Annotated in this window: 42 protein-coding genes (1 of these 42 running past the window's edge); 12 read left to right on the top strand and 30 right to left on the bottom strand. The window is 74.4% G+C overall.

Annotated features, from left to right (window positions below; all coding sequences use genetic code 11):
* Window positions 1-1,121, bottom strand: partial view of a phosphoglycerate dehydrogenase gene (serA, locus tag G1H19_RS17260; RefSeq protein WP_235928336.1) — the 5' portion only. The gene continues 481 nt to the left of window position 1, outside the view; 1,121 of the gene's 1,602 nt are visible here — the first part of the coding sequence; its start codon is at window positions 1,119-1,121; its stop codon lies off the left edge, out of view.
* 186 nt (window positions 1,122-1,307) lie between these two features.
* On the opposite strand from serA, the gene G1H19_RS17255 reads away from it, so the two are divergent.
* Window positions 1,308-2,276 carry an energy-coupling factor transporter transmembrane component T family protein gene (locus G1H19_RS17255; RefSeq protein WP_152728250.1) on the top strand — a complete coding sequence of 323 codons (969 nt, stop codon included), beginning with the start codon at window positions 1,308-1,310 and terminating at the stop codon, window positions 2,274-2,276.
* 103 nt (window positions 2,277-2,379) lie between these two features.
* A complete protein-coding gene (locus G1H19_RS22700) occupies window positions 2,380-3,036 on the top strand; it encodes a hypothetical protein (protein WP_193616488.1) in 657 nt (218 codons plus the stop codon).
* 139 nt (window positions 3,037-3,175) lie between these two features.
* Here G1H19_RS22700 and ilvC read toward each other — a convergent pair whose 3' ends face one another.
* The 6 genes from ilvC to ilvD all read right to left on the bottom strand — a co-directional run bounded on the left by ilvC (window position 3,176) and on the right by ilvD (window position 14,491).
* Entirely contained in the window at window positions 3,176-4,204 is a 1,029-nt protein-coding gene (gene ilvC, locus G1H19_RS17245) for a ketol-acid reductoisomerase (protein WP_152728252.1), read from the bottom strand.
* 121 nt (window positions 4,205-4,325) lie between these two features.
* On the bottom strand, window positions 4,326-4,853 hold the full coding sequence (gene ilvN / locus G1H19_RS17240) for an acetolactate synthase small subunit (RefSeq protein ID WP_152728254.1): 528 nt from the start codon (window positions 4,851-4,853) through the stop codon (window positions 4,326-4,328).
* A gap of 86 nt (window positions 4,854-4,939) precedes the next feature.
* Complete coding sequence (locus G1H19_RS17235) at window positions 4,940-6,877, bottom strand: acetolactate synthase large subunit (RefSeq protein WP_152728256.1); 1,938 nt, start codon at window positions 6,875-6,877, stop codon at window positions 4,940-4,942.
* A gap of 239 nt (window positions 6,878-7,116) precedes the next feature.
* The gene (locus G1H19_RS24695; RefSeq protein ID WP_152728258.1) at window positions 7,117-9,870 is read right to left on the bottom strand and encodes a putative bifunctional diguanylate cyclase/phosphodiesterase; all 2,754 of its coding nucleotides are present in this window, start codon (window positions 9,868-9,870) and stop codon (window positions 7,117-7,119) included.
* Complete coding sequence (locus G1H19_RS24690; protein WP_162393500.1) at window positions 9,867-12,647, bottom strand: GGDEF domain-containing phosphodiesterase; 2,781 nt, start codon at window positions 12,645-12,647, stop codon at window positions 9,867-9,869. Before G1H19_RS24690 ends, G1H19_RS24695 begins: the two co-directional genes overlap by 4 nt.
* A 134-nt stretch (window positions 12,648-12,781) precedes the next feature.
* On the bottom strand, window positions 12,782-14,491 hold the full coding sequence (gene ilvD / locus G1H19_RS17220) for a dihydroxy-acid dehydratase (protein ID WP_235928333.1): 1,710 nt from the start codon (window positions 14,489-14,491) through the stop codon (window positions 12,782-12,784).
* A 54-nt stretch (window positions 14,492-14,545) separates the two neighbouring features.
* Here ilvD and G1H19_RS17215 point away from each other — a divergent pair, with 54 nt between their 5' ends.
* Window positions 14,546-14,932, top strand: coding sequence for a PH domain-containing protein (locus G1H19_RS17215; protein ID WP_162393499.1), 387 nt, complete (start codon window positions 14,546-14,548; stop codon window positions 14,930-14,932).
* Window positions 14,933-14,951: 19 nt separating this feature from the next.
* On the opposite strand, the gene G1H19_RS24130 is transcribed toward G1H19_RS17215, so the two are convergent.
* From G1H19_RS24130 to G1H19_RS17195, 4 genes are all read right to left on the bottom strand, one after another.
* Window positions 14,952-15,749, bottom strand: coding sequence for an ABC transporter permease subunit (locus tag G1H19_RS24130; RefSeq protein ID WP_152728260.1), 798 nt, complete (start codon window positions 15,747-15,749; stop codon window positions 14,952-14,954).
* Entirely contained in the window at window positions 15,746-16,738 is a 993-nt protein-coding gene (locus tag G1H19_RS24685; protein ID WP_162393498.1) for an ABC transporter ATP-binding protein, read from the bottom strand. Before G1H19_RS24685 ends, G1H19_RS24130 begins: the two co-directional genes overlap by 4 nt.
* Window positions 16,735-16,893, bottom strand: coding sequence for a hypothetical protein (locus G1H19_RS17200; RefSeq protein WP_162393497.1), 159 nt, complete (start codon window positions 16,891-16,893; stop codon window positions 16,735-16,737). The genes G1H19_RS24685 and G1H19_RS17200 overlap by 4 nt, the downstream gene beginning before the upstream one ends.
* Before the next feature lie 175 nt (window positions 16,894-17,068).
* On the bottom strand, window positions 17,069-18,007 hold the full coding sequence (locus G1H19_RS17195) for a 2-hydroxyacid dehydrogenase (protein WP_162393496.1): 939 nt from the start codon (window positions 18,005-18,007) through the stop codon (window positions 17,069-17,071).
* A gap of 116 nt (window positions 18,008-18,123) precedes the next feature.
* On the opposite strand from G1H19_RS17195, the gene G1H19_RS17190 reads away from it, so the two are divergent.
* A complete protein-coding gene (locus tag G1H19_RS17190; protein WP_162393495.1) occupies window positions 18,124-19,293 on the top strand; it encodes a PQQ-dependent sugar dehydrogenase in 1,170 nt (389 codons plus the stop codon).
* Between the two features lie 13 nt (window positions 19,294-19,306).
* On the opposite strand, the gene gatB is transcribed toward G1H19_RS17190, so the two are convergent.
* Genes gatB through gatC form a run of 4 tightly spaced genes read right to left on the bottom strand, consistent with a single transcriptional unit; the run spans window position 19,307 to window position 22,870 of the window.
* Window positions 19,307-20,824 carry an Asp-tRNA(Asn)/Glu-tRNA(Gln) amidotransferase subunit GatB gene (gatB, locus tag G1H19_RS17185; RefSeq protein ID WP_162393494.1) on the bottom strand — a complete coding sequence of 506 codons (1,518 nt, stop codon included), beginning with the start codon at window positions 20,822-20,824 and terminating at the stop codon, window positions 19,307-19,309.
* A complete protein-coding gene (locus G1H19_RS17180) occupies window positions 20,821-21,015 on the bottom strand; it encodes a hypothetical protein (protein WP_162393493.1) in 195 nt (64 codons plus the stop codon). The genes gatB and G1H19_RS17180 overlap by 4 nt, the downstream gene beginning before the upstream one ends.
* Window positions 21,012-22,574: an Asp-tRNA(Asn)/Glu-tRNA(Gln) amidotransferase subunit GatA gene (gene gatA / locus G1H19_RS17175; RefSeq protein WP_162393492.1), complete on the bottom strand. Its 1,563-nt coding sequence runs from the start codon at window positions 22,572-22,574 to the stop codon at window positions 21,012-21,014. Before gatA ends, G1H19_RS17180 begins: the two co-directional genes overlap by 4 nt.
* Window positions 22,571-22,870, bottom strand: a complete 300-nt coding sequence (gatC, locus tag G1H19_RS17170) for an Asp-tRNA(Asn)/Glu-tRNA(Gln) amidotransferase subunit GatC (RefSeq protein WP_152728264.1) — start codon at window positions 22,868-22,870, stop codon at window positions 22,571-22,573. The genes gatA and gatC overlap by 4 nt, the downstream gene beginning before the upstream one ends.
* A 205-nt stretch (window positions 22,871-23,075) precedes the next feature.
* Between gatC and G1H19_RS17165 the strand changes: the two genes are divergently transcribed.
* Entirely contained in the window at window positions 23,076-23,741 is a 666-nt protein-coding gene (locus G1H19_RS17165; protein ID WP_162393491.1) for an ACT domain-containing protein, read from the top strand.
* Between the two features lie 42 nt (window positions 23,742-23,783).
* Here G1H19_RS17165 and ligA read toward each other — a convergent pair whose 3' ends face one another.
* Genes ligA through G1H19_RS17130 form a run of 7 tightly spaced genes read right to left on the bottom strand, consistent with a single transcriptional unit; the run spans window position 23,784 to window position 31,624 of the window.
* Window positions 23,784-26,072, bottom strand: a complete 2,289-nt coding sequence (gene ligA, locus G1H19_RS17160) for an NAD-dependent DNA ligase LigA (RefSeq protein WP_162393490.1) — start codon at window positions 26,070-26,072, stop codon at window positions 23,784-23,786.
* A gap of 43 nt (window positions 26,073-26,115) precedes the next feature.
* Complete coding sequence (locus G1H19_RS17155) at window positions 26,116-26,556, bottom strand: type II toxin-antitoxin system VapC family toxin (RefSeq protein WP_162393489.1); 441 nt, start codon at window positions 26,554-26,556, stop codon at window positions 26,116-26,118.
* Window positions 26,553-26,795, bottom strand: coding sequence for a type II toxin-antitoxin system VapB family antitoxin (locus tag G1H19_RS17150; protein WP_152728266.1), 243 nt, complete (start codon window positions 26,793-26,795; stop codon window positions 26,553-26,555). Before G1H19_RS17150 ends, G1H19_RS17155 begins: the two co-directional genes overlap by 4 nt.
* Window positions 26,796-26,834: 39 nt before the next feature.
* A complete protein-coding gene (locus G1H19_RS17145) occupies window positions 26,835-27,863 on the bottom strand; it encodes a methionine synthase (protein WP_162393487.1) in 1,029 nt (342 codons plus the stop codon).
* Between the two features lie 52 nt (window positions 27,864-27,915).
* Window positions 27,916-28,989, bottom strand: coding sequence for a tRNA 2-thiouridine(34) synthase MnmA (gene mnmA / locus G1H19_RS17140; RefSeq protein ID WP_202926011.1), 1,074 nt, complete (start codon window positions 28,987-28,989; stop codon window positions 27,916-27,918).
* Complete coding sequence (locus G1H19_RS17135) at window positions 28,986-30,188, bottom strand: cysteine desulfurase family protein (protein WP_152728268.1); 1,203 nt, start codon at window positions 30,186-30,188, stop codon at window positions 28,986-28,988. The genes mnmA and G1H19_RS17135 overlap by 4 nt, the downstream gene beginning before the upstream one ends.
* The gene (locus G1H19_RS17130; RefSeq protein ID WP_235928331.1) at window positions 30,185-31,624 is read right to left on the bottom strand and encodes an MFS transporter; all 1,440 of its coding nucleotides are present in this window, start codon (window positions 31,622-31,624) and stop codon (window positions 30,185-30,187) included. Before G1H19_RS17130 ends, G1H19_RS17135 begins: the two co-directional genes overlap by 4 nt.
* Before the next feature lie 174 nt (window positions 31,625-31,798).
* Here G1H19_RS17130 and G1H19_RS17125 point away from each other — a divergent pair, with 174 nt between their 5' ends.
* Complete coding sequence (locus G1H19_RS17125) at window positions 31,799-34,459, top strand: SMI1/KNR4 family protein (RefSeq protein WP_152728272.1); 2,661 nt, start codon at window positions 31,799-31,801, stop codon at window positions 34,457-34,459.
* Between the two features lie 144 nt (window positions 34,460-34,603).
* Here G1H19_RS17125 and G1H19_RS17120 read toward each other — a convergent pair whose 3' ends face one another.
* From G1H19_RS17120 to G1H19_RS17095, 6 genes are all read right to left on the bottom strand, one after another.
* The gene (locus tag G1H19_RS17120; RefSeq protein ID WP_152728274.1) at window positions 34,604-35,566 is read right to left on the bottom strand and encodes an electron transfer flavoprotein subunit alpha/FixB family protein; all 963 of its coding nucleotides are present in this window, start codon (window positions 35,564-35,566) and stop codon (window positions 34,604-34,606) included.
* 47 nt (window positions 35,567-35,613) lie between these two features.
* Window positions 35,614-36,393 carry an electron transfer flavoprotein subunit beta/FixA family protein gene (locus G1H19_RS17115; RefSeq protein WP_152728276.1) on the bottom strand — a complete coding sequence of 260 codons (780 nt, stop codon included), beginning with the start codon at window positions 36,391-36,393 and terminating at the stop codon, window positions 35,614-35,616.
* Window positions 36,394-36,515: 122 nt separating this feature from the next.
* Window positions 36,516-38,372 carry an outer membrane protein assembly factor BamB family protein gene (locus G1H19_RS17110; protein WP_152728278.1) on the bottom strand — a complete coding sequence of 619 codons (1,857 nt, stop codon included), beginning with the start codon at window positions 38,370-38,372 and terminating at the stop codon, window positions 36,516-36,518.
* 97 nt (window positions 38,373-38,469) lie between these two features.
* On the bottom strand, window positions 38,470-39,609 hold the full coding sequence (gene cds1, locus G1H19_RS17105) for an L-cysteine desulfhydrase Cds1 (protein WP_162393486.1): 1,140 nt from the start codon (window positions 39,607-39,609) through the stop codon (window positions 38,470-38,472).
* A 47-nt stretch (window positions 39,610-39,656) separates the two neighbouring features.
* Complete coding sequence (locus G1H19_RS17100) at window positions 39,657-40,442, bottom strand: enoyl-CoA hydratase/isomerase family protein (RefSeq protein ID WP_152728282.1); 786 nt, start codon at window positions 40,440-40,442, stop codon at window positions 39,657-39,659.
* A gap of 43 nt (window positions 40,443-40,485) precedes the next feature.
* Window positions 40,486-41,325: an ABC transporter ATP-binding protein gene (locus G1H19_RS17095; protein WP_202926010.1), complete on the bottom strand. Its 840-nt coding sequence runs from the start codon at window positions 41,323-41,325 to the stop codon at window positions 40,486-40,488.
* A 50-nt stretch (window positions 41,326-41,375) separates the two neighbouring features.
* Here G1H19_RS17095 and glgX point away from each other — a divergent pair, with 50 nt between their 5' ends.
* On the top strand, window positions 41,376-43,514 hold the full coding sequence (glgX, locus tag G1H19_RS17090) for a glycogen debranching protein GlgX (RefSeq protein ID WP_235928329.1): 2,139 nt from the start codon (window positions 41,376-41,378) through the stop codon (window positions 43,512-43,514).
* 191 nt (window positions 43,515-43,705) lie between these two features.
* Here glgX and G1H19_RS17085 read toward each other — a convergent pair whose 3' ends face one another.
* Both G1H19_RS17085 and glgP read right to left on the bottom strand, forming a co-directional pair.
* Window positions 43,706-44,710: an FHA domain-containing protein gene (locus G1H19_RS17085; RefSeq protein WP_152728288.1), complete on the bottom strand. Its 1,005-nt coding sequence runs from the start codon at window positions 44,708-44,710 to the stop codon at window positions 43,706-43,708.
* A gap of 232 nt (window positions 44,711-44,942) precedes the next feature.
* Entirely contained in the window at window positions 44,943-47,444 is a 2,502-nt protein-coding gene (gene glgP, locus G1H19_RS17080) for an alpha-glucan family phosphorylase (RefSeq protein ID WP_152728290.1), read from the bottom strand.
* 235 nt (window positions 47,445-47,679) lie between these two features.
* On the opposite strand from glgP, the gene G1H19_RS17075 reads away from it, so the two are divergent.
* The 5 genes from G1H19_RS17075 (at window position 47,680) to G1H19_RS17055 (ending at window position 57,458) form a co-directional block, all read left to right on the top strand.
* Entirely contained in the window at window positions 47,680-49,677 is a 1,998-nt protein-coding gene (locus G1H19_RS17075; protein ID WP_152728292.1) for an alpha-1,4-glucan--maltose-1-phosphate maltosyltransferase, read from the top strand.
* A gap of 92 nt (window positions 49,678-49,769) precedes the next feature.
* Window positions 49,770-51,611, top strand: coding sequence for a maltose alpha-D-glucosyltransferase (gene treS / locus G1H19_RS17070; protein WP_152728294.1), 1,842 nt, complete (start codon window positions 49,770-49,772; stop codon window positions 51,609-51,611).
* Complete coding sequence (locus G1H19_RS17065; protein WP_152728297.1) at window positions 51,608-52,972, top strand: maltokinase N-terminal cap-like domain-containing protein; 1,365 nt, start codon at window positions 51,608-51,610, stop codon at window positions 52,970-52,972. The genes treS and G1H19_RS17065 overlap by 4 nt, the downstream gene beginning before the upstream one ends.
* A gap of 79 nt (window positions 52,973-53,051) precedes the next feature.
* Window positions 53,052-55,874, top strand: a complete 2,823-nt coding sequence (gene glgB, locus G1H19_RS17060) for a 1,4-alpha-glucan branching protein GlgB (protein ID WP_152728299.1) — start codon at window positions 53,052-53,054, stop codon at window positions 55,872-55,874.
* Between the two features lie 159 nt (window positions 55,875-56,033).
* Window positions 56,034-57,458: a neutral zinc metallopeptidase gene (locus G1H19_RS17055; protein ID WP_152732171.1), complete on the top strand. Its 1,425-nt coding sequence runs from the start codon at window positions 56,034-56,036 to the stop codon at window positions 57,456-57,458.
* The last annotated feature ends 213 nt before the right edge of the window (window positions 57,459-57,671 follow it).

The raw sequence follows: 57,671 nt of genomic DNA, 5'->3' as shown, positions 1-57,671 counted from the left end.
CCCTTGAGCACGGCCAGCTGCACCACCGAGACGTCGAACTCGGCGAGCTTGCCGAGCACCTCCACCGCCAGCGACTGCGCCAGGCCACCGGCGACGGCGCTGAACACCCGGCCGAGCTTCTCCGCCAGCGGCAGGCCCGGGCGTACCTCCTGCGCCACCACCCCACCGGCCTGCACGTTGACGGCGTCCGGCACGAAGTCGCCCTGCAGCGCCAGGCGCACGCTGCGGGCCACCGCGGTGCCCGCCTTGTCCTGCGCCTCGGACGTCGAGGCGCCCAGGTGCGGGGTGACCACGGTGTTCGGCAGCCCGAACAGCGGGCTGTCGGTGCACGGCTCCGTGGCGTACACGTCGATGCCGGCGGCACCGACCTGACCCGACCGGAGCGCGTCGGCCAGCGCGGCCTCGTCCACCAGGCCGCCGCGGGCGGCGTTGACCAGGATGACCCCGCGCTTGGTGGTGGCCAGCTCGTCGGCCCCGATCAGGCCGAGGGTCTCCGGCGTCTTCGGCAGGTGGACGGTGATGAAGTCCGACTCGCGCAGCAGCTCGTCCAGCCCGACCATCCGCACGCCGAGCTGCTGGGCCCGCCCGGGCTGGATGTAGGGGTCGTAGGCGATCAGCGTGACGCCGAAGGCCGCCAGCCGCTGGGCGACCAGCACGCCGATCCGGCCGAGCCCGACGACGCCGACGGTCTTCTCGGTGACCTCGACGCCGGTGAACTGCGACCGCTTCCAGGTGCCCGCGCGCAGCGAGGCGTCCGCGGCCGGGATGCGGCGGGCCGCGGCGAGCAGCAGCGCCACGGCGTGCTCGGCGGCGCTGACGATGTTGGAGGTCGGCGCGTTGACCACCATGACACCCCGGGCGGTCGCCGCCGCGACGTCCACGTTGTCCAGCCCGATGCCCGCGCGCGCCACCACCTCGAGCAGCGGCGCAGCGGCCAGCGCCTCGGCGTCGATCGTCGTGGCGCTGCGGATCATCACCGCGTGCGCCTCGGCGAGCGCGGGCAGCAGCGCCGAGCGGTCGGCGCCGTCCACGTGGCGGACGTCGAAGCCGTCGCCGAGCACCTCCAGGGCGCTGGGGGCGAGCTCTTCGGCGATCAGGACGACGGGCGCAGGCGAGGTCACGACCGCACAGCCTAGGAGCGCGGGGTCCACCGGTCGGCGGCGGTCCGACACGCCGGGGCACCGCGGAGGACGACGTCCGGCGCGCGGGTCACCCCACCGGATGCCTTGTGCTTGCCGTGGACGGGCTGTGCCGGACATCCTGGCGGCACATGGTCGGCAGTCGCCGACTGCTGCGCGGAGGGGACCATGAGCAACCAGCAGGACGACGACCAGGCCCGCACGGACGGCGGGCGCGACGGGGGCGACCGCAGCTGGACGACCCCCTTCGACACGGGCACCCCGGGTGCGACCGGTGGGCAGGGCTCGGCGCCGTACGGGCAGCAGTACGGGCAGGGCAGCACTGCCTACGGGCAGTCGGGTGGGCAGGAGCCGGCCTACGGGCAGGGGCAGCCCGGCTACGGGACGCAGTACGGGCAGGCGGGCTACGGCCAGGCGCCGTACGAGCAGGGCGACCAGGCCCAGAGCAGCTACGGGCAGAGCAGCTACGGGCAGAGCAGCTACGGGCAGAGCGGCTACGGGCAGAGCGGCTACGGCCAGAACAGCTACGGCCAGTCCGATCACGGCCAGGTCGCCGGCTACGGCCAGGCCGGGTACGGGCGGGCCCCGGCCTACGGACAGGCCGGGTACGGGCAGGCGCCGGCCTACGGGCAGGCCGGCTACGGGCAGGCACCCTACGGCCAGTCCCCCTACGGCCCCCTGCCCGCCAAGCCGGCCGGGGTGGTGACCGCGGCGGTGTTCGGTTTCGTGTTCGGGGCCCTGGGCGTGCTGGTCACCGTCTTCTCGTTCATCGGCGCGGCCTTCATCGGCGGCGCGTCCGGGGAGTTCGACGACATCCCGGGGCTGAACGGCCTCACCGACGGCGTCACCGCCGTGCTGGTGTTGTTCGCCTTCATGGCGCTGGCCTGGACCGTGGTGATGATCTGGGGTTCGGTGCGGGCGCTGAACGGCCGCAGCCGCGTGCTGCTGCTCGTGGGCGGCTCGATCAGCATCGCCGCGACCGGCCTGGGCCTGCTCGGCAGCTTCGACGACCCCACCACCGGTGGCGTGCTGTTCAGCCTGCTCTTCTTCGCGATGGCCGTGGCCATCGTGGTGCTGCTGTGCCTCGGCAGCGCGGCGCGCTTCTACGCCGCCCACCGGGCGCACCGGGGGTCCTGACCGCTCCCCCTCACGCCCCGGGCAGCCGCCCGGGTCGCGCGCAGCGCCGCACCGTGTCACCGTGCACGACCGTCCCCCACCAGGCCCAGGAGGCTCATCTCCCATGTCCACCCCCACGTCCGGCGAGGACCCCTACTCCCAGCAGGGCGGAGGCCAGGGCCCGCAGCCGGGCTACGGGCAGCAGCCGCCCTACGGCCAGCAGCCTCCGGCCTACGGGCAGCAGCCCCCGCCCTACGGCCAGCAGGCCGGCGGGTACGGCCAGCAGCCCCCGCCGTACGGCCAGCAGGCCGGCGGGTACGGCCAGCAGCCGCCGCCCTACGGCCAGGCACCGCAGGGTCCGGGCGGTTACCCGAGCGCCCCGGCCGGCTACGGGGACGCCCCGACCGGCAAGCGGCCGGGTCAGGTGACCGCCGCGGGCGTCATCGGGATCGTGATCGGCACGATCAGCATGCTCAACCTGTTCGCGATCGGCTTCGCCTTCGACCTCAGCCCGCTCTACGGCATCCTGACGCTGCTCGGGCTGGTCGTCGGCGTGGCGATGCTGGTCGGCGGCATCCAGGTGATCCGCGGCCAGGCGCCGCAGCTGCTGCTCAACGCTGCGTACGGCGCGATCGCGGTCAACGTGCTGTCGATCATCGTGGTGCTCGTCGACGGCGGCGGTACCGCGTTCGGCGGGATCCTCGGCTTCGTGCTCCCGATCCTCATCGTGGTGTTCATCCGGCAGAACAGCGCCTGGTTCGCCGGCCGCGGCACCTCCTGACCCGCCCGCTCCGGGCGGCCACCCGGAGCACGACGACAGCAGCCCCACGCACCGTCCGGTGCGTGGGGCTGCTGTCGTCCGCGGGCCCCGTCCCGATCCTCGCTCCGGGCTGCGGGGAGCGAGGAGGACGGGGGTCCCGTCAGCTGCGGGTGGCGGTGCCGGTGTAGTCGTCGGTCGAGGACACCCAGCTCATCAGCCCGCGCAGCTGGCGGCCGGTCTCCTCGATGGGGTGCGCCTCGGCGGCGGCCCGCTTGGCCTTGAAGTCCGGTGCTCCGGCGTCCTGGTCGGCGATGAACCCGGCGGCCCAGGTGCCGTCCTGGATCGCGCCGAGGACCTCCTTCATCGTCTCCTTGACCCGCGCGTCGACGACCTTGGGGCCGGAGGTGTAGTCGCCGTACTCGGCGGTGTCCGACACCGACCAGCGCTGCTTGGCGATGCCGCCCTCGTACATCAGGTCGACGATCAGCTTGAGCTCGTGCAGGCACTCGAAGTAGGCGATCTCGGGCTGGTACCCGGCCTCGGTGAGGGTCTCGAAGCCCGCGGTCACCAGCGCCGACATGCCGCCGCAGAGCACGGCCTGCTCACCGAACAGGTCGGTCTCGGTCTCCTCGGTGAACGTGGTCCTGATGACGCCGGCCCGGGTGCCGCCGATGCCCTTGGCGTAGGAGAGCGCGAGCGCCTGGGCGGCACCGCTGGCGTCCTGCTCGACGGCGATCAGGCACGGCACGCCCTTGCCGTCGCTGAACTCGCGGCGCACGAGGTGGCCGGGGCCCTTGGGGGCGACCATGGCGACGTCGACGCCGGCCGGGGGCTTGATGTAGCCGAAGCGGATGTTGAAGCCGTGGCCGAAGAACAGCGCGTCGCCGTCCTGCAGGTTGGGCTCGACGGACTCGGCGTAGAGCGTGCGCTGCACGTGGTCCGGCGCCAGGATCATGATCAGGTCGGCCTCGGCCGCGGCCTCGCCGGGCGTGAGCACGCGCAGGCCCTCGGCCTCGGCCTTGGGGCGGCTCGTGCTGCCCTCGGGCAGGCCGACACGGACGTCGACCCCCGAGTCGCGCAGCGACAGCGCGTGCGCATGACCCTGGCTGCCGTAGCCCAGGACGGCGACGGTGCGCCCCTGGATGATCGAGAGGTCGGCGTCGTCGTCGTAGAAGATCTCGGCGGCCATGCGGTGGTGGGTCCCTTCGTCTGTGCTTTATCGCGATAAAGCGTGCGGTGAGGTGCTGGGTCGGCCTCGTCGGAGGGTCCCGCGGCGCACGGCGTGCGTCGTGGGGCGACGAGGTCCTTCGTCAGGCGGTGCGGTCGACGGGGCGCAAGGTACCGGCGCCGGACATCGACCGGGGACCCCGGCCCAGCGCGACGGTGCCGGACTGGGCCATCTCCTTGATCCCCAGCGGGGCGAGGACGGCGAGCAGGGCCTGGAGCTTCTCCGGCGTGCCGGTCGCCTCCAGGCTCACCGTGTCGGTGTTGACGTCGATGACGCGGGCGCGGAAGAGCTCGGCGGTCTGCAGCACCTGGGTGCGGTCGGCGAGCGGTGCGCGCACCTTGACCAGCAGCAGTTCGCGCTGGACGGCGGCACCTTCCTCGAGTTCCACGATCTTGATCACCTCGATCAGCTTGTTCAGCTGCTTGGTGATCTGCTCCAGCGGCGCGGACTCCGCGTCGACGACGATCGTCATCCGGGAGAGGTCGGGGTTCTCGGTGGGTCCGACGGCCAGCGACTCGATGTTGAACGCCCGCCGGCTGAACAGCGCCGACACCCGCGCCAACACCCCGGGGTTGTTCTCCACCAGCACGGACAGCGTGTGCCTGGTCATGAAGGGGTACCTCTTCGTCTGGGCGGTTCGGCCCCCTCTCAGGGGCCCGCCGCGTGCGGAGCGCGTGGTGGGGGGAGAGGGGGTCCTTACACCTGGTTCTCCCCGAAGACGGGTCGCACGTCGCGCGCGGCGAGGATGTCGTCGTTGCTGGAGCCGGCGGCCACCATCGGCCACACCTGGGCGTCGGCGCCGACGATGAAGTCGACCACCACCGGGCGGTCGTTGATCGCCATCGCCTTCTCGATCGTGGCGTCGACGTCCTCGCGGGTCTCGCAGCGCAGCCCCACGCAGCCCAGCGCCTCGGCCAGGGCGACGAAGTCCGGGATGCGCACCGAGCGCGGGGTGCCGGCGTCGGCCTTGCTGCCGTGGGTGCTCAGGTGCGTGTTGGAGTACCGGCCCTCGTAGAACAGGGTCTGCCACTGGCGGACCATGCCGAGGTTGCCGTTGTTGATCACGGCGACCTTGATCGGGATGCCCTCGATCGCGCAGGTGGCCAGCTCCTGGTTGGTCATCTGGAAGCAGCCGTCGCCGTCGATCGCCCACACCGTGGTATCGGGCAGGCCGTACTTGGCGCCCATGGCGGCGGGCACGGCGTACCCCATCGTGCCCAGGCCACCGCTGTTCAGCCAGGTGCCGGGCTTCTCATACTGCACGAACTGGGCGGCCCACATCTGGTGCTGGCCGACACCGGAGGCGTAGACGGCGTCCGGGCCGACGATCGCGCTGAGCCGCTCGATCACGTACTGCGGGGCCAGCGAGCCGTCCTCGGGCCAGTCGTAGCCGAGCGGGTAGGTCGCCTGCCAGCGGTGCAGCTGGGCCCACCAGGCGGACAGGTCCGCCACCGGGCCGGTGCCGCGCAGGGCCTGCAGGGCGGCGACCAGCTCGGTGATCGTCTCCTTGGCGTCCCCCACGATCGGGACGTCGGCGACGCGGTTCTTGCCGATCTCGGCCGGGTCGATGTCGGCGTGCACGACCTTGGCGTGCGGGGCGAACGAGTCGAGGTTGCCGGTCACCCGGTCGTCGAAGCGGGTGCCCAGCGCGATGAGCAGGTCGGCCTTCTGCAACGCCGTGACCGCGGTGACGTTGCCGTGCATGCCGGGCATGCCGATGTTCAGCGGGTGGCTGTCCGGGAAGACACCGCGGGCCATCAGCGTGGTCACCACCGGCGCGCCGGTCAGCTCGGCCAGCTCTGCCAGCACCTGGGACGCGCCGGCCTTGAGCACGCCGCCGCCGACGTAGAGCACCGGCTGGCGGGCGGCGGCGATCATCGCCGCGGCCTCGCGCACCTGCTTGCTGTGCGGGCGGGTGGTCGGCTTGTAGCCGGGCAGGTCCAGCCGCGGCGGCCAGGAGAAGTCGGTGGTGGCCTGGAGCACGTCCTTGGGGATGTCCACCAGGACCGGCCCGGGGCGCCCGGTGCTGGCCAGGTGGAAGGCCTCGGCGATCCGCTGCGGGATGTCGTCGGCGCAGGTGACCAGGAAGTTGTGCTTGGTGACCGGCATGGTGATGCCGCGGATGTCCGCCTCCTGGAAGGCGTCGGTGCCGATGGCGCCGCTGGGCACCTGGCCGGTGATGGCGACGATCGGGACGGAGTCCATGTGCGCGTCGGCCAGCGGGGTGACCAGGTTGGTCGCGCCGGGGCCGGAGGTGGCCATGCAGACGCCCACCTTGCCGGTGGCCTGCGCGTACCCGGTGGCCGCGTGGCCGCCGCCCTGCTCATGCCGGACCAGCACGTGCCGCACCGCGGAGTCGAACAGCGGGTCGTAGGCCGGCAGGATCGCCCCGCCGGGGATGCCGAAGACGACCTCGACGCCGACCGCCTCCAGCGAGCGCACCAGGCTCTGCGCGCCGGTGATGCCGGTGACCGGCTCGGCGGCCATCTCGCGGGGCGTGCGGGTGGTCGTCTCCACGCCGAGCGTGGCGACGGCCGCAGCAGCCGACGGCGCCTCGCGGACGTCACCGGCGACCGGGGCGGCGGCCTGGACGGCGGGGGTCGGGGCCGGGGTCACGGGCGTGGTGGTGCTCATCTGGATGAACTCCTGAGGCTGCAGGGCGGGCGTGCGGTGTGCGCCGGGTCTCGTGGCAACAAAAAACCCCTCGTGCCCGGGGCACGGAGGGGTCGGCGCGTCGGTCGTCGGACCGGCGCGCTAGTCGATGACTACGAGGGTGCGGGCGTGGAGCACATGCACACCATGCGCTCCCCCCGGCCCGGCGTCAACCGACTCGTCCCGCAGAGTGGGACGAGTGGTACCCGTACGTGGGACGGTCAGCCCGGTACGGGCAGCGCCCGGGAGGTCGTGACCGCACCGTCGACCGTCCTCACCGGCGCGCCGTCCAGCACCGCCGGGTCGAACCCGTCCAGCATCGCGGGCAGCTCGGCGGCCGGCACCGGGCGCCCGATCAGCCAGCCCTGGACGAACAGGCAGCCGATCGCCCGCAGTGCCGCCAGCTGGTCGGCGGTCTCCACCCCTCCCCCGACGACGTCGATGCCGAGCCGGCGGCCGATGTCCACCACGCCCTGGACGACGACGGCGCGGCGCGGGTCGGTGTCCACCCCGGCGGTGAAGGCGCGGTCCATCTTGATCACGTCCACCGGGGAGCCGGCGAGGTGCCCGAAGGAGGAGGACCCGCGACCGAAGTCGTCCAGCGAGATCACGCAGCCGGTGGCACGCAGCCGGGCCACCTCGGCCCGGGTCCGCTCGTTGTCGTCCAGCAGCATGGACTCGGTCAGCTCGACCATGAGCCGGCGGGCCGGCAGCGACGCGCGCTCCAGCGCGGCCTCCACGTCCTCGACCAGGCAGCCGGCCTGCAGGTGCCGCACGGAGATGTTCACGCCCAGCTGCAGGTCGCGGCCCTCGGCCAGCCACCCGGCCAGGTCCCGGGTCGCCTGCTCCAGCACCCAGCGCTGCAGGGGCACGATCATGCCGTCCTCCTCGGCCAGGCCGACGAACTCGTGCGGCAGCACGGCACCCAGCGTCGGGTGCTCCCAGCGGATCAGCGCCTCCACGCCCAGCACCGCGCGCTGCTCGATCCCGGCGACCGGCTGGTAGGCCAGCTGCAGCTCCCCGTGGGCCAGCGCCTCGGGCAGGTCACGGACCAGCCGGGTGCGCCGGCCGGTGGCGCTGTCCACGGTGTCGGCGTGCACCCGCACGCACGTCTTGCCCGCGGCCTTCGCCGCGCGCAGCGCGGAGTCCGCCTGCCGGACGGCGGTCGCGGCGTCCCGGTCGGCGCCCAGCGCGGCCACCCCACCGCTGCAGGAGACGGCGAACTGCAGCGGCCGGCCGTCGTCATCGGCGCCGTCCAGCCGGTAGCCGCCGTCCAGGGCGGCGACGACCCGCTCGCCGAGCGCGGTCGCCTCTGTGATCCCGGCGTGCACCAGGACGGCGAACTCGTCCCCACCGAGGCGGGCCACCAGGTCGCGGTCCCGCACGACGGCCCGCAGCCGGTCGGCCACCTCGACGAGCAGCCGGTCCCCGGCGTGGTGCCCGGCGACGTCGTTGACGGCCTTGAAGCCGTCCAGGTCCAGCAGCAGCACGCAGCCGGCCGAGCCCTCGGCGAGCCGGGCCCAGGAGGCGGTGAGCGCGGTCTCGAACCGGGGGCGGTTGGCCAGCCCGGTCAGGTGGTCGGTGTAGGCCAGCTGTTCCAGCCGGCGCTGGGTGCTGCGGCGTTCGGTGACGTCCCGCAGGGAGAGCACGGTGTCGCCGGCGTCGCCGTCCGCCGCCCCGCGCGGGCCGTCCGCGGCGGGCCCGGTGGGCCGCCCTGCCCAGGAGCCCTCGAGCTCGCGCCAGGCGCCCTGCCGGGTCCGGACCCGCAGGTGCACCGTGCCCCCCGGTCCGGGCGCGCCGCCGACCACCGGGCGCAGCGCCGGCCGGTCCTCGGCGTGCACGAGGTCGACCAGGGCGCGCCCGCACAGCTCCCGGGCCGACCAGCCGAGCTGCGTCGCGACGGCGCTGGACACCCAGCTCACCCGCCCGGTGGCGTCGAGCACCACGGTCATGTCCGAGGAGTGCTGCACCAGGCTGCGGAAGTGCGCCTCGGTGTGCACCAGCTGCCGGGCCAGGCGGTCGCCGTCGGCCGCCCGGAGCAGGCTGCGGACCAGCGTCACCACCAGCAGCAGCGCCGCGCCCGCGGCCGCAGCGGCGTCCACCGGGTACCCGGCGGCCGGGCCGGCGAGGACCGGGAGCACCAGCACCGCGCACGCGCCGTGGCCGAGCACGATCCCGGACGGCGGCAGCGTGGCCGGAGCCCCGCCGACCGGCCGCGGCGTGCCCTGCCGCGCGGCGCCGGGACGGTGGACGGCGGCGAGCAGCCCCGCGGCCAGCGCCCCCAGCCAGGCGAGCCCGGCCACCAGGTCCAGCCCGCTGTCGACCCCGCCCAGGGCGCCGCTGACGGCGACCACCGTCAGCGCGACGAGTGCGGTGAGCAGCCACCGGGCGCCCGCCCGGCTGCCCCGCGGCGTGGCGGTGAGCACGACCACGACGAGGGCCACCAGCACGGCACCGACCACGGGGTGCCCGATCTCCACCAGCACCCCGGTGGCGGCGCCGGCCGCGGGCACCGCGCCGGAGACCAACAGCTCGACCAGCACGCCGCCGGCCAGGGCGGCCGCCGCGGCGTCGAGCAGCACCCGTGAACCGATCCGTGGGCGCGGGGCGCGGCCCACCAGCCGACCACAGGCGACCAGCGCCAGCAGCAGGGCGAGCACCAGCGGCAGGTCGAGCCAGCCGGTCGACCCGTCGGGGACGCCGGCACCGAGCGCGGCGCTCACGCCCAGCCCGACACCCATCAGGGCGACGGCCAGGGCCGTGCCGGACCGGGCCGGGACGGCCCGCGACGACGGGGCACGCCGGGCGAGGGCCGCGGCCACCGCCCAGCAGGCGACGGCGAGCACGGCGGGGCCGGCGTCGGCCGTCCGCGCGGGTGCCGCGACCTGCAGCACGCACAGCAGGACCGCGGCGACGCCGAGCAGGCCCAGCACGCTGCGGAGCACGGCGGCCCGCTCGGTGGCGGGCCCGGTCACGACCGGCCGACCAGGCCCGGCCACAGCAGCCCGGCACGCTCCTCCACCAGCGCGTGCAGCGCCGACAGCGCCATCGGCCGGGCCAGCAGCCGGCCCTGGGCGGAGCCGCAGCCCAGCTGGCCGAGCACGGCGAGCTCGCTGGGGGACTCCACGCCCACCGCGACGACGTCGAAGCCCAGCGCCTGGGAGACCCGGATCGTCGACTCGCACAGCGCCCGGGTGGTCGCGTCGCGGTCGATGCGGGTGAGGAAGCTGCGGTCGATCTTGAGCAGGTCCAGGGGCAGCCGGGTGAGGTGGGACAGCCCCGAGGTGTGCGCGCCGAAGCCGTCCAGGCCGACCCGCACGCCCATCAGCCGCAGCGCGTCGAACTCGGTGCGCAACCGGTCGCCGTCGGCGGTGACCGCGGCCTCGGACACCTCGACGACGAGCCGCTCGGGCGCCAGCCCGCTGCGGGCCAGGGCGGCGGACACGTGACCGACCAGCATCCCGGTGGCCACGTGGCCGGCCGAGACGTCGACGCCCATCCGCAGCGGCCCGCCGACGTCCGGCAGGGAGGCCGCGGCGGTCGCGGCCTCGGCGAGCACCCAGCGCTCCAGGTCGGCCAGCACACCGGCACGCTCGGCGATCGGCAGGAACTCCTCCGGCGGGATCTCGCCCAGCAGCGGGTGCGTCCAGCGCACCAGCGCCTCGGCGCCGGTGATCCGGTGCTCGGCGACGGACACGATCGGCTGGTAGACCACGCCGAGCTCGCCCCGGGCCCGCGCGCCGACGAGGTCGCGCAGCAGCAGGTCCCGGCGGTCACGGGCAGCAAGCAGCGAGGCCGTGGCCTGCCGGACCACGCCGGGGCCCGCCTCGGCCGCCGCGGCCAGCGCCAGGTCGGCCAGCTGCACCAGCTCCTCGATGCCCTGCCCGGGGCGCAGGGCGGCCAGCCCGACGTCGCCGGCCAGGTCCAGCGGGCCGAGCGGAGTGCTGATCGGCTGGTCGACCACCGACAGGCAGCGGGCGGCCACCCGCTCGCCCTCGGCCGCGGTGCCGTGCGCCAGGACGGCGAACACCTGCTCGGAGAAGCGGGCGACGACGTCGTCGGTGCGCAGGACGCCGCGCAACCGGGCGCCGACCTCGGCGACCGCGACGTCGACGCCGGCGCGCCCCAGTGCGGTGCGGGCCTCGCCCAGCCCGACCAGCTCCAGCAGCAGCAGCGTGGCAGACCCGTCCGCCGCCGGTGGGCCGGACGACGGGTCGGGCTCCTCGTCGTCGTCGGTGTCGTCGGTGGGCGGGTCGACGGCGGCGGCGGTCAGCTCGACCGCCGGCACGGCCTCGAGCGCCGCGGTGAGCGCGACGGCCAGGGCGGCACGGTTGGGCAGCCCGGTGACCGCGTCGGTGTAGGCCAGGGCGGTCAGCTCGGTCTCCCGCTCCACCCGGGCGGTGACGTCCCGGCAGTGCAGCACCACCGCGCGCACGTCGGGGTCGGCGCGCAGGTCGGTCGCGCTGGCCTCCAGGTGCACCTGACCGCCGTCGGCACGCGGCAGCCGGAACGCGTGCAGCCCGGTCGCCTGCCCGGCGCCGGGGTCGGGCGTCGACAGCCAGCCGGACAGCGCGGGGACGTCGTCCGGGTGCACGGCGTCCAGCAGGCGCCGCCCCACGACGGTGGCGGGGTCGGCGCCCGACGGCGCGAGGATGGAGGGGGCGGCCCACAGGACCACCCCGTCGCCGTCCAGGAGCAGGACGCCGTCGGTGTTCGAGCGGACGAGTGACCGGAAGTGCGCCTCGCTGCGGCGCAGCCGGGTGGTCAGGGCGATCTCCTGGCGGGCCGTCGCCCACCGGTGCACCGCGGCGAGCACCACGCAGGCGAGGGCCGCGGCCACGGTGGACGCCGCCGGCGGCCGGCCGAGGGCGGTGGTGGTCACCAGGGCCACGGCCGCGACGACGGTCACCGCGTAGGGCAGCAGCTCACCGACCTGGCCCAGCCGCTGGCTGACCGGGGAGTCCGCGCTGGGGTCCACGGCCGGGTCGGCGGTCGCCGGCTGGCGGAGCACCGCGCGGCAGGCTGCCGCCCGGGCCAGCAGGAGCAGGCCGGTGACGTCCAGGACGCGGCTGAGGGCCGTGAGCGTCGCACCGGCGGGGACGCCCTCGGCGAACACGGTCGCCAGCCCGTCGGCGCCACCGAGCAGGGCGAGGGCGAGCAGGACGACGCCGGCCTGCGCGCGCCGGGCGCCGCGGGTCCGGACGATGAGCGTGAGACCGGCCGACAGCACGGCGGCGCCGGCGAGCACGGTCAGCTGCGCGTACAGCAGCCCGGGGACGCCGAGCTGCCCCCGGCCGGCCGCCGGGGCCACGACGAACAGCTGGGCCAGCACGACGCTGCCGGCGTAGAACAGGCCGATCTCGGCGACGAGCCGGGCGTCGGTGCGCCGGGCACGCACGCGACCGAGCAGGCTCAGCAGCCCGAGGCAGGCGAGCACGGAGCCCGGGACGGGGGCGAGGGCGCGCAGCGGGTCGACGGCCTGGAGCACGTCCGCACCGCGGAGCAGCTGCTCCGCGGTCGAGGTGACGACCCCGGTCAGCACCGCCCCGGAGAGCAGGCGCCAGCCGCGCCGGTGCCCGCCCACGGCTCGCCCGCCGGCGCGCCAGAGCGCCACCGCGGCGCCCAGGGCGACGACGACCACGACCAGTTGACCGGCCAGCGCGGCGCCGGCCGGGGCCAGCACCGCGGGACTGCCGGCCACGACGGCGACCGCCACGCCGAGGCACGCCAGGGTCCCTCTGCTCGGGTGCACACACTGAGTGTCGGCTCGCTGACGCCACGTGAGCAGCTCGGACGGCGGACAGTCACCCGTTCGGGGCGCACGCGCCGGTCGACCCGGTCAGCGGCCTCCGCCCGGTCCGCCGCCCGCTCGCGCAGGAGGGCGCGTCACCCGCAGACGGCACCCTGGGCGGCCGAACCCACCAGCTTGGCGTACTTGGCCAGCACCCCCCGGGTGTAGCGGGGCGCGGGCGGCGCCCAGCCCTCGCGCCGGCGGGCGATCTCGGCCTCGTCCACGCCGAGGTCCAGGGTGCGGGCGGCCATGTCCAGCCGGATCCGGTCGCCGTCGCGCACGAAGGCGATCGGTCCCCCGTCGGTGGCCTCCGGGGCGACGTGGCCGATGCAGAGGCCCGTCGTCCCGCCGGAGAAGCGCCCGTCGGTCAGCAGCAGCACGTCCTTGCCCAGGCCGGCGCCCTTGATCGCACCGGTGACCGCGAGCATCTCGCGCATCCCCGGGCCGCCGCGCGGGCCCTCGTACCGGATGACGACGACGTCGCCGGGCTCGAGGCGGCCCTGCGTGACGGCGTCCATGGCGCCCTGCTCGCCGTCGAAGACGCGGGCGGTGCCCTCGAAGACCTCGGCGTCGAAGCCGGCCGACTTCACGACCGCGCCCTCCGGCGCCAGCGAGCCGCGGAGCACCAGCAGGCCACCGGTCGTGTGGATCGGGTCGTCCATCGCGTGGATGATCGCGCCGTCGGGGTCGGGCGGGGCGATGTCGGCCAGGTTCTCCGCCAGCGTCCTCCCGGTCACGGTCAGGCAGTCCCCGTGCAGCAGGCCAGCGTCCAGCAGTGCCCTCATGACCACCGGGACGCCGCCGATGCGGTCGATGTCGGTCATGACGAACCGGCCGAAGGGCTTCACGTCGGCCAGGTGCGGGGTGCGGTCGCCGATCCGGTTGAAGTCGTCGAGGGTGAGGTCGACGTCGGCCTCGTGCGCGATCGCCAGCAGGTGCAGCACGGCGTTGGTGGAGCCGCCCAGGGCCATGACCACGGTGATCGCGTTCTCGAAGGCCTTCTTGGTCATGATCTGCCGGGCGGTGATCCCCCGGCGCAGCAGGCCGACCACCGCCTCGCCACTGGCCACCGCGTAGCCGTCCCGGCGGCGGTCCGGGGCCGGCGGGGCGGCGCTGCCGGGCAGGCTCATGCCGAGCGCCTCGGCGGCGCTGGCCATGGTGTTGGCGGTGTACATGCCGCCGCAGGCGCCCTCACCGGGGCAGGTGGCCTTCTCGATCTCGGTGAGCTGCTCGCGGGTGATCTTGCCGGCGGCGCACGCGCCGACGCCCTCGAAGACGTCGATGATCGTCAGGTCCCGGTCGCCGAGCTTGCCCGGCAGCGTCGCGCCGGCGTAGAGGAAGACGCTGGCCAGGTCCAGCCGGGCGGCGGCCATGAGCATCCCGGGCAGCGACTTGTCGCAGCCGGCCAGCGTCACCGAGCCGTCCAGCCGCTCGGCGAACATCACCGTCTCGACCGAGTCGGCGATGACCTCGCGGGAGACCAGCGACGCCCGCATGCCCTCGTGGCCCATCGAGATGCCGTCGGACACCGAGATCGTGCCGAACTCCATCGGGAACCCGCCGGCGGCGCGGACGCCCTCCTTGGCCGCCTTGGCCAGCCGGTCCAGCGAGAGGTTGCACGGGGTGATCTCGTTCCACGACGACGCCACGCCGATCTGCGGCTTGGTCATGTCCTCGTCGCCCATGCCGACGGCGCGCAGCATGGCCCGGGCGGGCGCCTTGGCGTCGCCGTCGGTCACTTCGCGGCTGCGCGGCTTCATGTCGTGCTGTGCGGTGTCGGTGGCGGCGTCCTCGACGGTGGTCACGAGGGCAGATGCTATGCCCGCTCGCGGGCCGTGCGTCTGGGAGCATGTGCAGACGTGCCCACCGCCCGTTTCCGGATGAACCAGACCATGCTGCTGCCGGTGGGCATGCTGGCCATCTGCGTGCTGCCCTTCGCCCTCGGCTCGCCGTGGACAGCGGTGTTCCTGCTCGTGCCGGTCGTCGCGGGGGCCTGGGTGCGCCGCAGCGGCGTCGACGTCGGCGAGGACGCCGTCACCGCGCGGTCGCTGGTCGGCAGCCGCCGGGTGCCGTGGACCGACGTCCTCGGCATCCGGGTCTCCCCCGCGGGGGAACTGTGGCTGGTGACCCGGCAGGGCACCGAGGTCCGGCTGCCCGCGGTGCGGGCCCGTGACCTGCCGGTGCTGTCCCGCTTCTCCGGCGGCCGGATCGACGTCCCCGCCGCCCCGGAGTCCGGACCCGCCTGACCGCGGAGGGGCTCGCGGCTCAGGCGACCTGGTTCTCCCGCCGCAGCGCCCGGGCGCCGAGCACCGTGAGCCAGCCGGCCAGGCACCACAGCGCCAGGCCGGCGAGCAGGACCACCCAGCCGGTGAGCAGCAGCAGGCCGGTGAGCTGGCCGACGGTCACCAGGATCACCGGGAGCACCGCCACCCCGGCCACCTGGGAGGCTGCCTGCACGCTGCGCGCCTGGGCCGAGACGAGCACGGTGAGCCCCAGTGCGGCCGCGCTGAACGCCGGGCCGAACCACAGCACCATCAGCAGCCAGGACCCGGTGGGCAGCAGCAGGTGGTGCAGCGTCGACCAGAACAGCACGTCCAGGGCAGCGCCGTAGGCCAGCGAGCTGGCCAGACCCACGACCAGCGCCGGCACCCAGGCGCCGAGCAGCTTGCCCAGCAGCACCTCGGTGTCGGTCACCGGCGCGAGCAGCAGGCCCTCGATCGTGCCCCGCTCCCGCTCCCCCGCCACCGCGTCGGTGGCGATCACCTGCGCGACGACGAGCGGCACCACCAGCATCAGCGGCGGCACCACGTAGCTGGCGAAGACCAGCGCGAGCCGGACCGACGGGTCGGCCGGCAGGGCGTCGAGCACCGGCCGCGGCACGAGCTCCAGGATGCGGGCGAAGTCGCCCAGGTCGACCGACACCTGGCTGATGCCGAAGGCCAGCGCGGGGAACACGACGACGAAGACCAGCGGCACGATCAGCATGGGCGCCAGCACGCCCTTGTCGCGCGCGACGGCCGTGAGGTCGCGGCGGGCGATCGCCCGGACGGCGTCCCCGTTCACGCCGCACCTCCGTCCCGAGTGGTGTGCAGGCTGAAGTAGAGGTCGGCCAGCGTGTGGTGCCGAGGCGCGACGGCCTGCACCCGCACCCCGTCCCGCAGCAGGTCCGACAGCAGCCCCGGCACCCCGGCCCGGTCGACCCCGGGCACCTGGAACTCCCCGGCTCCGGTGCGCTCGCCCGGCGTGCCGCGGCGGCGCAGGACGGCGGCCGCGGCCGTCTCGTCCGCGGGGTCGCACCCCAGGTCGACCACGGCGGTGACGTCCAGCCGGGCGGCCAGCTCGGCCGGCGGACCGGAGGCCACCACCCGCCCGGAGGCGAGGATGACCACCTCGTCGCACAGCTCGGCCGCCTCGGCCAGGTCGTGCGTGCAGAGCACGACGGTGCGTCCCTGGCTCCGGCTGGCGGTGCGGACGAGGTCGCGCAGTTCCCGTGCCGCGACCGGGTCCAGCGCCGACGACGGCTCGTCCAGCAGCAGCACCGGGGGCTCGGGCAGCAGCACCCGGGCCAGCGCCAGCCGCTGGCGCATGCCGGCGCTGAACGTGCCGGCCCGGTCGTCGGCGCGGTCGGCCAGCCCCAGTTCCTCCAGCACGGCGGCCACCCGCGGCGCGACGGCCGCGGCGGGCAGCCCGAACAGCCGGGCGGCGAACACGAGGTTCTCCCGGGCGGTCATCCGCAGGTCGACCAGCTGCGAGCTGGGCAGCACACCGAGCCGGCGGCGCACCCACACCCCGTCGGTGGTCGGGTCGTGGCCGAGCAGCCGCACCTGGCCCCGGGTGGGCGCGACCAGCCCGGCCACCAGCCGGGTGACGGTGGTCTTGCCCGCCCCGTTGTGCCCCAGTAGCCCGACAACCTGCCCAGGCTCGGCCCGGAAGGTGACGTCGTCGAGCGCGGTGGTGTCCCCGAACTGCCGGGTGACGCCGGTCAGCTCGATCGCCGGCGCCGGTCGGGCGACCTGCTCGCGCGGGGTCACCGCCGTGACCGCGCCGGTCACCGTCGCACCCGCTCGCCGGCCCGGACGCCCAGCCGGTCCCGCTGGCCGCAGACGCCGACCCGATGGTCGACCCGGGCCTCCTGCTGGACGTCCACGGTCGCGGCGCACGCCGTGCAGCCGGCGAGCAGACCGTGGGTGGCGAGGTGTCCTCCCATGACCGGCCTCCCGAGGGCGCGCTGACCTGTCCCCACCCACTGGTTGCGGGGTGGGAACAATCTAGGGAACGGTCCCGGACCGGGCCAGGCCCCGCAGCCGACCGGCAGGCAACGCACCGCGAACTCACAGGCACGTCACGCGCTGGACCCCGACCGCGTTCGGGGTCCAGGGAGGTCAGTACTCGTCGACCACGTTCGCCAGGGGCTCGCCCCGCAGGATGCGGCCGAGCTGGTCGGTGAGGGCCTGCGCGGCCCGGTCGTTGGTCTGCGGCACGGCGCCGCCCACGTGCGGGGTGAGCAGCAGGCCCGGCGCCGACCACAGCGGGTGCCCGGCCGGCAGCGGCTCCGGGTCGGTGACGTCCAGGGCGGCGCGCAGCCGGCCGGACCGCAGCTCGGCGAGCAGGGCGTCGGTGTCCACGATGGCGCCGCGCGCGGCGTTGACCAGCAGCGCGCCGTCGGGCATGGCGGCGAGGAACTCGGCGTCGACCATGCCGACGGTCTCCTCGGTGACCGGCACGATGAGCACCACGACGTCGGCGTCGGGCAGCAGGCGGGGCAGGTCGTCGGTGGACAGCACGCCCTCGCGCGCGGTGCGGCCGACGTAGGTCAGCTCGACGTCGAAGCCGGCCATCATCCGCCCGATCCGCCGGGCGATGTCCCCGGCACCCACGACGAGCACCCGGGCCCCGACCAGGGACCGGTGGACGGCGGCCTGCCAGTGGCCGGCGTCCTGCTGGCGGACGAACGCGGGGATGCCCCGCTGCGCGGCGAGCGTGGCGGCGAGCACCCACTCCGCGGTGGACGGCGTGTGCGCGCCGCGGGCGTTGCAGAGCACCAGCCCGCCGGGCAGCCGGCCGGCGAACGCCTCCGCGCCCGCGGTCAGCAGCTGCACCACCCGCAGGTGCGGGGCCCCGTCGGCCAGCCACGCCGGGATGCCCGGCCCCCCGGGCACCCAGACCTGGGCGAGAGCGGCCTCGCCGGTGGGCGGGCCCTCCCCAGCAGGCAGCCGGTGCGCGCGGACCCGCGGTGAGACGGACTGGGCGGCGGCGGCCAGGGCCCGCGAGGGCACGAGGACGTGCAGGGTGTCGGCGGGGCCGAGGTCGACGTCGGGCACGGTCTCCGAGACTAGGGGCCGGGCCCGGGCGCGCGGGCAGCGCCCCGGCACGGCACCGGGGGCGGGGTCGTCCCGCGAGCCGGGCCGGGGGCCGGTCCGCACGTACTGTGGCAGGGGTGAGCCGCCCGACCACCCGCCGCGCCGCCTGGGTGTCCGCTGCACTGCTGGGCTCGGTGCTGCTGGCCGGCTGCGGCAGCGACGGCTACGAGCCGAGCGGCCCGTGGCGCGCCGTGCCCGAGGGCGAGCCGCCGGTGGTCGCGCCACCCAGCCAGCAGCCACCCGGTCAGGCGCCGACCGACCCGGCGGACCCGGCCGACCCGGGCGACCCCGCGGCCGGCGACCCGAACGTGGTGGCCACCGACCTGGCGGTGCCGACCGGGCTGGTCGTGCTGCCCGACGGCAGCGCCATCGTGGGCGAGCGGGAGACCGGGCGCCTGCTGCAGGTCTTCCCCGACCGCTCCCCCGCCCGCGAGCTGATGACCGTGCCGGTCGACACCGCCGGCGACGGCGGCCTGCTGGGCCTGGCCCTGTCCCCGACGTACACCGAGGACGGGCTGCTCTACGCCTACCTGTCCACCGCGACCGACAACCAGGTGGTGCGCTTCCCGCTGGGGGGCACGCCCAACCCGGTGTTCACCGGCATCCCGCGCGGGGAGACCCACAACGGCGGCGGCCTGGTCTTCGCCCCCGACGGCACGCTGTACGTGGGCACCGGCGACACCGGCAACCCGGCCCTGGCCCAGGACCCGGCGTCGCTGGCCGGCAAGGTGCTGGCGATCGACGGCTTCGGGCAGCCCACCGTGGGCGGGGACCCGGTGTTCACCCGCGGGCACAGCGACGTCACCGCGCTGTGCCTGGGCGCGGACGCGGCGGTGTTCGCCACCGACGACTCGGCGCAGGGCCTCGACGAGCTGGACCGGCTGGTGCCCGGCGGCGACTACGGCTGGCCGGCGGAGTCGCCCACGACCGCCGACCCGGTGACCACCGTCGCGGCGGCCGACGGCGGGCTGGGCGGGTGCGCCGTCACCGCGGGGACGGTGTTCCTGGGCGCGCGGGACGGCAAGCGGGTGCACATCGTCACCCTGGACGGCAACGGCGTCCCGACCGGTGAGCCCGCGGACGTGCTGGGCGACAGGTACGGGCGGTTGCGCACCGTCGTCGTCGACGCGCAGGGCGGGCTGTGGGTCACCACGTCCAACCGGGACGGGGCGGGCACCCCCGCGGCCGATGACGACAAGGTGCTGCGGATCGTGGCGCCGACGTCGTCGGGGGACTCCCCGCTGTGAGGCGGGGCCCCGGTCACCCGGTCTGACCGACGACCCGTTCCTCCAGCATGCGGCGGACGGTGGCGGCGTCGGCCTGCCCCTTGGTCGTCTTCATGACCTGACCGACCAGGGCACCCAGGGCCTGCACCTTGCCGGCCCGGACCTTGGCGACGACGTCCGGGGCGCCGGCGATGGCGGCCTCGACGGCGGCGACCAGCTCGTCGGACTCGCCCAGCACGGCCAGGCCGCGCGCCTCGACGACCTCGGTCGGCCCGCCCTCGCCGGCCAGCACGTGGTCCAGGACCTGACGGGCCAGCTTGTCGTTGACCCGGCCCTCGGCGACCAGGCCGGACAGCTCGGCGACCTGGGCCGGGGTGATCGGCAGGTCGGTGAGCTCGGTGCCGCTCTCGTTGGCCCGCCGGGCCAGCTCACCGAGCCACCACTTGCGGGCCTCGGCGGGTGAGGCCCCGGCGGCGACGGTCTCGGCGACGACCCCGAGCGCCCCGGCGTTGAGCAGCCAGGTCATCTCGGTGTCCGACAGGCCCCACTCCTGGATGAGCCGGGCCCGCCGGGCGGCCGGCAGCTCGGGCAGCGCCAGCCGAAGCGACTCCACCCACGCGGCGTCCGGGGCGAGTGGCACCAGGTCGGGCTCGGGGAAGTACCGGTAGTCGGTGGCCTCCTCCTTGCTGCGGCCCGGGGACGTCGAGCCGGTGTCCTCGTGGAAGTGCCGGGTCTCCTGCCGGATGCGCACGCCCTCGTCCAGCAGCGCGGCCTGGCGGCGGATCTCGTAGCGCACCGAGCGCTCCACCGACCGCAGCGAGTTCACGTTCTTGGTCTCGGTGCGGGTGCCCATCTCCAGCGCGCCGACCGGGGCGATGGACGTGTTCACGTCGCAGCGCAGGCTGCCCTGCTCCATCCGGACGTCGGAGACGCCGAGGGCCTGGATGATCTCGCGCAGCTCGGTGACGTAGGCCTTGGCCACCTCGGGTGCCTTGGCGCCCGCGCCGGACACCGGCCGGGTGACGATCTCGACCAGCGGGATGCCGGCCCGGTTGTAGTCGACCAGCGAGTGGTCGGCGCCGTGGATGCGCCCGGTGGAACCACCGACGTGCAGGTTCTTGCCGGTGTCCTCCTCCAGGTGCACCCGCTCGATCTCCACCCGGTGCGTCTCGCCGTCGACCACGACGTCCAGGTACCCCGAGACGCACAGCGGCTCGTCGTACTGGCTGGTCTGGAAGCCCTTGGGGATGTCGGGGTAGAAGTAGTTCTTCCGCGCGAACCGGCACCAGCTGGCGATCCGGCAGTTCAGCGCCAGGCCGATCTGGACGGTCGCCTCGATGGCGGCGGCGTTGGCCACCGGCAGCGAGCCGGGCAGGCCCAGGCAGACCGGGCAGGTCTGGGTGTTGGGCTCGGCGCCGAAGGTGGTGGAGCAGCCGCAGAACATCTTGGTGACGGTGCCGAGCTCGACGTGGGTCTCCAGGCCGATCACCGGCTCGTAGCGGGAGACGACGTCGTCGAAGTCGAGCAAGCGGTCGCCGGTCGTCGTCGTCACGGGGTGTCCTTCTCTGGTCGGGTGGAGGCCGGCGGCACGGAGCGCAGCATCAGGGCGGCGCCGACGGCGGTGAGGATGCCGAGCACCAGGAACACCGAGAACACGGCCCGGCCGGTGGTCGCCCAGCCGATCGCGCCCACCAGGACGACGAAGGCGGTCAGCGCCCACGCGGCCTTCAGCGCGCCATTCACGCCGGCCCCCCGGTGGTGCGCCGGGCGGCCAGCTCGTCGAGCAGCCGGTGCCCGCGGGCGGCGTCCTGCGCGGCCTCCAGTGCCGCGGCCACCCGGTAGCAGCGGTCGTCGGCCAGGGTCGGCGCCATGATCTGGAAGCCGACCGGCAGCCCGTCGGAGAGCCCGCACGGCACCGAGATGGCCGGGGTGCCGGCCAGGCTGGCCGGCAGCGTGCAGAGGTCGGCGGCGTACATGGCGATCGGGTCGTCGACCCGGGCGCCGAGCGGGAACGCGACCGTGGGCGTGGTCGGCGAGACGAGCACGTCGACCCCGTCGCCGTCGCCGGAGCCGAACGCCGAGGCGAAGTCGCGGCCGATCAGGGTGCGCACCTTCTGCGCCTGCCCGTAGTAGGCCTCGTAGTAGCCGCTGGACAGGGCGTAGGTGCCCAGGATGATGCGGCGCTTGACCTCGGCGCCGAAGCCCTGCTCGCGGGTGAGGGCCATGACCTCGTCCAGGTCGCGGCTGCCGTCGTCGCCGACCCGGAGGCCGAACCGGACGCCGTCGAAGCGGGACAGGTTGGACGACGCCTCGCTGGGCGCGATCAGGTAGTAGGCGGCCAGCGCCAGGTCGAAGCTGGGGCAGGACACCTCCCGCACCTCGGCGCCGAGACCCTCCAGCACCGCCAGGGCCTCCGCGACCCGGGCCAGCACGCCGGGCTCGTAGCCCTCGGCGTGGCCCTCGCCACCGAGCTCGCGAACCACGCCGATGCGCACCCCGGTGAGGTCGCCGCCCGCGCCCAGCCGGGCCGCCTCGGCCAGCAGCGGGTGCTGGCCGGGGATGCTGGTGGAGTCGCGCGGGTCGTGCCCGCCGATCGCCTCGTGCAGCACCGCGGCGTCCAGCACCGTGCGGGCCATCGGCCCGGCCTGGTCCAGGCTGGAGGAGAACGCGATCAGCCCGTAGCGGGACACCGAGCCGTAGGTCGGCTTGTGGCCGACCAGCCCGGTGAGCGCGGCCGGCTGCCGGATCGAGCCACCGGTGTCGGTGCCCAGCGCCCACGGCGCGAGGTGCCCGGCGACGGCCGCGCTGGACCCGCCGGAGGAGCCGCCGGGGATGCGCTCGGGGTCCCACGGGTTGCGGGTCACGCCGTAGGCGGAGTTCTCCGTGGAGGAGCCCATGGCGAACTCGTCCATGTTGGTCTTGCCCAGCAGCACCGTGCCCGCGGCCTTGAGCCGCGCGGCGACCGTGGCGTCGTACGGCGGGCGCCAGCCCTCGAGAATCCGCGACCCGCTGGTCGTCGGCACGCCCTCGGTGACCACGACGTCCTTGAGCGCCACCGGCACGCCGGCCAGCGGGCCGAGCTCGTCGCCGGCGGCCCGGGCGGCGTCCACCGCGGCGGCCGTGGCCAGCGCGGTCTCCCCGTCGACGTGCAGGTAGGCGTGCAGCAGGCCGTCGTCGGCGGCGATCCGGTCCAGGTGGGCCCGGGTGACGTCCACGGCGCTGACCTCGCCGGCGCCCAGCAGCCGGCCGAGCTCGGCGGCGTCGAGGTGGGTGAGGTCGGTGGCGGCGGGTGTCGTGGTCACGCGCTCTCCCCCAGGATCCGCGGCACCCGGAAGCGGTCGTCCTCGGACGCCGGGGCGCCGGCGAGCACGGCCTCCCGCGGCAGGCTCGGGGTGAGCTCGTCGGGGCGCAGCACGTTGGTCAGCGGCACGGCGTGCGTCGTGGGGGGCACGTCCGCCACCGCGGCGGTGCCGACACGGGCCACGGCCCCGAGCACGACGTCGAGCTGCCCGGCGAAGAGGTCGAGCTCCTCGTCGGTGACCGCCAGCCGGGCCAGGCGCGCCAGGTGGGCGACGTCCTCGCGGGAGAGGTTGCTCATGCTGTGGTGGAACCCCACTTCGACGATGTCCGGGCAGGTGCCCGGCGGGTCTGTACAACCCGATCACTGTACGTGCCGAGGGGACAGCGCTCGCGGGCGCGAGGCTGGTTGACGCCGCCCCGCCCCGGTACGGCAAGCTCGCCCCCACCACCGACCGCCACCGATCGACGCTGATCGCCCGACCAGTCGCCCCCGGAGGCCACGCGTGTCCTACCTGCTGCGGTTGGTCGTGCCCGACCGCCCCGGCTCGCTCGGTGCGGTGGCCACGGCGCTGGGCGTCGTCGGCGTCGACATCCTCTCCGTCGAGGTGCTCGAGCGGGGCAACGGCTACGCGGTGGACGACATCGTGGTCGAGCTGCCGGAGGACCGGCTGGCCGACTCGCTGATCACGGCCGCGCTCACCGTGCCCGGCGTGCAGGTGGAGTCGCTGCGGCCGTTCTCCGGCCCGCTGGACACCCACCGCGAGCTGGAGCTGCTCGACGAGCTGGCCCGGGCGGGGCGGCAGGGAGCCCACCTGCTGGCCGAGATGCTGCCCCGGGTGCACCACGCCGGCTGGGCGGTGGTGCTGCGCTGCACCGAGCCGGACGACGTCACCGTGCTGGCCGCGCACCCCGCCGCGCCCTCGCTGACCGAGCTGGCGATGCCCTGGCTGCCGCTGGGTGCGCCGCTGCTGCTGCCCAGCGAGGGCGAGTGGCTGCCCGAGCGGTGGCGGGAGATGGCCATCGAGATGATGGCCGCCCCGGTCGACGCGCGCGGGACGGCGGTGCTGCTGGGCCGCTCCGGCGGGCCGGCGTTCCGCCGCTCGGAGCTGCTGCGGCTGGCCCACCTCGCGGGCCTGGCCGCCACCGTCGCGGAGCTGCCGCCCGTCTGACCGGTCCCCGTATCCGGCTGACGTGCGGGGAGGAGCGCGCTGTCAGGCCCCGTCGGCCAGCGCGTCCGGCCCGGCCCCGGTGCCCGGCCCGGCCTCGGTGCCCGTCGCGGCCTGGGTGCCCGGCCCGGCCTCGGCGGCCTGGTCGGCCCCAGCGCCCTGCTGGGCCTCGGCGGCCTGCTCGGCAGGCGGCGCCGGCTCGCTGCCGTCGCCGATCGTGGCCACGGCGCGTGCCGCCTCCGGGCCCTGTTCCAGCAGCACCGCGAAACCGTCGTCGTCCAGGACCGGGGCCTTGACCGCGACGGCCTTGTCGTACTTGCTGCCCGGGTCGGCACCGACCACCACGAAGCCGGTCTTCTTGCTGACCGAGCCGGTCACCTTGCCGCCGCGCTCCTGGACAGCGGCGATCGCCTGGTCCCGGCTGTGGTCGCGCAGCGAGCCGGTGACCACCACGGTCACCCCGGTGAGCGGGCCCGGGCCGTCGTCGGACTCCGGGTCGGCCAGCCGCACCCCCGCACGGCGCCACTTCTCCACCACCTCGCGGTGCCAGTCGACGTCGAACCAGTCCCGCACCGCGGTGGCGATGGTGGGCCCGACCCCGTCGGCGGCGGCCAGCTCCTCCTCGACGGCTGCCTCGATGGCGTCCAGGGAACGGAAGTCCCGGGCCAGCGCCGCGGCCGCAGTGGGGCCGACGTGCCGGATGGACAGCGCGACCAGCACCCGCCACAGCGGCACGTCCTTGCGCTGCTGCAGGTTGGCCAGCAGCTTGTGCGCGTTGGCGGTGAGCCGGCCGTCCTTGCGGGTGTAGAACGACGAGCGGCACAGCGTCTGCTCGTCGAGGGCGAAGACGTCGCCCTCGTCCTCCAGCAGCTGGTCGGCCAGCAGCGCGGTGGCCGCCTCGTAGCCCAGCCCCTCGATGTCGAAGGCGCCGCGGCCGGCGACGTGGAAGACCCGCTCCCGCAGCTGCGCCGGGCAGGAGCGCGCGTTGGGGCAGCGGATGTCGGCGTCGCCCTCCTTCTCGTGCCGCAGCTCGGTGCCGCACTCGGGGCAGTGCGTGGGCATGACGAACGGGCGCTCGTCGCCGGTGCGCGCGTCGACCACCGGGCCGAGCACCTCGGGGATGACGTCGCCGGCCTTGCGCACCACCACGGTGTCGCCGATCAGCACGCCCTTGCGCACCACCTCGCTGGCGTTGTGCAGGGTGGCCAGCTGCACGGTGGAGCCGGCCACCGTGACCGGCTCCATGTGGGCGAACGGCGTGACCCGGCCGGTGCGCCCCACGTTGACCCGGATGTCCAGGAGCCTGGTCGTCGCCTCCTCCGGCGGGTACTTGAAGGCGATCGCCCAGCGCGGGGCCCGGCTGGTGGAGCCCAGGCGGCGCTGCAGCGCGATCTGGTCGATCTTGACCACGACGCCGTCGATCTCGTGCTGCACCGAGTGCCGCTGCTCGCGGTAGCGCTCGATGTAGGCCCACACGCCCTCGAGGTCGTCGACCACCTCGTAGCGGTCGCTCACCGGCAGGCCGAGCCCGCGGAGCAGCTCGTAGGCCTGCGACTGACGCTCCAGCTCGAAGCCGCGCCGGGCACCGATGCCGTGCACCACCAGGGCCAGCGGCCGGGACGCGGTGACCTTGGGGTCCTTCTGCCGCAGCGACCCGGCGGCGGCGTTGCGCGGGTTGGCGAACGGGGCCTTCCCGGCCTCGACCAGGCCGGCGTTGACCTCGGCGAAGGCGGCGACCGGGAAGTAGATCTCGCCGCGCACCTCGATCAGCTCGGGCACGTGGTCGCCGATGAGCTGCACCGGCACGTCGGCCATGGTGCGCACGTTGGCCGTGACGTCCTCGCCGGTGGTGCCGTCACCACGGGTGGCCGCGCGCACCAGCCGGCCGTCCTCGTAGACGATGGCCACCGCCAGGCCGTCGACCTTGAGCTCGCAGAGGTACCCGGCGGCACCGGCGCCGTCCCGCTCGGCGCGGGCGGCCCAGGCGGAGAGCTCGTCGCCGGAGAAGGCGTTGTCCAGGCTCTGCATCCGCTCCAGGTGCTGCACCGGGGCGAAGGTGGCGCCGAAGCCGCCGTTGACCTTCTGGCTCGGCGAGTCGGGGGTGACCAGGGCCGGGTGGCGCGCCTCCAGCGCCTCCAGCTCGCCCATGAGCTCGTCGTACTGGCCGTCGCTGACCAGCGGCGCGTCCTTGACGTAGTAGGCGAACGCCCACGCGTCGAGCTGCTCGGCGATCTCCCGGTGCCGGCTGCGGGCGTCGTCCGGCAGCTCGGTGACGTCGTCGGCGTCGAGGTGTGACGCGGGGCCGGCGCCGCCGGCGGTCACGTGCGTGCTCACGGTGCAGACCGTAGCCAGCGGTGACGACAGTCGACCGGCGCGTTCACATCGACCCCACCAACGGATTGCGTGTGCGCAGCTCCGGGAACCGACCGAAGTCGCGATCGGCCGTCCACAACTCGCGGACGCCGTGGTCCAGGCAGATCGCGGCGATCCGGGCGTCGTGCACCCGGATGCCGGCGACCTGGGACCGGCGCACGAGTCCGCGGAGGACCGCCCACGAGCCCGGGCCCTCACCGATGACCCGGGAGGAATCAGGTCTCAGCCACTCCTCTACCTGCGCGACGGCCTCGTCGGGACGACTCGCGGGATCGAGCATCCGCGGCCCGGTGACCACGGACAGGAACTCGCCGATGCACGGGGCAGGCAGTGCCACCGGCTCACGGGAGCCCAACAGGTCCCTGATGGCTGCGAACGCCGCCTGGTGCAGTGGGGTGTCCCGTCGATGCGCGTACACCAGCAGGTTGGTGTCGAGCGCGATCACCGGCCGGGGCCGTAGGCGGCGTCGAGGAAGGCGTCGTGGCCGCCGGCCAGGTACTCGGCCCGGATCCCCCGACCTCCGACACTGAGGTCCTGCAGGACGAAGGGCTCGTCCTGCGACCTCCGGTCCAGCAGCTGACGCAGCCCGTCCTCCACCAGCGACCGGAGCGACGTGCCGCGCCGTTCTGCTTCGGCCTTGGCCTCGGCGAACAGCGCGTCAGCAATGTCGATCGTGGTCTTCACACGGGTCACCATACCATTCGACCCGTACACCCGTATCGCTCAGTCGGGCAGCAGGTACCGGGCGGCCTCGCGCACGTGGGCCATCGCCGCACGCGCGTGCTCCGGGCTCGCCCCGGCCAGCCCGCAGGACGGCGTGAGGGTCACCGCGGTGTGCAGCTGGTCGGCCGGGAAGCCCAGCTCGTTCCACCAGGCGTGCACCCGGCGGGCGGTCGCCGCGGGCGTGGGCAGCGGCGCATCGGTGCCGGGCACGACCCCGACGAAGAGCCGGGTGCCGGCGTCCACGGCCTCGCCGACGGCGTCCAGGTCGTGCACCAGGCCGAGGTCGAAGGAGACGGCGGCCGCACCGGCGGCCCGGAACAGCGCGACCGGTGCCCGCGAGGCGCAGCAGTGCAGCACCACGGGGACGCCGATCGCCGAGACCAGCAGGTCCAGCTCGGCCTCCACGATGGTGGCCTCCACCGGCGGCAGCCTGCCGAAGCCGGTGATCGTGGGCAGCCCGCCCTGCAGCACCGCGGGCACCGACGGCTCGTCCAGCTGCACGACGACGCGGGCCCCGGGCACCCGGCCGGTGACGTCGGCGACGTGCTGCCGCAGCCCCTCGGCCAGCGACTGCGCGACGTCGCGGCGGGCACCCGGGTCGACCACCGCCCGGTCACCGCGGCTGCGTTCCAGCGCCGCGGTGAGCGTCCAGGGGCCGGCGCTCTGCACCTTGAACGGGCCCACGTGCCCCTCGGCCGCCTCGTGCAGGGCGTCCAGGTCGCGGGCGAGCATCTCGCGCGCACGGCGCAGGTCGTTGCCCGCCCGCGGCACCAGCCGCCAGCCCGCCGGCGTCAGGTCGACGGCGAGGTCGACCAGCAGCGCCGCGGACCGGCCCACCAGGTCGCTGCCGGCGCCCCGGCCCGGCAGCTCGGGCAGGTGCGGGAACTCCGGAAGCTCCCCGAGGACGACGCGCACCGCCTCGGCGGGGTCGGTGCCGGGCAGCGACCCGACACCGGAGGCCGGCCCCCACGTGGGCGGAGCAGGCCGGAGGTCGTCGCCGCTGTCGCTGGTCTCGCTCGGCGTGGGCACGACGGCGACGCTACCGCCGGCGCCCGGGGCGGACCGCGCCGCCGGGTGCGGCTCAGGCGGTGCCGAGCACCGTGCCCTGGCCGAGCACGCGGTCACCGCGCACCGGGTCGGGGTCGTAGAGCACCGCCGACTGCCCGGGGGCCACGCCGCGCTGCTGGCCGTCCAGCAGCAGCCGCAGGCCGCCGTCGCCGGCGGCGCGGACCTCGCACGGCACCGCGGCGCCGTGCGCCCGCAGCTGCACCTCCGCGCGCAGCGGCAGCTCCGGCGCGGCCGCCGTCCAGGTGGGGGGTGCGGTGCGCACCTCGCCGACACCGGTCTGGTCGGCGGTGCCGATGGTCACGGTGCGGCTCACCGGCTCGATGTCCAGCACGTAGCGGGGCCGCTGGTCGACGGTGGCGACACCCAGCCCGCGGCGCTGCCCGACGGTGAACCCGTAGGCGCCCTGGTGCTCACCCACGGTGGTGCCGGTCGCGGCGTCGACGACCGGTCCCGGCAGGGCACCCAGCCGGCGGGCCAGGAAGCCGCGGGTGTCGCCGTCGGGGATGAAGCAGATGTCGTGCGAGTCGGGCTTGGTGGCCACCGCGTAGCCACGCTCGGCCGCGATCGCCCGCACCCGCTGCTTGGTCATGCCGCCCAGCGGGAACGCCGCCCCGGCCAGCTGGCGGGGGGTGAGCACGCCGAGCACGTAGGACTGGTCCTTGGCCGGGTCGACCGAGCGGCGCAGCTCGCCGTCGGCCAGCCGCGCGTGGTGCCCGGTGACGACGGCGTCGAAGCCCAGCGCCAGCGCACGGTCCAGCACGGCGGTGAACTTGATCTTCTCGTTGCAGCGCAGGCACGGGTTCGGCGTCCGGCCCGCGGCGTACTCGGCGACGAAGTCGTCGACGACGTCCTCGCTGAACTCCGCGGCGAGGTCCCACACGTAGAACGGGATGCCCAGCTCGCCGGCCACCCGGCGGGCGTCGTCGGCGTCCTCGACGGTGCAGCAGCCCCGGGAGCCGCTGCGCATCGCCCGCCGGTCCTGGGACAGCGCCAGGTGCACCCCGGTGACGTCGTGGCCGGCGTCGACCGCGAGCGCCGCGGCCACCGCGGAGTCCACCCCGCCGCTCATCGCGGCGACGACCCTCACCGCCGGCCCATCCCGGCCCGCCGGGCGCGCTCGACCACCGGGCCGATGACGTCGAGGACCTGCTCGACGTCCTCGGGCGTGGAGGTGTGGCCCAGGCTGAACCGCAGCGAGCTGCGGGCCCGGGCGGCGTCGGCACCGGTGGCCAGCAGCACGTGGCTGGGCCGGGCCACCCCGGCGCTGCAGGCCGAGCCGGTGGAGCACTCGACGCCGCGGGCGTCGAGCAGCATCAGCAGGGCGTCGCCCTCGGCGCCGGGGAAGGAGACGTGGGCGTTGCCCGGCAGCCGGCCCGGGCCACCCTCGGGCGTGCCGTCGAGCAGGTCGTCCAGCGGCGGCCCGTTCAGCTGGGCATCGGGGACCGCGGCCATGATGCCGGCGACCAGCCGGTCGCGCAGCGAGGCGATCCGCTCGGCGCGGTCCTCCCGGCCGTCCACGGCCAGCGCCGTGGCGGTGGCGAGGCCGACGATCGCCGGCACGTCCAGGGTGCCCGAGCGCACGTCGCGCTCCTGACCGCCGCCGTGCAGCAGTGGCATGCAGTCGGCGTCACGGCGGAGCACCAGCAGGCCGGCGCCCATCGGCCCGCCGAGCTTGTGGCCGGTCATGGTGAGGGCGTCGACGCCGCTGGCCGCGAAGTCGACCGGCACCTGGCCGACCGCCTGCACGGCGTCGGTGTGCAGCGGGACCCCCACCGCGTGGGCGACGTCGGCCAGCGCGGCGAGGTCGCTGACCGCGCCGATCTCGTTGTTGGCCCACATGACGCTGGCGACCGACACGTCCTCGCCGTCGCCCAGTGCCGCCCGGAGGGCCGCCGGGGTGACCCGGCCGTGCGGGTCGACGTCGACCCAGGTGATCTCGACGCCGTCGTGCTCGGCCAGCCACTCCACGCTGTCCAGGACGGCGTGGTGCTCGGCCGGGCTGACCACCACCCGGCGGCGGCGCGGGTCGGCCTCGCGGCGCGCCCAGGCGATGCCCTTGACGGCCAGGTTGTCGCTCTCGGTCCCCCCGCCGGTGAACAGCACCTCCGAGGGCCGGGCACCGAGCGAGGCGGCCAGCCGCTCGCGCGCCTGCTCGGCCGTGCGGCGCGCGGCGCGGCCGCTGGCGTGCAGCGAGGAGGCGTTGCCCACCCGGCCCCACTGCTCGGCCATCGCGGCGAGCACCTCGGGGAGCATCGGCGTGGTGGCCGCGTGGTCCAGGTAGGTCATGACGGGGCAAGCGTAGTCGCGGGACCGCCGGTCCCGGACGGTGACGAGGACTGCACCCCGACACCCGGGGCGGGCCGGGTGCCGCCGTCCGCGGGCGGCGCGGCCCGGCCGGCCGCGAGCGCGCCGGCCACCGCGATGGTGGTGAAGACCGCGATCGCCACGAGCAGCGCGGTGCTCAGCGGCAGCGCCCCGCCTGTCGCCGCTGCCACCAGCACGCCGGCCAGGCCGATGCAGAGCGCTGCCCCCACCACGTCGGCGATCTGCAGCGCGGCCGAGTCGGCGCCCCGCCGGTGTTCCGGCGACAGGTCCAGCAGCAGCACGCCGACGCTCGGCATCCCCAGGCCCATCCCGAAGCCGGCGATGCTCCAGGTGACGTAGGCGCTGAACCCGCCGAGCCCCGGCGCCACGGCCAGCGCCGTGCCCGCGACCCCGACGGCGATGCACACGAAGCCGATCTGCAGCAGCCGCACCCGGGAGGTGTCGGGCCGCCGTGCCTGCAGCTGGGAGGCAGCCGACCAGCCGAGGGCACCGACGGTGAGCGGGATCCCCGCCTGCACCGCGCTGTAGCCGTGCACCTCCGACAGGGCCAGCGGCAGCAGGGCGTCCACGCCGAAGAACGAGCCGGACAGCAGGCCGCGCACGGCGATCACCGTGGGCAGCCCCCGCCGGAGGCGGGCCGTGCCCGCCGGCAGCAGCGGCCGCAGGCCGGCCACCAGCGCCGCCAGCCCGAAGACGGCGATGCCGACGGCGATCAGGTCCAGCCGCTGGCCGGCGTACTGCAGGCACCCGACGCCGAGCCCGGTGAGCACCGCCCACGCCCGGCGCGCGCGGGCCGGGCGGGGACGCTCGGTGGGCACCGGCAGCCGGCTGGTGGCCGGCAGCACCAGCAGCAGGCCCACGGCGATCAGCGGCAGGATGCCGAGGAACACCAGCCGCCAGGTGGCGTGGGTGGCGAGCAGCCCGGCCACCAGCGGGCCGAGCAGGGCGGGCAGCACCCAGGCTGCGCTGAAGGCCCCGAACAGCGCCGGGCGCAGCGCGGCTGAGTACGCCTGGCCGGCCACCACGAACAGCGACACGGAGATGAGGCCGGCTCCCAGGCCCTGCAGCACCCGGCCGGCCACGAACGCGACCATGGTGACCGACACCCCGCAGGCGAGCAGGCCGAGGGCGAACAGGCCCACGCCCCACAGCAGCGCGGTGCGGACGCCGCGCCGGTCACCGACGTCGCCGCCGACCACCATGCCGATGACCTGGGCGACGAGCAACCCGGTGAACGGCCAGCCGTACCAGGACAGCCCGTCCAGCTCCCGCACCGCGGAGGGCATCGCGGTGGCGACGGCCATCGCCTCGAACGCGACGAAGGTGATCAGCATCAGCAGCCCGGCGGTGGTCAGCCGGTGCCGCCGGTCGAAGACGCCCGCCGTCTGGTCCGCCACCCTGCCCCCAACCCCTCGGTGCACTCCCTGCTTCCCCACCCGACTCATCTCGATGCCCGTACGGGACCGTGCGCGGCACCGGCGCCACCGCGTCGTCGGGACCAGGCTGCATGATCGGCGCGATCGCGTCACCGCGGCGCGACCGGACGAGGTGGGGTCACGGTGTACGCGTGGATGGACACGAGGACCTTGCTGGAGCGTTGGCGGTCCGAGGCCCGGGCTGCCGAACCGCTCGCGCACGAGCTGTGGGTCGACCGCGAGCCGGTGCCGCCGGCAGAGCTCGCGCGCCTGGAGGGGCTGCTGGGGAGGGTCCTCCCGCCCAGCTACCGGGAGTTCCTCGCCACGACCGACGGCTGGCCGCCGACCGGCCGGTCCCGGCACGGCCTGCGCCGGGCCACCCAGGTGGGCTGGTTCGCCACCGTCGACCGTCCTGCGTTCCTGCAGGCCCAGCGCGCCTACGCACACATGTACCCCGGGGTCGAGCGCAGCGAGGTCACTCTGATGTCGCGCGCGCTGGTGATCTCGCCGGTGGGCGAGGACACGCTGCTGCTCGACCCGGAGGACGTCGATCCGGCCACCGGCGAGTGGGCGTGCTGGAGCGTCGACTGGCACACCTGGGCACCCGTCCCGGTCGCACGGTCGTTCCGCGACGCGCTGGAACGCCGACTCCTCGAACACGTGGCGCTCAGCGGGACGCGCTGGGCGCTGGTGGACGACGCGGTCGAGCACCTGTACCGCGACCTGCTGGCCGGCGAGCTCGGCGCCCGGGCCGCGCTGAGCGAGCTGGTCGACCTCGACTGGCGCGCCGCGCTGATCGCGGCGCAGTTCGACGCGTTCGGCACCATCGACCGGCCGGACCACTCGTTGCTCGTCGACGGGCTCTGGTCGGGCACGGTCGGCGGGGTGTCACCGGACGAGGCGGCCTCGAACGACGTGCTCGTGCAGGAGCTCCTTCCGCTGTACCTCCAGCGGCTCACGGAGTCCTCGGGCTCGGTGTCCGACGTGGTGCAGCAGGCGCCAGGCCCGATCGCCGACCGCCTGCAGGCGCTCGTCGACGAGCGTGACCCGATGCGGGGCCTGGTCGCCGACTTCTCCTACGCACCTGCGTTCGCCGCGCAGATGGAGACCGCCCGCGAGCAGGTCCGGTCCGGCGACCTGGTCGGGGCGTGGGAGACCGTACGGCAGGCCCTGCCCAGCTGGACGCCACGCAACGGCGACCACCTGGCTCCGCTGGGCCTGTACTACGACGGCACCCTGCGCATCCTCCTGATCCCGCCACCTGCCCCGGGTGAGCCAGCGCCAGAGCTCACGCGCGTCCTCCGTCTCCAGCACGAGCGCCAGCAGGCCTGGCTGTCCGGTCCCCTGTGGGCGATACCGCGGGCCGAGGCCGAGCCGATGGACCTCAAGTGGCACTCGGCCCGCACGCTGGCCGTGCTCCAGACGCCGTTCAGGGCAGCCACGCTGCCTGCCGCACCGGAGGCGGTACCCGTGGACGAGGAGGTGCTCGCAGCTGAGATCCCGGCCGGCCCTGCTCCCTCCCTCCTCGCGCCGAGCGACCAACCCGAACCGGTGCTGGGCGCCGAGTGGTCTGCGGTGGCGCACCTGACCACGCGGGAGCTCTTGCAGCGATGGCGCTCCGAGGCCGTCGGTGAGGCCATCGCCTCACCGGGGGCATGGGACGGGCACCGGGGGCCGGCCGGAGCCGAGGCGTTGCGGACCCTGGAGGACCGGCTGGGGACGCCACTGCCACCCAGCTACCGCCAGTTCTTGTCCGTCTGCGACGGCTGGCCGGCCACCCGGGGCTTCATCGCCGGGTTGGCTCCGACCCCGGCGGTCGGCTGGTTCAGGGACCTGGAACCGGACTGGGTGCAGATCTGGCTGGAGATGGAGCCCATGGTCGGCAGAACACTGATGGTCTCCAAACCCGGTGGCGACGTGCTGCTGCTCGACCCGGGCGACGTCGACCCGGAGTCCGGGGAGTGGGCCTGCTCCCGGTTCTGGAAGGAGGGCCCGGTGCCGCTGGGTCGCTCTTTCCGGGCGGGACTGGAGGACCTGTACCGGGACTTCCTGAGCTACGGCGATCCCATCCCGTCCGTCACGCTCGACCAAGCTGCCGATGACGTGGAGCAGGCCTACCTGGCCATCCTGGCGGGCGACCTCACTGCCCGGGACCGGCTGGAGGAGGTGCTCACGACCACCTGGCGGGCCTGGCTCCTCGCCGCTCAGTTCGACGCCTTCGGGGCCGGCTCGGCCGTGAGCGACCACTCCACGTCGGTCAACCACCTCTGGTGGGGCATCGGGGACGTCAGCACCGACGAGGCACTCGTCGACCAGGTGCTGATCGAGGACCTGCTGCCGTTGTACGTCGTCCGGATGGTGGAGTCGGGGTTGAACGCCGAGTACCAGGCCGGTCGGGCGCCGCGCGCGGTGGCCGACGAGATCCGGCGATTGCTGGCAGAGATCGCCGACGGCAGTGGGCCGGCCGCCGTCTTCTCCTATGCACCGGAGTTCTCGACCCAGGTAGAGGTTGCCCGCGGTCAGATCGCCGCCGGCGAGCCGGACGCGGCCTGGCACACCGTGCGCGCTGCCCTGCCCACCTGGCGGCCCATGTCGTCCAACCACCTCGCCCCGCTCGGCCTCTACTACGACAAGGACCTACGCCGCGCGCTCGCGCACCCGAACCGGGTCGACCAGCAGGTCCACGAGCCGGCAGTCCCGTCCGTGCCCGCGGGGGCGGCGCCGCGGGCTACGCCTTCCGTGGTCCCGGGCGACCAGCTGCACCCCGGGCGCCTGCTGGAGGTGCTGCGCACTCCCTTCCGATCACCGGAGGCCTGACCCACGACGCAGTCGAGCGCCACCCCTGGCCGGGGCGGCGCTCGACGGTCAGCTGCCGGACCTGCACTCCCGCGGGCGTCAGGTCCGGCAGCCCTGCACGGTCCCGCCCCGAGCCTGCGAGGGGTCGGGGGGCGAGAGGGTCGCCTACTTGCGGGCGGCGATCTGCTGGGTCGCAGCCGGGACGACGGTGTTCAGGTCGCCGACGACACCGAAGTCGGCGAGCTCGAAGATCGGCGCCTCGGCGTCCTTGTTGACCGCGACGATCGTCTTGGAGGTCTGCATGCCGGCGCGGTGCTGGATCGCACCGGAGATGCCGACGGCGATGTAGAGCTGCGGCGAGACGGTCTTGCCGGTCTGACCCACCTGGAAGGTGTGCGGGTAGAAGCCGGAGTCGACCGCGGCGCGCGAGGCGCCGACGGCGGCACCGAGGGAGTCGGCGAGACCCTCGATGACGGAGAAGTTCTCGGCGCTGGCCACGCCGCGGCCACCGGAGACCACGATCGCGGCCTCGGTGAGCTCCGGCCGGCTGCTCTTGGTCTCCACGACCCGGTCCAGGACGCGGGTCTGCTTGGCCTGCTCGCTCAGCGCGATCGACACCGGCTCCTCGGCGGCCGCGGCCGGGGACGGCTCGGGGGCCACGGAGTTGCCGCGCAGGGTGTAGATCGGGGTGCCGACGGTGACCTGGGAGTGCACGACGGTGCCACCGGCGAAGGCCACCTGGGTGGCGGTGCCGTCGGCGGCGATCTCGGTGACGTCGGTCAGGAAGCCGCTGCCGGTCTTGATGGCCAGCCGGCCGGCGACCTCCTTGCCCTCCGAGGACGAGGGGATGACGACCGCGGCGGGGCTCACCTGACCGACGAGCTGCGCGAGCACCTCGGCCTTGGGCGCGACCAGGTAGGCGTCCATCTCCTCGGACTCCGCGACGTACACCTTCGCGGCGCCGTACTCGGCGAGCGCGTCGTGCACACCGGCCGCGGTGCCGGGGGCGCCGACGACGACGGCCGACACCTCACCGAGCGCGCGGGCGGCGGTGAGGGCCTCGAGCGTCGTCTTGCGGACGCCGGTGCCACTGGGGTTGAGCTCGACCAGGACGAGTACCTCTGCCATGGCGTGCGTTGCTCCTCTGTCTCTGAGTTCGGTCGGTGGGGTGGGCGTCAGACGAGCTTCTGGGCGGCCAGGTAGCCGACCAGCTTCTCCGCGCCGTCACCCTCGTCGGCGACCTTCACGCCCTCGCCCTTGGGCGGGCGGCCGGCGAAGTCGAGCACGCGGCTGGTGGCGGTGGCCAGGCCGACGGAGGCCGGGTCGACGCCGAGGTCGGCCAGCGACTTGGTCTCGACCGGCTTCTTCTTCGCCGCCATGATGCCCTTGAAGGACGGGTAGCGCGGCTCGTTGATGGTGTCCCAGGTGGACACGATCGCCGGCAGCGAGCTCTCGAGCATCCAGTAGCCGCCGTCGGTCTGCCGCTCCACGCGCACCGTGGTGCCCTCGACGGTGAGCTTGCGGGCCCCGGACAGGTGCGGGATGCCCAGGCGCTCGGAGAGCAGCGCCGGCATGACCGACACCTGCCCGTCGGTGGACTCCGCGCCGCAGAGCACGAGGTCGTACTCCAGCTGCTGCAGCGCGGCGGCGATCACGGCGCTGGTCTGGACGGCGCACGACCCGTGGACGGCGTCGTCGGTGACGTGCACGGCCTTGTCGGCGCCCATGGACAGCGCCTTGCGGATGGCGTCGGTGGCCGAGCCGGGGCCGACGGTCAGCACGGTGACCTCACCGCCCTGGCTCTCCTTGACGGTGAGCGCCTCCTCGATGGCGTACTCGTCCATCTCGTTGATGACGTTGTCCGCACTCGCCCGGGCGACGGTGTTGTCCGAGGAGTCGAGCTTGCGCTCGCTGCCCGAGTCGGGGACCTGCTTGACAAGAACGACGATGTTCATCGCCACCAACCTCCGTGGTCGAAGTGCGACGCGGATCCGCGCCGGCAGTACCGATCATCCATGTTACCCGTCGGTAACGTCGGGGCCGAGGGGTCCGGTCCGGTGACCCCCCTCACGAGGGATCAGGTGTACCCCGACAGCGTCCCGGTCGCCGGGTCCCAGGCGACCACCGCACCGGGCGCCGGGTACAGGGCCGGCCCGACCACCTCGGTCGGCAGGCCGAACAGCGACGACCGGCCGGTCGCGACCTCGGCCGGGCCGGTGCCGCCCGGCAGCACGACGACGTCCCCCGGCGCCCCGCCCCAGGGTGCGACCCGCAGGACCCAGCCGCCCGGGTCGGGCGCCACGGTGACCGCGGCGTCCACGAGGGCCAGTCGCCCGCCGAGCCGGCGGCTGGGTTCCACGCCGAGGTCCGCGACCCGGGCGGCCGGGTCACCTGCCCAGGTGTCGTACACCCGGGTGTCGGCGACCGCTGCCGGCCCGAAGGCCCGGGCGCCGCGCGCGATCGGCCCCGTCACCGAGTCCCCCAGTGATCTCGCGTCCTCCGCAGCGGCGTCAGCACGCCGGAGCTCCCGGCCGGTGTGGACGTCCAGCACGACCTGGGTGGGAGCGACGAACTCCGGGACAGCGGCCAGAGGATCGAGGTCCCGGGTGGGGTCCAGCACCAGCACGACCAGCTCGGAGGTCAGCGCCACCGCCGTGCGTTGCTCGATCTCGTTGCGCAGTGGGACCCCGGGAGGCTGGTCGGCCGACCAGCGCGAGCTGCCGTCGGTGGCATCCAGGGCCACCAGCCGCACCCGCTCGTCGGAGCCGGCGCGGCACACCAGCGTCAGCACCACCGTGTTGCCGGTGCCTGCAGCCCAGTAGCCGTCGCTGAGGCGCTGGTACCGCCGGCACCCGGGCGGCGGCGCCCACTGCCACACCTGGTCCCCCGTGTCCCAGTCCAGCCCGGCGAGCACCCCGTCCCCGGTCCGGACGAGCACGTCGTCCACAGCCAGGTACGGGGTCGTGTCGTCGATCGGGCCGGACCCCCACCGGCCGGCCCGGCCGTCGGCGTCGGCCTGCCACCGCACCGACCCGGTCACCGCGTCGAGGACCACCAGCTGGTCGGCGTACGAGTGGTGGGGCTGGAGCACGTCCCCAGGACGGAGCCGGAGGAACACGTGCCCACCGTCCGATGCCGCCGTCGAGCCCACGACGACGGCGCCGGGCCGGCGGTACGTCCACCGCTGCGCGCCGGTCACCCCGTCCAACGCGGTGACCCCGTCGACGGTCGTGAGCACGATCCCGGCGCCCGCCGCGACCACGGCCCGCGGGGCCTGGCCGGCCTGGGCCGAGCGGGTCCACGCCAGTGATGCCACCGTGGCCGGGACCGGCGCCGGGTCGACGCCGGCTGCGGTGGTGGAGCCGCGCTCGGGCGACCACAGCAGGACGACGGCCGGCAGCGCGACGAGCACCGCGGCCGCGGCGGCCGCGCCGGTGGGCAGCAGCCGGGGCCGCCGCTCGCCCCGGGCGGCCAGGACGACGGCCAGCGAGAGCACGAGCAGCGCGGCCGAGGTCGCCGTGACCGCGAACGCGGCGCCCGGGAAGCCGCCGCTCCGCTCACGCTCCGCGGGCGGGGCCGACGCCCAGCAGGTCAGCAGGGCACCGGCCAGCGCCACCCAGGCCCAGTCGCGCGCGGCGGCCTGCCAGCGCACGGCGGCGAGCACCGCCACCAGCGCGACGACGGCGGCGGTCGCCGTCCCCACCACCGTCAGCCAGCCGCCGGGACGGTCGCCCACGGGGCTGCCGGGCAGCCACAGCCCGGTCTCGACGCCGGCGGCGGCGGCGAGAGCCGCGCCGGCGGCGACCCACCCCGCCGCACCCGCCGGCACCGGGTGCCTGTCCGGCGCCTGCCCGACCTCCCGGACGCGCGCGCCGGAAACCGGACGACGGGGCAGATCGAACTGGTGCTCCACGGGGAGCATCGGCGAGTACACCCGCGCAGCCTCGCCCGCCGGACGGTCCGGCCGCTGGGCCCGACCTCCGACCTGTGGACAACCCCCAGCCGTGCACCGTCCGTGCGGACGGGGTCGGTCAGGCCCGCCACTCCCCCGTCGCCAGGAAGTGCTCGACGGTGGCCGTGGGCGGTCCCAGGTCCAGACCCTGCGCAGCGACCCACCCGTCGTCGTAGTAGGTGTTCGCGTACCGTTCGCCACCGTCGCAGAGCAGCGTCACCACGCTGCCGGTGCGGCCGGCGGCGAGCATCTCGGCGACCAGCAGGTAGGCACCCCACAGGTTGGTGCCGGTCGACCCGCCGGCCCGGCGGCCGGTCAGCATCTCCAGGTGCCGCATGGCGGCCAGCGATGCGGCGTCCGGCACGCAGATCATCCGGTCGACGATGGTCGGCACGAACGACGGCTCCACCCGCGGCCGTCCGATGCCCTCGATCCGGGACGAGCGGCCGGTCACCGTCGCGGGGTCGCGGTCGCGCCAGCCGGGGAAGAACGAGGAGCACTCCGGGTCGACGACGGCCAGCCGGGTGGGCAGCCGCCGGTAGCGCAGGTACCGGCCGATGGTGGCGCTGGTGCCCCCGGTGCCGGCGCCGACCACCACCCACTCGGGCACCGGGTGGCGTTCCAGGGCCAGCTGGTCGAAGACCGACTCGGCGATGTTGTTGTTCCCGCGCCAGTCGGTGGCCCGCTCGGCGTTGGTGAACTGGTCCAGGTAGTGGCCGCCGGTCTCGTCGGCGATGCGCCGGGCCTCGGCGTAGACGGTGCCGGCGTCGGCGACCAGGTGGCAGCGCCCGCCGTGCCGCTCGATCAGCGCGATCTTCTCGGCGCTGGTCCTCGCCGGCATGACGGCGACGAACGGCAGGCCCAGCATCCGGGCGAAGTAGGCCTCGCTGACCGCCGTCGAGCCGCTGGAGGCCTCGACCACGGTGCTGCCCTCGGTGATCTGGCCGGAGCACAGGGCGTACAGGAACAGCGACCGGGCCAGCCGGTGCTTGAGGCTGCCGGTGGGGTGGGTGGACTCGTCCTTGAGGTACAGGTCCACCCCCCACTCGGGCGGCAGCGGGTGGGTCAGCAGGTGGGTGTCGGCACTGCGCCGGGCGTCGGCTTCCACCAGGGCCACCGCGCGGTCCACCCAGGCCCGGCCCACCGGGTCCGAGCGGTCCACGTCGGAGGCGGCCCCGAGGGCGGCGTCGGCGGCACGGTCGGCCGGGGTGGCGGTCACCCCGGCATGGTCCCGCACGCACGGCGACCGGCCGTGCGGGTGGGGCGTCAGCGGCCGGTGAAGGTGGCCTTGCCCGGACCGCTCTCCAGGAAGGAGCGCATGCCGGTCTGCTGGTCCTCGGTGCCGAACAGCCCGGCGAACAGCTCGCTCTCCAGCGCCAGACCGCGGTCCAGGTCGCCGTCCAGGCCCTCGTCGATGGCGCGCTTGGCGGCCGCCAGCGCCAGCGGCGGCCCGGCGGCGAACTTCCGCGCCATGGCCACCGAGGTGGCGTAGACGTCCGCGTCCGGGACGACGGCGTCGGCCAGGCCCAGCTCCAGTGCCTCCTCGGCACCGACGTGCCGGCCGGTGAACACCAGGTCCTTGGCCTTCGCCGGGCCGACGAGCCGGGCCAGCCGCTGGGTGCCGCCGGCCCCGGGGATGACGCCCAGCAGGATCTCCGGCTGACCGATCTTGGCGTTCGTGCCGAGCACGCGGAAGTCGGCGCAGAGCGCCAGCTCGTAGCCGCCGCCGAGGGCGTAGCCGGTCACCGCCGCGATCACCGGCTTGGGCAGCCGGGCGACCGTGCGGAAGGAGTGCTGCAGCTCCCGGCCCCAGGCCACCATCGTGTGGCCGTCGAGCTCGGCCATCGCCTTGATGTCGGCGCCGGCGGCGAACACCCGCTCCCCGCCGTAGATCACCACCGCCCGCACGTCGGCGCGCTCACCGGCCTCCATGGCCGCCGCCCGCACCTCGTGGTGCAGCTGGGCGTCGATCGCGTTCATCTTCGGCCGGTCGAGGCGGATGGTGCCCACGCCGTCCTCCACCTGCAGGGTCACGAACTCCGGCTCGGTCATGGCCCGTACGGTAACGGCCCCACCCGGGACCCGTCGGGGGCCGCTACCCCGCCCGGCGGGCGGTGAGCCGGCCGCCGGCGCGGTGCAGGGTGAGGCGCAGGCCGAAGGTCTCGCTGAGCGCGCCGGCGGTGAGCACCTGCTCGGCCGGCCCGGCGGCCACGACCCGCCCCTCGCGCAGCAGCAGCGCGTGGGTGTAGTCGGCCGGGATCTCCTCGACGTGGTGGGTGACCAGCACCTGGGCCGGCGCGTAGGGGTCCCGGGCGAGGTCGGTGAGCCGGCTGACCAGGTCCTCCCGGCCACCGAGGTCCAGCCCGGCGCCCGGCTCGTCCAGCAGCAGCAGCTCGGGGTCGGTCATCAGCGCCCGGGCGATCTGGGTCCGCTTGCGCTCGCCCTCGCTCAGCGTGCCGAAGGGCCGGTGCGCGATCGCGGCGACGCCCCACTGGTCCATCAGCATCGCCGCGCGGGTGAGGTCGCTGACCTGGTAGCGCTCCCGCCACCTGCCGACCACCGAGTACCCGGCGCTGACCACCACGTCCCCGACGCGCTCGGCCGGGGCGATCCGCTGCCCGAGGACGGCGCTGGTGAGCCCGATCCGCGGCCGCAGCTCGAACACGTCGACCGCGCCGAGGGTCTCCCCCAGCAGGGTCACCCGGCCCCGGGTGGGGTGCATGGACGCCGAGGCCAGCTGCAGCAGGGTGGTCTTGCCCGCCCCGTTCGGCCCCAGCAGCACCCAGCGCTCGTCCGCCCGGACCGTCCAGTCGACCGCGCGGAGCAGGAACTTCTCGCCCCGGACCACGTCCACCCCCTCGACCTCGACGACGGCCTCGGGGGAGAGTGCACCGGCAACGACACGGGGCTGGGCGCTGGACTGGGCGCTGGACACGCCCCCATCCAACCAACTCCACCGGCGGAGGTGTTGGCACCATGCGTCAGGTGACCGAATCCACGAGTGCACTGCCCGCCGAGGTCTGGCCGGGCTCCCCCGCCCCGCTGGGCGCCCACTGGGACGGGACCGGCACGAACGTCGCACTCTGGTCGGCTGCCGCCCACGCGGTCGACCTGTGCCTGTTCGACGCCGACGGCACCGAGCACCGCCAGCGGCTGCAGGAGACCACGCACCAGGTGTGGCACGGCCGGCTGTCGGGCGTGGGCCCGGGGCAGCTCTACGGCTACCGGGTGCACGGCCCGTACGACCCGGCCCGCGGGGCGCGGCACAACCCGGCGAAGCTGCTGCTGGACCCCTACGCGCGCGCCGTGCACGGGGAGCAGACGCTGCACCCGTCGATCTTCGGGTTCGCCGAGGGCCACCCGGAGGTGCCCGACGCCCGCGACTCGGCGCCGTTCGTGCCGCGCGGGGTCGTCGTCCACGACTCGTTCCCCTGGGACGGCGACCGGCGGCTGGCGACCCCGTGGTCGGACACCGTGATCTACGAGGTGCACGTCAAGGGCGCGACCATGCGCCACCCGGAGGTGCCGCCGGCGCTGCGCGGCACCTACGCCGGTCTGGCCCACCCCGCGTTCGTCGAGCACCTGGTCGCCCTCGGGGTCACCGCGGTCGAGCTGCTGCCGGTGCACCACTTCGTCAGCGAGCCGCACGCGCTGAGCCGGGGCCTGACCAACTACTGGGGCTACAACAGCCTGGGTTACTTCGCCCCGCACGCGGCCTACAGCGCCACCGGTAGCCGTGGCGGGCAGGTCACCGAGTTCAAGGCGATGGTCAAGTCGCTGCACGCCGCCGGCATCGAGGTGATCCTGGACGTCGTCTACAACCACACGGCCGAGGGCTCGCACACCGGCCCCACGCTGTCGCTCAAGGGGATCGACAACGGCGGCTACTACCGCCTGCAGGCCGAGGACCCGTCCCGGTACACCGACTACACCGGCTGCGGGAACACCCTGGACGTGCGCCGCCCGCAGGTGCTGGCGATGCTGATGGACTCGCTGCGCTACTGGGTCACCGAGATGCACGTCGACGGCTTCCGCTTCGACCTGGCCTCGGCGCTGGCCCGTTCCCTGCACGACGTCGACCGCCTGTCGGCGTTCTTCGACGTCATCCACCAGGACCCGGTGGTGAGCACGGTCAAGCTGATCGCCGAGCCCTGGGACATCGGCGAGGGCGGCTACCAGGTGGGCAACTTCCCGCCGCTGTGGACCGAGTGGAACGGCAAGTACCGGGACACCGTGCGCGACGTGTGGTCCGGCGCCCGGGTCGGGGTGCGCGACCTCGCCTACCGGCTGACCGGCTCCTCGGACCTGTACCGCAGCGACGGCCGCAAGCCCTTCGCCTCGATCAACTTCGTCACCGCGCACGACGGCTTCACCATGGCCGACCTGGTCGCCTACCAGCAGAAGCGCAACGAGGCCAACGGCGAGGACAACCGGGACGGCGAGAGCCACAACCGCAACTGGAACTGCGGCGTCGAGGGCCCGACCGACGACCCCGCGGTGCTGGCGCTGCGCACCCGGCAGGTGCGCAACCACCTGGCCACGCTGCTGCTGTCCACCGGCGTGCCCATGCTGACCGCCGGCGACGAGCTGGGCCGCACCCAGCTGGGCAACAACAACGCCTACTGCCAGGACAACGAGATCTCCTGGCTGGACTGGTCCTCGGTGGACGACGACCTGCGCGCCTTCGTCAGCCGTCTGGCCGCGATCCGGCACGCGGCGCCGGTGCTGCGCCAGGACGCCTTCTTCGAGGGTCACGAGCTGCCCGGCACCGGCGGCACCCGGGACCTCGCCTGGTTCGCCCCCGGTGGCGGCCAGCTGACCAGCTCGGACTGGTTCGACAACCAGCTGCAGACCATCGGGATGTACCTCGACGGCCGCGGGATCCGGCACCGCGACGAGCGAGGGCGCCCCGTCGTCGACGACTCCTACCTGATCTGGCTCAACGCCGGGGCCGACGAGCTGACCGTGCAGCTGCCCGGCCCGCCCTGGGCCGACGGCTACGAGCTGGTGCTCACCACCGACGAGCCCACCGGGGCGCTGCCGCGCACCACCGTCGTCCCCCCGGGGCCGATCCGGCTGGAGGGCCGCACCGTGTGGCTGCTCCGCGTCGTCCGCCGCCCCTGACCCGGCGCGCTCACCCGGGACAGAACAGCCCGCCACGATGGCCATCGTGGCGGGCTGTTCGTGTCGGTTGTGGAGGTGCGGGACCCGGCGCGGGGCCGGAGGCTCCCGCCGGGGACCGCAGGACACGCTCAGCTCACCAGGGGGACGGCTCATGGTCGCGGTGCGGTCCGGAGGACCGCGACGTCACAGCCTCACTCGGGCTGCTCGAAGGTGATGACGGTCCAGCCGAGCAGCAGGCGGTCGCCGTCGGCGAGCGGGTGCGCGACGCCGGGCTCCAGCTGGGTCCACTCGGTGGCCTCGGGGCCGGCGACGTGGGTGCCGTTCAGCGAGCCGAGGTCGACCAGCGACACGTCCCGGCCGGAGCGCTGGATGGCGGCGTGGGCGGAGGAGAGCACGTTCTGCGTGTCGGCGATCGGGACGCCGCGGGCGCCGCCGCCGGTGACCAGGTCGTGCCCGTCGGGGCGCCGGCCCAGCACGAGGTCCTCGTCCACGGTGACGACGAGGCCGTCGTCGAAGCGCAGCACGGGGGCGGCCGGCGGGTCGGGTGACCAGAAGGCAGTGGCCTCGCCGACCGGGGCCGGGGCCTGCCGGCCGAAGCCGGAGTCCTGCCGGGAGCCGAAGCCCGCGGAGCTGCCGAAGCCGGAGTCCGGCGAGGAGCCGAACGACGAGGAGCCCAGGTGCCCGGCACCCGACGGCGCCCCGGACTGCGGGACGGCGACCGCGGGCGGCGCCGAGGCGGCCAGCTGCAGCAGCGCACCGGACCCGGGCACGGTGCCCTCGGTGAGGTCGAAGGCCACCCCCGGTGGGACGGCGACACCGGCCTGGCCGGGGCCGACGTAGAGCGTCTGCCCCAGGGCGAAACCGGAGGCCAGCGTGCAGCCCTCGACCGAGGACCCGGACACCGGGACGCCGTCCACCGACGGCTGGCCCTTGCCGGACCACAGCGCCACGGCCGACCCGGTGCCGCCCTCGCTGTCCAGGATCACCAGCGCGAAGGACGCCGTGCTGTCGGCCAGCTCGTTCACCTGCCGGGCGATCGCGGTGAGCACCCGGTCGGCGCCCGGGCCGGCCACCCCCAGGCAGGCGTGCAGCGTCGCCACCAGGGCGGGCGAACCGGGCGCGTCCACCCACAGCAGGCCGCCGCCCCGACGGGCGACGACGGAGTCTCCGGGGAGTACTTCGCAGCGGTCGGGCATGACGAGCAGACTAGTGATCCGCACCCGATCCCGCCCCCGACGCCCCCCAGCCACGCCGGAGTGTGGCGAGGGTGACGCCTGGGTGTGACTGCCGGGGCGGTTGAGCGGCGATGGGACGGCAGCCCCACCCCACCCCGGCCCCAGCCCCCACCCACCCCGACTCCTGGCCCCGCTGCAGGGCCCCGCCCGGCGCGGAGCGTCGGGCGGGGGGCAGCGGGGTCCTTCTCCTTCGTCAGGCGACGCTGACCACGCCGAGCTCGGCCGGGTCGGCCATGTTCGACGAGTGCGGCAGCACGCGCACCGTGTACCCGAAGGCCCCGGTGCGCTCCAGCGGCAGCGTGGCGGTGAACCAGTGCCGGCTGCCCTCGGTGGTCTCCAGCTGCATGGGCACCGTGGTCACGTCGTGCAGCCCGTCGGCGTCGTCGACCCGGCCGTAGGCGGCCTGCACCTCGACGTCGGCCGGGCTCAGCCCCGGCAGCTCCACCTCGGCGCGCAGGTCCAGCGTGGAGCCGATCTCCGGGGTGTCCCCGGCGCCGGTGGCCTCGACGTGGGCCACCCGCACCGCACCCCAGTGCTCCAGCAGGTGCTGGCGCCAGTTCGCCTCGGTGCGGGCCACCGCGTAGCCGTCGCCGGCGAGGTTGCGGGCGGACACCGCGGCCGGCACGTACAGCTGCTGCACGTAGTCGCTGACCATCCGGGTGGCCAGCACCTTGGGGCCGAGGTTCTTCAGCGTGTGCTTGACCATCTCCACCCACCGGGTGGGCACGCCGTCCCGGTCGGTCTCGTAGAACCGCGGCAGCACCTGGGTGCTGATCAGGTCGTAGATGCCGCGGGCCTCGATCTCGTCCCGGCGGTCGGCGTCGTCGATGCCGTCGGCGGTGGGGATCGCCCAGCCGTTCTGGCCGTCGAACCACTCGTCCCACCAGCCGTCCTTGATGGACAGGTTCAGCCCGCCGTTGAGCGCGGACTTCATGCCGGACGTGCCGCAGGCCTCCAGCGGGCGCAGCGGGTTGTTCAGCCAGACGTCGCAGCCCCAGTACAGGTACCGGGCCATCCCGATGTCGTAGCCGGGCAGGAACGCGATGCGGTGCCGGATCTCCGGGTCGTCGGCGAACTTGACGATCTGCTGGATCAGCTGCTTGCCGCCGTCGTCGGCCGGGTGGCTCTTGCCGGCGATGACCAGCTGGATGGGCCGCTCGGGGTCCAGCAGCAGGGCCTTGAGCCGGGCGGGGTCGCGCAGCATCAGGGTCAGCCGCTTGTAGCTGGGCACCCGCCGGGCGAAGCCGATGGTGAGCACGTCGGGGTCGAAGGCGGTGTCGGTCCAGCCGACCTCGGCCACCGACGCCCCGCGGGACAGCGCCGTCTCCCGCAGGCGGCGTCGGATCTCACCGACCAGGCGGCCGCGCAGCATCCGCCGGGCGGTCCACAGCTCACCGGCGGGGATGCGGTCCACGCCGTCGAACCACACCGGGCCGTCGACGTCGACCGGGTCGCCCTGGCTGGTGCTCTGGGTGCCCATCTCGACCAGCTCGCGGGCGGTCCAGGTGGGGGCGTGCACGCCGTTGGTGATGGAGCTGATCGGCACGTCGGGCTCGTCGAAACCGGGCCACAGGTCGCCGAACATCCCGCGCGAGACGTCGCCGTGCAGCTGGCTGACGCCGTTGGCGCGCTGGCCCAGCCGCAGGCCCATGTGCGCCATGTTGAACTTCGTCGGGTCCGCCTCGGCGCCCAGGGCCAGCATCCGGTCCACCGGGACGCCGAAGCCGGCGAAGTACCGCTCGATCAGGGCGCGGGGGAAGCGGTCGATGCCGGCCGGCACCGGGGTGTGGGTGGTGAACACCGTGCCGCCGCGCACCGCCTGCAGGGCCTCGTTGAAGGACAGGCCGTGGGTCTCGGTGAGCTCGCGGATGCGCTCGACGCCCTGGAAGCCGGCGTGGCCCTCGTTGGCGTGGAACACCTCGGGGGCCGGCGTGCCGGTGATCGAGCAGTACTCGCGCAGCGCCCGCACCCCGCCGATGCCCAGCAGCATCTCCTGGCGCAGGCGGTGGTCCTCGTCGCCGCCGTAGAGCCGGTCGGTGACCCCGCGCTCGGCGGGGGTGTTCTCCTCGATGTCGGTGTCCAGCAGCAGCAGCGAGACCCGGCCGACCTGGGCGCGCCACACGTGGGCGTGCAGGGTGCGGGCCTCGGGGAGCGGGACGGTGACGACGACCGCGGACCCGTCGGAGCGGCGCAGCAGCTTGACCGGCAGCCCGTGCGGGTCCAGGGCCGGGTAGTGCTCGAGCTGCCAGCCGTCGGCGGACAGGCCCTGGGAGAAGTAGCCGGCCCGGTAGAGCAGCCCGACCCCGATCAGCGGGACGCCGAGGTCGGAGGCGGCCTTGAGGTGGTCACCGGCGAGGATGCCCAGGCCACCGGAGTACTGGGGCAGCACCTCGGTGATGCCGAACTCGGCGGAGAAGTAGGCGATCGCCTTCGGCGCGGTGTCGGGCAGCGACTGGTACCAGTGCGGGGCGGCGAGGTAGTCGTCGAGGTCGTCGACGACGTCGGTGAGCCGGCGGACGAACTTGCGGTCCTTGGCCAGGGTCGCCAGCCGCTCGGCGGAGACCTCGCCGAGGACGGTGACCGGGTCGCCGCCGCAGGAGGCCCAGAGCTCCGGGTCCAGCGCCTCGAACAGGTCGCGGGTCTCCGGGTGCCAGGACCAGCGCAGGTTCATCACCAGCTGGGACAGGGGCGTCAACGCGTCGGGGAGTGATGCTCGGACTGTGAACCGTCGGAGGGCGCGCACGGCGGAGAGCCTAGCGAGAGGGGCGCTCGCGGGTGTCCTGGGTCACCTCTGCCGCCGGCTGGCCGACCTCCGGGGCCGGGTGGCGGCGTGGACGGCGGCGGTCGGCACGGTGGCCGGACGGCGGGCGGCAGGTGACCGGCAGCTCGCCGACGTGCCGCGGCTCCCGGACGCGGCTAGCGTGATCGTGATGACTGGCCGCGCTGACCTCCGCCTCGGCATCACTGATGTCGCCCCCGTCGTGTCCTGCGGGGCCTTCTCGGCCCGCGCCGTGGTCGGTGAACACCTGCCGATCACCGCCACCGTCTTCCGCGAGGGCCATGACGCCGTCGCCGCGAACGTGGTCTGGACCCCGCCCGCCGGGTCCGCCCGTCCCGGCCCGGCGCCCCTGCTGCGGATGACGCCGCTCCCGCCCGAGCCCGACGAGTGGTGCGCCACGGTCGTCCCGGACACCGAGGGTCTGTGGACCTTCCGGGTCGAGGCCTGGGACGACCCGCTCGGCACCTGGCGGCACGCCGTCGAGGTGAAGGTGGAGGCCGGCCAGGGGGCCGACGACCTCGCCAACGACCTGGAGGAGGGTGCGCGGCTGCTGGAGGAGGTGGCCCAGGCCGTCCCGGACCGCCGCGGCGAGCTGCTCGGCGCGGCCTCCGCCCTGCGCGACGGGATGCTCGACCTGCCCGCCCGCCTCTCCCCCGCGCTGGCCCCGGAGCTGCAGCAGCTGCTGCACGAGCACCCGGTGCGCCGGCTGGTCACCGCCACCCCCGACCACGAGGTGTGGGTCGACCGCGCCCGGGCGCTGTTCGGGTCCTGGTACGAGTTCTTCCCCCGTTCCGAGGGCCCCGTCGTCGACGGCCGGCCGACGCACGGCACGTTCGCGCAGGCGGCCGAGCGGCTGCCCGCGATCGCCGGGTCGGGCTTCGACGTCGTCTACCTGCCGCCGATCCACCCGATCGGCACGGTCAACCGCAAGGGCCGCAACAACACCCTCACCCCGGGCCCGGACGACGTCGGCTCACCGTGGGCGATCGGCAGCGCCGACGGCGGCCACGACGCCGTGCACCCCGAGCTGGGCACGCTGGAGGACTTCAGCGCCTTCGTCGAGCGCACCCGCGCCCTCGGCATGGAGGTCGCCCTGGACCTGGCGCTGCAGGCCGCGCCGGACCACCCGTGGGTGACCACGCACCCGGAGTGGTTCACCACCAAGCCCGACGGCACGATCGCCTACGCGGAGAACCCGCCGAAGAAGTACCAGGACATCTACCCGGTCAACTTCGACAACGACCCCGAGGGCATCTACGCCGAGGTGCTCCGCGTGGTGCGGCACTGGGTCTCCACCGGGGTGAAGATCTTCCGGGTCGACAACCCGCACACCAAGCCGCTGAACTTCTGGCACTGGCTGATCGCCGAGGTGAAGGCCACCGACCCCGACGTGCTCTTCCTGGCCGAGGCGTTCACCCGGCCGGCGATGATGCACCAGCTCGCCCGGGTCGGGTTCACCCAGAGCTACACCTACTTCACCTGGCGCACCGGCAAGGCGGAGCTGGAGGAGTACGGCCGCGCCCTGGCCTCCACCTCGCACTACATGCGGCCCAACTTCTTCGTGAACACCCCGGACATCCTGCACGCGTCGCTGCAGTCCGGCGGCCCGCCGATGTTCAAGATCCGCGCCGTCCTGGCGTCGATGATGAGCCCCACCTGGGGCGTCTACTCCGGCTTCGAGCTGTTCGAGCACCAGGCGCTGCGGCCGGGCAGCGAGGAGTACCTGGACACCGAGAAGTTCCAGCTGCGCCCCCGTGACTTCGCCGCCGCCGAGGCCGAGGGCCGCAGCCTGATGCCCTACCTGCGCCGGCTCAACGAGATCCGCCGCGCGCACCCGGCGCTGCAGCAGCTGCGCACGCTGCGCTTCCACGCCGTGGACAACCCCGAGCTGCTGTGCTTCTCCAAGACCGACCCGGGCTCGCGCGACACGGTGCTGGTGGTGGTGTCGCTGAACAGCGCGCACACCCAGATCGGGACGACGGCGCTGGACATGCCGGCCCTCGGCCTGGACTGGCACGAGCGGTTCATGGTCACCGACGCGATCACCGGCGCCAACTACGACTGGGGCCAGCACAACTACGTGGAGCTCGACCCGTACCGCGAGCCGGCCCACGTGTTCACGTTCCAGCGGCCCAGCCACCCGGCCTGAACCGTGCCTCCCACCACTCGCGAGCTCGCGGCGGGCCCCCGCACGGGGGCCGCCGAGCCGCCCCTCCCACCGTCCCGGAGGACATCCACCCCATGAGCGTCCCGGTCCCCGAACTCCCCACCGGTGGCCACGCGCTGCCCGCACCGGGCACCGACCCCGAGTGGTACAAGCGCGCGGTCTTCTACGAGGTCCTCGTCCGCGGCTTCGCCGACAGCAACGGCGACGGCATCGGCGACCTGCGCGGCATGATCGGCAAGCTCGACTACCTGCAGTGGCTCGGCGTCGACTGTCTGTGGCTGCCGCCGTTCTTCGCCTCCCCGCTGCGCGACGGCGGCTACGACGTCGCCGACTACACCGAGGTGCTGCCCGAGTTCGGCGACATCGACGACTTCCGCGACTTCCTCGACGCCGCCCACGGCCGGGGCATGCGCGTGATCATCGACTTCGTCATGAACCACACCTCGGACCAGCACCCCTGGTTCCAGGCCAGCCGCAACGACCCCGAGGGCCCGTACGGCGACTTCTACGTGTGGTCCGACGACGACACCCGCTACGCCGACGCGCGGATCATCTTCGTCGACACCGAGGTCTCCAACTGGACCTTCGACCCGATCCGGAAGCAGTACTTCTGGCACCGCTTCTTCTCCCACCAGCCCGACCTGAACTTCGAGAACCCGAAGGTCGTCGAGGCGATCATCGACGCGCTGCGGTTCTGGCTGGACCTCGGCATCGACGGCTTCCGGCTCGACGCCGTGCCCTACCTCTTCGAGGAGGAGGGCACCAACTGCGAGAACCTGCCGCGCACCCACGAGCTGCTCAAGTCGGTGCGCAAGGTGGTCGACGCCGAGTACCCCGACCGGGTGCTGCTGTGCGAGGCGAACCAGTGGCCGGCCGACGTCGTCGAGTACTTCGGCGAGGACGGCGACGAGTGCCAGATGGCGTTCCACTTCCCGGTGATGCCGCGCCTGTTCATGGCCGTCCGCCGCGAGCAGCGCTTCCCCATCTCGGAGATCATGGCCCAGACGCCGGCGATCCCGGACAACTGCCAGTGGGGCATCTTCCTGCGCAACCACGACGAGCTCACCCTCGAGATGGTCAGCGACGAGGAGCGCGACTACATGTGGGGCGAGTACGCCAAGGACCCCCGCATGAAGGCCAACATCGGCATCCGCCGCCGGCTGGCGCCGCTGCTGGACAACGACGTCAACACCCTGGAGCTGTTCAACGCGCTGCTGCTGAGCCTGCCCGGCTCGCCGGTCCTGTACTACGGCGACGAGATCGGCATGGGCGACAACATCTGGCTCGGCGACCGGGACGGCGTCCGGACCCCGATGCAGTGGACGCCGGACCGCAACGGCGGGTTCTCCACCGCCGACCCGCAGCGGATGCACCTGCCGCTGGTGGCCGACCCGGTCTACGGCTTCCAGGTGACCAACGTCGAGAACCAGCTGCGCAACACGACGTCGCTGCTGCACTGGATCCGCACGATGATCAACGTCCGCAAGCAGCACCCCACCTTCGGCGTCGGCTCCTTCGAGGAGATCGGCTCCCGCAACCCGACCGTGCTGTCGTTCGTGCGCGAGTTCGGCGACGACGTGGTGCTGTGCGTGAACAACCTGTCCCGGTTCCCGCAGCCGGTGGAGCTGGACCTGCGGCGCTTCGAGGGCTACGTGCCGGTCGAGCTGACCGGGCGGGTGGAGTTCCCGGAGATCGGGGTGCTGCCCTACATGCTCACCCTCGCCGGCCACGGCTTCTACTGGTTCGAGCTGTCCCGGCGTGAGACACCGGTGGACGAGGCACCCGTCGAGGAGCACGGGAGCACCGGGGTGAGCGTCGCGCAGTCGCTGCGGGAGGCCGGTGTCGTCGGCTCCGCCGAGGACGAGACCGCGCAGCCGGGCAACGGGGCCCGGGCGATCGAGGGGGACACCAGATGAGCGCACTGACCGACCTCCTGCGGGAGTGGATGCCGCACCAGCGCTGGTTCGGCGGCAAGGGCCGCGAGTGGGCCGACGTCGACGAGGAGGGGTTCTTCCTCGACGAGGGCGACCCGGCCGTCTCGGTGCACCGCGTCCGCGTCACCTTCACCGACGGCGCCGCGGACACCTACCTGGTGCCGCTGTCCTGGCGCGACCACCACGTCGAGGAGCTCGCGCACGCCTTCGTCGGCACCATCCCCTACAGCGGCCGGGAGACCTACGCCTACGACGCGCTGCGCGACCGGGACGCCACCGTGCCGTGGCTGACCAACCTGGTGGCCGCCGCGACCGTCGGGCCGATGCGCTTCCACCCGGCCGGCGTCGACTACATCCCCGAGGGCACCCCGGGCGACGTCATCTCCACCGAGCAGAGCAACACCTCGCTGGTGTTCGGGCAGACCGCGATCCTCAAGCTGTTCCGGCGGCTGGAGCCCGGCCTGAACCCCGACGTGGAGATCCACGACGCGCTGCGCCGGGCCGACAACGAGCACATCGCCCCGCTGCTGGGCCACATCGAGATCGACGACGCCGACGGCGAGCCCGCCACGGTGGGCATGCTGCAGAGCTTCGTGTCCAACGCCAGCGACGGGTGGCGGCTGGCCACGGCCAGTGTCCGCGACCTGTACGCCGAGGCCGACCTGCACGCCGACGAGGTCGGTGGGGACTTCGCCGGGGAGAGCGAGCGGCTGGGTGCGGCCACCGCCTCGGTGCACGCCGACCTCGCCCGGGTGCTGCCCAGCGAGCCGGCCGAGCGCGCCTGGTACGACGAGGTGGCCGCCGCGATGAACGCCCGGCTGGACGCCGCGGTCGCCGTCGTCCCGGAGCTCGCGGCGCACGCCGACGGGCTGCGCCGGCTCTACGCCGCGGTGGCCCGCACCGAGGAGCCGGTGGTGCGCCAGCGGGTGCACGGCGACCTGCACCTGGGCCAGGTGCTGCGCACCGCGACCGGCTGGGTGGTGCTCGACTTCGAGGGCGAGCCGGCCCGGCCGCTGGCCGAGCGCCGGGAGCTGGACACGCCGCTGCGCGACGTCGCCGGGATGCTCCGGTCCTTCGACTACGCCGCCCGGCACATGCTCATCGAGCAGCCGGAGGACAACCAGCGGGCCTACCGCGCGCAGGAGTGGGCCGAGCGCAACCGCGCGGCCTTCTGCACCGGGTACTCCGAGGCCAGCGGGCTCGACCCGTGCGGCGGGTCGCCCCTGCTGCGGGCCTTCGAGGCCGACAAGGCCGTCTACGAGTGCGTCTACGAGGCGCGGAACCGGCCGAACTGGCTCATGATCCCGCTGACCTCGCTGTCGCGTCTGAGCGCCGGGGAGTGACCGGGACCGGGTCCACCGGCCCAGCGCGGCGAGGACAGCCACCAGCACGACGCACCACCGACCTGAGGACGGAGCGAGCATGAGCACCGACGACGCAGGCACGACGAGCACGTCCGAGCAGCCGGGCGCCGGGGAGGTCGCGGCCGCCGCGGTCGAGCAGGTCACCAAGGCAGCCCGGAAGACGGTGCGCAAGGCAGCGAAGAAGGCCGCCGAGGCGACCGCCACCGCCACCGCGGCGACCGCGGGCGCCGTGGAGTCCCTCGGCGAGAGCGCACCGGCCCCGGTGCGCAAGCGGGCACCCAAGAAGGCCGCGGCAGCCGCCGACGGCGCGGCCCCGAAGGCCCCGCGCAAGCGTGCCGCCAAGAAGGCTGCCCCGACTGCACCCGCCGGGGCCGCACCTGCACCTGCCGACACGGCGCCGGCCGCCGCCGACGTGGCGCCGGACGCCCCGCTGGGCGGGGACCCCGCGGGCACCTGGGCCACCGAGGAGTCCAGCAGCGGTTTCGCCCCGAGCGTGGACGCACCGGCCGCCGAGGCCGCCGACGTCGCCGCGGAGTCCGCCCCCCAGGACGCCGCACCCAGCACGGAGATCGTGGCGGTCGGCGATGTCGCCGACGTCGAGGGAGGACCGGTCGCGGCCGACGTCGTCACCGCCACGTCCGACGCACCGTCCGACGCGACGTCCGATGCCCCGGTCGAGGTGCCCGCCGTGCCCGCCGGCCCGCAGGAGGCCACGCAGGAGCAGATGCAGGCGATCGTCGACGGCTGGTCGCACGACCCGCACGCCACCCTGGGCGCCCACGAGGTGCCGGGCGGCTGGGCGGTGCGCACCCTGCGGCCCGACGCCGTGTCGGTCGTCGTCGTCGACCAGGACGGCAGCCGGTACGACGCGCAGCAGCTGCACCCCGGCGGCGTCTTCGAGGCGCGGCTGCCCGCCCAGCCGGGTGACTACCGGATCGACGTCACCTACCCCGACGGCGCGGGCGGCACCGACACGTTCCTGGTCGACGATCCGTACCGCTGGCTGCCGACGCTCGGTGAGATCGACCAGCACCTGATCCGCGAGGGCCGGCACGAGCGGCTGTGGGAGGCGCTCGGCGCGCACCTGCGCGGCTACGACACCCCCGGCGGCCGGGTCGAGGGCGCCTCGTTCGCGGTGTGGGCGCCCAACGCGCAGGGCGTGAAGGTCACCGGCGACTTCGACATGTGGCAGGCGCGGATGCTGCCGATGCGGTCGCTGGGCTCCTCCGGCGTGTGGGAGATCTACGTCCCGGGCGTGCAGGACGGCCAGCGGTACCGCTTCCACGTGCTCGGCCGCGACGGCGTGTGGCGGGAGAAGAGCGACCCGATGGCCTTCGCCACCGAGGTCCCGCCGCTGAACGCCTCCGTCGTCACCCGCTCGACCCACGAGTGGGGCGACGACGCGTGGCTGGAGCAGCGGGCGCGGGGCAACTGGCACGAGCGGCCGGTCAGCGTCTACGAGGTGCACGCGGGCTCCTGGCGCGAGGGCCTGAGCTACCGGGAGATGGCCGACGAGCTGGTCGCCTACGCCGCTGACGCCGGGTTCACGCACCTGGAGTTCATGCCGCTGGCCGAGCACCCGTTCGGCGGGTCCTGGGGTTACCAGGTCACCTCCTACTACGCACCCACCGCACGCTTCGGCTCCCCCGACGACCTGCGCTACTTCATCGACACGGCGCACCAGGCCGGGCTCGGCGTCATCGTCGACTGGGTGCCCGCGCACTTCCCCAAGGACGCCTGGGCGCTGGCCCGCTTCGACGGCACGGCGCTGTACGAGCACGGCGACCCCCGCCGCGGCGAGCAGCCCGACTGGGGCACGCTGGTGTTCGACTTCGGCCGGTCGGAGGTGCGCAACTTCCTGGTGGCCAACGCGCTCTTCTGGGCCAAGGAGTTCCACATCGACGGCATCCGCGTCGACGCCGTCGCCTCGATGCTGTACCTGGACTACAGCCGCAACGACGGCGAGTGGTCGCCCAACGTGCACGGCGGCCGGGAGAACCTCGAGGCGGTGGCCTTCCTTCAGGAGATGAACGCGACGCTCTACCGCGAGGTGCCCGGGATCATGACGATCGCCGAGGAGTCGACGGCGTGGCCGGGGGTCACCCGGGCAACCCACCTGGGCGGTCTCGGGTTCGGGTTCAAGTGGAACATGGGCTGGATGCACGACTCGCTCGGCTACGTGGAGAAGCAGCCGGTGCACCGCGTCTACCACCACAACCAGCTGACGTTCTCCCTGGTGTACGCGTACTCGGAGAACTACGTGCTGCCGATCAGCCACGACGAGGTCGTGTACGGCAAGGGCTCGCTGCTGCGCAAGATGCCCGGCGACCGGTGGCAGCAGCTGGCCAACCTGCGCGCCTACCTGGCCTACATGTGGGCGCACCCAGGCAAGCAGCTGCTGTTCATGGGCCAGGAGTTCGCCCAGGACGGCGAGTGGGCCGAGAGCCGCTCGCTGGACTGGTGGCACCTGGACGACCCGGCGCACCGCGGCGTGCTCGACCTGGTACGTGACCTGAACGGCCGCTACACCGAGTCCGAGGCCCTGTGGAGCCAGGACGTCGACCCGGCGGGCTTCGCCTGGATCGACGCCAACGACGCCGGCGGCAACACGCTCAGCTTCCTGCGCTACGGCGCGGGCGGTCAGGCGCTGGCCTGCGTGGCGAACTTCGCCGGCACCCCGCACCAGGAGTACCGGGTCGGGCTGCCGCGTGGTGGCCGCTGGCGCGAGGTGCTCAACACCGACGCCGAGGCCTACGGCGGCTCCGGCGTCGGCAACCTCGGCGGGGTCGACGCCGTGGAGGAGCCGTGGCACGGCCAGCCGTTCTCGGCGACCATCGCGGCGCCCCCGCTGGGCACGGTCTGGTTCCTGCACGAGGGCTGACCCCCGAGGTCGCGGGTACGCGGTGCGGTGCCACCCCCACGGGTGGCACCGCACCGCCGTCCCCGGCGGGCGCCCGCCGCCCGGGCCGCTGACCGGGCATCATGGCGGGTACCGGCCCGGGGCCCGCCCACCGCCGGGTGATCGAGGGAGACGACGACCATGAGGCACGTCCTGCGCCGCGGTCTCGCGGCCGGAGCCGCCTGCGGCCTGCTGCTCACCGGCTGCGCCACCGCGGTCACCGGCCAGGGCCGGCCCGGCGCGGGCATCGCGCAGGACGTCTCCCCCGACCAGCAGCGCATCGACGGCTCCGTGGTGGGCGACCCGGTCGACGACACCGCCCGGGACGCGCTCGCCGACCTGGACACCTACTGGCAGCAGACCTTCCCGGAGACGTTCGGCGGGTCCTGGGAGCCGCTGGCCGGGACGCTGAACTCCGTCGACCCGGACGACTTCGACCCGGCCGACTACCCCGACGGCCTCACCTGCGGCCTGGAGGTCGCCGACGTCGAGGACAACGCCTACTACTGCGCTGCCCCCGACTACCCCAACAGCGACGGCATCACCTACGACCGGTCGTTCATGGCCGAGCTCGCCGGCGAGTACGGCCGCTACCTGCCCTCGCTGGTGATGGCGCACGAGTGGGGCCACGCCATCCAGGCCCGCTACGACGACGCACCCCAGGCCAGCATCAACGCCGAGACCCAGGCCGACTGCTTCGCCGGCTCGTTCACCCGCTGGGTGCTTGACGGCGAGGCGCAGTACACCAGCCTGCGCGCGCCCGAGCTGGACCAGGCCCTGCAGGGCTTCCTGCTCATCCGCGACCCGGTCGGCACCGACGCCGACGAGCAGGGCGCACACGGCTCGTTCTTCGACCGCGTCTCCGGGTTCCAGGAGGGCTACGACGGCGGCGCCGGGGCCTGCCGGGACGCCTTCGGCGACGGGGAGCGGGTGTTCACCCAGCAGCCGTTCACCGACGACGAGGACCTGGACAACAACGGCAACCTGCCGCTGGAGGACGGCGACGACGACCCCCGCACCGCCGACACCCTCGAGTTCACCGTCAGCACCCTGGAGACCTTCTGGACCACGGCGTTCGACCAGCTCTTCGACGCGGGGTTCCAGCCGCCGGCGGTGGAGCTCTTCCCCGGCAGCGGGCCGGACTGCGAGGACCTGGACGCCGACCGCGACCTCGGCTACTGCCCGGACGACCAGACCGTCTACGTCGACGAGACCGACCTGATCGCGCCCGCCTACGAGATCGGTGACTTCGCGGTGGCCACCGCCGTCGCACTGCCCTACGCCGAGGCGGCACGCGCCCAGCTGGACCTGCCGGACGACGACGAGCAGGCGGTGACGACGTCGACGATCTGCCTGGCCGGCTGGTACGCCGCGCAGCTGTTCAACGAGACTCAGGAGACGGCGCAGCTGTCCCCCGGTGACCTGGACGAGGCCATCTCGTTCCTGCTCGACTTCGGCACGCAGGCGGCCGTGTTCCCGGGCAGCGAGCTGTCCGGGTTCGAGCTGGTCGACACCTACCGCAGCGGCTTCTTCGAGGGCGCCGGCGTCTGCGACGTCGGGGTCTGAGGAAGGACCCCGTCGCCCCCCTACACCTCGCTGGCACTCGGCGCGGGCCCCTGCGACGGGGCCGGCTCTCAGCGTTGATCAGCTCGGCTGATCAGTGTCCGTCCGAGCTCACCGACGTTGGTGAGCTCGGCCGCACGGTGATCAGCTGACCCGGCGTCAGGGGGTCGTTGCATCACCCCAGCTGAGGGGTGGGATGGGTGGCAGTGACACGGG

Origin of the sequence: Goekera deserti (genome assembly GCF_010685995.1) — a bacterium.
GTDB classification, from domain to species: Bacteria; Actinomycetota; Actinomycetes; order Mycobacteriales; family Geodermatophilaceae; genus Goekera; species Goekera deserti.
This window is presented reverse-complemented; position numbering and strand designations above follow the sequence as displayed.

Excerpts from the sequence above, each read along its gene's own strand:
- G1H19_RS17255 (WP_152728250.1), top strand. The coding sequence starts at position 1,308 with ATGAGCAACCAGCAGGACGACGACCAGGCCCGCACGGACGGCGGGCGC.
- G1H19_RS22700 (WP_193616488.1), top strand. The coding sequence starts at position 2,380 with ATGTCCACCCCCACGTCCGGCGAGGACCCCTACTCCCAGCAGGGCGGA.
- ilvC (WP_152728252.1), bottom strand. The coding sequence starts at position 4,204 with ATGGCCGCCGAGATCTTCTACGACGACGACGCCGACCTCTCGATCATC.
- ilvN (WP_152728254.1), bottom strand. The coding sequence starts at position 4,853 with ATGACCAGGCACACGCTGTCCGTGCTGGTGGAGAACAACCCCGGGGTG.
- G1H19_RS17235 (WP_152728256.1), bottom strand. The coding sequence starts at position 6,877 with ATGAGCACCACCACGCCCGTGACCCCGGCCCCGACCCCCGCCGTCCAG.
- G1H19_RS17200 (WP_162393497.1), bottom strand. The coding sequence starts at position 16,893 with ATGGGAGGACACCTCGCCACCCACGGTCTGCTCGCCGGCTGCACGGCG.
- gatC (WP_152728264.1), bottom strand. The coding sequence starts at position 22,870 with ATGAGCAACCTCTCCCGCGAGGACGTCGCCCACCTGGCGCGCCTGGCC.
- G1H19_RS17135 (WP_152728268.1), bottom strand. The coding sequence starts at position 30,188 with ATGACCTACCTGGACCACGCGGCCACCACGCCGATGCTCCCCGAGGTG.
- G1H19_RS17125 (WP_152728272.1), top strand. The coding sequence starts at position 31,799 with ATGGACACGAGGACCTTGCTGGAGCGTTGGCGGTCCGAGGCCCGGGCT.
- G1H19_RS17120 (WP_152728274.1), bottom strand. The coding sequence starts at position 35,566 with ATGGCAGAGGTACTCGTCCTGGTCGAGCTCAACCCCAGTGGCACCGGC.
- G1H19_RS17115 (WP_152728276.1), bottom strand. The coding sequence starts at position 36,393 with ATGAACATCGTCGTTCTTGTCAAGCAGGTCCCCGACTCGGGCAGCGAG.
- G1H19_RS17100 (WP_152728282.1), bottom strand. The coding sequence starts at position 40,442 with ATGACCGAGCCGGAGTTCGTGACCCTGCAGGTGGAGGACGGCGTGGGC.
- G1H19_RS17085 (WP_152728288.1), bottom strand. The coding sequence starts at position 44,710 with ATGCCCGACCGCTGCGAAGTACTCCCCGGAGACTCCGTCGTCGCCCGT.
- G1H19_RS17075 (WP_152728292.1), top strand. The coding sequence starts at position 47,680 with ATGACTGGCCGCGCTGACCTCCGCCTCGGCATCACTGATGTCGCCCCC.
- treS (WP_152728294.1), top strand. The coding sequence starts at position 49,770 with ATGAGCGTCCCGGTCCCCGAACTCCCCACCGGTGGCCACGCGCTGCCC.
- G1H19_RS17065 (WP_152728297.1), top strand. The coding sequence starts at position 51,608 with ATGAGCGCACTGACCGACCTCCTGCGGGAGTGGATGCCGCACCAGCGC.
- glgB (WP_152728299.1), top strand. The coding sequence starts at position 53,052 with ATGAGCACCGACGACGCAGGCACGACGAGCACGTCCGAGCAGCCGGGC.
- G1H19_RS17055 (WP_152732171.1), top strand. The coding sequence starts at position 56,034 with ATGAGGCACGTCCTGCGCCGCGGTCTCGCGGCCGGAGCCGCCTGCGGC.